Here is a 43,943-nt window from a genome sequence, read left to right as displayed (position 1 = left end):
ATGCCTTGGCTTCGCCGCCGAACTTCTTGCTCAGCACCGTCGTGATCGCCGCCGTGAGGGTCGTCTTGCCGTGGTCCACGTGACCGATCGTGCCCACGTTCACGTGCGGCTTGGTGCGCTCGAACTTGCCTTTTGCCATTTTTCCGACTCCGAAAAAAGTCCTTGTGTACGTTCAACTCAACCGTGGTGCCCATGGCGGGAATCGGACCCGCGACCTCTCCCTTACCAAGGGAGTGCTCTACCACTGAGCCACATGGGCGAATTCTTCTGTCGCCACAGGGGCGAATTCTTCCTGCGTTCCGGCCGACCTTGCTGTTCCTGGAGCGGGAGACGGGAATCGAACCCGCGTCATTAGCTTGGAAGGCTAAGGTTCTGCCATTGAACTACTCCCGCATCGGGACTCCTTCAGCCGGAAAACCACCCGAGAGCTTCTGGTGGAGGGGGTTGGATTCGAACCAACGTAGGCGTAAGCCAACAGATTTACAGTCTGCCCCCTTTAGCCACTCGGGCACCCCTCCGGCGAACCTCGAAATATAGCACGATTCGGTGCGGCGGGCTCCCGGCCACAAGGGGTTTCCGGCCTTGTCGCAGCCCGGTCCGGCCGGGAGACCGGCCGGACCCCGGGGGTTGACACGCCCCTGACACCTTTGCCCTGCGATCATCCCCACGCATGGAAGTTGCTTGCCTTCATCGCATGCCCAAGCTCAACCTGGCCTTGCAGGGCGGCGGCTCCCACGGCGCCTTCACCTGGGGCGTGCTCGACGGCCTGCTGGCCGACGGCCGGATCGAACCCGAAGGGCTGAGCGGAACGAGCGCGGGCGCGGTGAATGCGGTCGCGCTGGCAAGCGGGTGGGCCGGCGCCGCGCGCTCCGGCGGCGACCCGCGCGAAGCCGCACGCGAATCGCTCAGCCGCATCTGGGGCCAGGTCGCCGCCTGGGGCGCGCTGGGCGCATGGCCCCAGCGCATCGCGGCCATGCTGTGGGGTGGGGTCGTCTCCCCCTACCAGGCGAATCCGCTCGACATCAACCCGCTGCGCGACCTGCTCGCGCGCGAGATCGACTTCGAGGCCATCGCGCGGCACCCGGTCTTGCGGGTGTTCGTCTCGGCAACCCATGTCGCCACCGGCAAGGCGGCGGTCTTCACGGGCAGCCGCCTCGGTGTGGACGAGGTGATGGCCTCTTGCTGCCTGCCCATGCTCTTCAAGGCTGTGGAAATCGACGGCAGCGCCTACTGGGACGGCGGCTACTCCGTCAATCCGGCGCTCGGTCCGCTCATTCACGGCTGCGAAAGCGCGGACCTGATGCTCGTGCAGATCAATCCTGTGCGGCGCGACGCGACGCCCCGCACGACAGCGGAAATCCTCGACCGCGTGAGCGAGCTCACGTTCAACGCGAGCCTGCTCACGCAGATTCGGGCGATCGACTACGTGAACCGCCTCGTGGCCGAGGGCTCGCTCTCGCCGGCGCGGGGCAAGCTGATGCGCGTGCACCGGATCGACGGCGGCCCCGCGACGGCGAACTATCCGGCCGGCACGCGCGGCAACGCCGACGCGGCCATGCTCGCCGAACTGTTCGAAGCCGGCCGGCTCGCGGCGGCGCAGTGGCTGAAGCTGCATTTCCATGCGCTGGGCCGCTCGGCCACGGTGGATATCGAGCGTGACTACCTGGACGACACGCGGCTTGCCCTTCCTGCACGCACGGCGCCGGAGGCGAAGCGGCGCGGCGGCTGGCGTGCCTGGCTCGCGCGCCTTCGATTCAGCTAGGAAACACGTTCGCAATCCCGCGGGCTTGCAGCCACTCCCGCGCCTGCCGGAAATGGCCGCAGCCGAGGAATGGCACGGGCGGGCGGTTCGCGGACAGCGGCGACGGATGATTGGCCTGCAGCACCAGCGCATCGCAGCCGTGCGCCTCGGCCGCCTTGCGAATGAGCTCGCGCTTGGCCTGCGCGTGCGCACCCCAGAGCAGATACGCGCAGGGCGACGCGGTCGCTGCCACCTTGGCGATCAGCGCGTCGGTGAGCGCTTCCCAGCCCTTCTTCGCATGGCTGCCCGCCAGGCCGTCCTCGACCGTGAGCGAGGCATTGAGCAGCAGCACGCCGCGATGCGCCCATTCGACGAGCGAACCGTGCATCGGCTCGCACCCGAGCTCCCTGAAGATGTTGCGCAGCGACGGCGGAAACCGCACGCCTTCGGGCACCGAGAACGCGAGCCCCTCGGCCTGGCCGGGGCCGTGATACGGGTCCTGGCCGAGGATCACCGCGTGCACATTGGCCAGCGGCGTGAGCTCGAGCGCGCGAAAGGGGCGTGCGGGGTAGATCGTCGCGCCTGCGGCCAGCCGCTGCTGCACGAATTCGCTGAGCTGCCTTCCGGCGGGGGTCCGGAAGAACCCGTCGACGACCTCGCGCCAGCCCTCGGCCACGGGCCATCGCTCGGGCGCCCACTCGGTCAGCCGCGCCGGGGACGAAGCTTCTTCGCCGTCCAGCAGCGACGCCTGCAGGCTGCCGCGCTGCGGGCCGTCCGCGCTACGCGGCCGAGAAGAGCCTGGCAAGGGCCGCCCCCGGATCGTCGGCCCGCATGAACGCCTCGCCGACGAGGAAGGCGTGCACGCCCGCCTCGCGCATCCGCTTCACGTCGGCCGGCCCGACGATGCCCGACTCGGTGACGAGCAGCCGGTCCGCGGGCACGTTCGTCTTCAGCTCCAGCGTGGTCTCGAGGTTCACTTCGAACGTGCGCAGGTTGCGGTTGTTCACGCCGATGAGCGGTGTCTTCAGCTCGAGCGCCCGTTCGAGCTCCGCGCCGTCGTGCACTTCGACGAGCACGGCCATGCCGAGCGAATGCGCGATGGCCTCCAGCTCCTTCATCTGCGCATCGTCGAGGCAGGCCGCGATCAGCAGGATGCAGTCGGCGCCGATCGCGCGCGACTCGTACACCTGGTAGGGGTCCACCACGAAGTCCTTGCGCAGCACGGGCAGGTCGCACGAAGCGCGCGCCTGCTTCAGGTAGTCGACCGAGCCGAGGAAGAACTGCTTGTCCGTGAGGACGGAAAGGCAGGCCGCTCCGTTTTCCGCGTAGCTCTGCGCGATGTCGGCCGGCACGAAGTCGGCGCGGATCACGCCCTTGCTCGGGCTCGCCTTCTTGATTTCGGCGATGACGGCGGGCCGACCCGCCGCGATCTTCGTGCGCAGCGCGCCCATGAAATCGCGCGTGAGGACGCGGCTTTGCGCATCCGCGCGCATCGCCTCCGGCGGGATCTTCTTCTTCGCCGCGGCGATCTCTTCGCGCTTGGTCGCGACGATCTTTTCCAGAATGTCGGGCATCAGGCCCCCAGCGCCTTCGCGGTCGCGATCAGTTGTTCCAGTTTCGCCTTGGCCGCGCCAGACGCGATGGCAGCCTGCGCCTTCGCAATGCCCTCCTTCATGGTCGACGCCACGTTGGCGGCGTAGAGCGCGACCCCAGCGTTCAGCGCCACGATGTCGCGGCAGGCGCCCGGCTGGTTGTCGAGCACCTGCCTCATGAGTTCCAGCGACTGCTGCGGCGTCTCCACCCTCAGCGCGCGGTTGCTTGCCATCGGCATGCCGAAATCCTCGGGATGGATCTCGTATTCGGTGATCTCGCCCGCCTTCAGCTCGCCCACCATCGTGGCCGAGCCGAGACTCACTTCGTCCATGCCGTCGCGGCCGTACACCACCACGGCATGCTCCGCGCCCAGGCGCTGCAGCGCGCGCACCTGGATGCCCACGAGGTCCGGGTGGAAGACGCCCATCAGGATGTTGGGCGCGCTCGCGGGATTGGTGAGCGGCCCGAGGATGTTGAAGATCGTGCGCACGCCCATTTCCTTGCGCACGGGGGCGACGTTCTTCATCGCGGGATGATGGTTGGGCGCAAACATGAAGCCGATGCCGCATTCGTCGATGCACTTCGCGATCGCATCGGGCGAGAGGTGGATGTTCAGGCCGAGCGCTTCGAGCACGTCGGCGCTGCCGCTCTTGCTGGAGACGCTGCGTCCGCCGTGCTTGCTCACCTTGGCGCCCGCGGCAGCCGCGACGAACATCGAGCAGGTGGAGATGTTGAACGTGTGCGAGCCGTCGCCGCCGGTGCCTACGATGTCCACGAGATGCGTTCTGTCGGCGACGTGGACCTTGGTCGAGAATTCGCGCATCACCTGCGCGGCCGCGGTGATCTCGCCGATGGTTTCCTTTTTCACGCGCAGGCCCGTGACGATCGCGGCCGTCATGACGGGCGAGAGTTCGCCGCTCATGATCATCCGCATGATCCTGAGCATTTCGTCGTGGAAGATTTCGCGATGCTCGATGGTGCGCTGCAGCGCTTCCTGGGGGGTGATGGACATGGAAACGCCTCCTTCGGGATTTCGGCACCCGGCTCCTTCGACCTCGGACAGGATTCGAGGCGGGTGGCTGCACATACTTTAACGGATGCGGGCCTTCGCGAAGGGTCCGCAATCGGGCTCCGCAATCGCGTTTCAGCGCTCCTGCGCCATTGCCAGCTTGATCCCGAAGCCGATGAACATGACGCCGGCTGCGCGATCGAGCCAGTGCATGCCGCGTTGCACCGCGTCTCGCCGCGCCATCCACGCCGCGGCGAGCGCCCAACCCGCGTTGATCGGGATGCTGTTGACGATGAAGAGAACGCCGAGCAGCACGAAGGCGAGCGCCTTGTGCTCGGTGTCGGGCGCGATGAACTGCGGAACGAAGGCGAGGAAGAAAAGCGCGACCTTCGGGTTCAGCGCGTTCGTGAGGAAGCCGCCGCGGAAGATCGGCCAGGCGGAATCATCGGGGTGCGTGCGTAGCCGGTCCTCGCTCTCCCCCTCGGCGGAGAGCGAGCGAGGGGGCCGGCCTGGGGTGAGAGGAACGACACCCCGCCGGTCGGCAATGAGCAGCCTCACCCCCACCCACAGCAGATACGCCGCCCCGGCCCACTTCAGCACCGCGAACGCCGCCGCCGAAGCCGCCAGCAGCGCGCTCACGCCGACCGCCGCCGCCGCGACGTGCACGAAGCACCCGGCAAGAATTCCCGCCATGCCCGCGAGCCCGGCCTTCGCCCCGCTGCGCAGCGAGTGGGACACGATGTAAAGCACATCGGGGCCCGGCGCGAGGTTCAGCAGCCAGCCCGCCGCCATGAAAAGCAACAGATTCTGCGCGTCAGGCACCGAAGAACCTCCGGATCGCGGCGATCGCGCGGTCGATGCCGGCCGCATCGACATCCAGGTGCGTGACGAACCGCAGGCGATAGAGCCCCGTCGCGAGCACGCCTTCTTCCTCGAGCGCTGCGAGCAACTCCTTCGACCGGTCTCGCGAAGGCCCCACCAGGTCCACGAACATGATGTTGGTTTCCGGCGCCTCCACTCGCACACCTTCGATGCCGTCGAGCCCTTGCGCGAGCCGATGCGCGAGCGCGTGATCTTCCTGAAGCCGATCGACGTGATGATCGAGCGCATGCGAGGCCGCCGCGGCCATGAACCCCGCCTGCCGCATCGAGCCGCCCGCCATCTTGCGGATGCGCTTCGCACGTGCGATCAGTTCCTTCGAGCCGCACAACGCCGAGCCCACCGGAGCGCCCAGGCCCTTGCTGAAGCAGACCGACACCGAATCGAACCGACTTGCGATGCGTCTCGCTTCCGCCCGGGCGTCGCCGCCCGCGCGCCGCGCCTGTTCCACCGCCGCATTGAAAAGCCGCGCGCCGTCGAGATGCGTGGCAAGGCCCTTCTTGCGCGCGAAGTCCGTCGCCTCTTCGACATAGGCCATCGGCAGCACCTTGCCGCCCCAGGTGTTCTCGAGCGCCAGCAGCTTCGTGCGCGCGAAGTGCGGGTCGTCCGGCTTGATCGCATCCGCGATGTCGCTCAGCGCGAGCGTGCCGTCCGGCTGGTTGGCGATCGGCTGCGGCTGCACGCTGCCGAAGACGGCCGCGCCGCCGCCTTCCCAGCGGTAGCTGTGCTGCAGCTGGCCGACAATGTATTCCTCGCCGCGCTGGCAGTGCGAGAGCACGCCGCACAGATTGCTCTGCGTGCCCGTCGGCACGAACAGGGCCGCCTCGAAGCCGAGCATCGCCGCGATCTTCTCCTGCAGCGCGTTCACGCTCGGGTCGTCGCCGAAGACGTCGTCGCCGAGCGGCGCGGCCATCATGGCTTCGCGCATGGCGTGCGTGGGTTGCGTGACGGTGTCGCTGCGCAGGTCGACGACTTTCATTTCGCGAGCTCCAGGAAGTTCTTGAGCATCGCGTGGCCATGCTCGGTGAGGATCGACTCGGGGTGGAACTGCACCCCTTCGACCTCGAGTTGCTCGTGGCGCACGCCCATGATCTCGCCGTCGTCGGTCCACGCGGTCACCTTCAGCTCCCGCGGGCAGGATTCGCGCTCGATCGAAAGCGAGTGATACCGGTTCACCGTGAACTTCTCCGGCAGCCCCGCGAACACGCCTTCGCGCGTCGTGGTGATCACGCTCGTCTTGCCGTGCATGAGCTGCCGCGCGCGGATGATCTTCCCGCCGAACGCCGCGCCGATCGACTGGTGGCCGAGGCATACGCCGAGCACGGGCAGCTTGCCCGCGAAGTGGCGGATGGCCTGCACCGAGATGCCGGCTTCCGCGGGCGAGCACGGCCCGGGCGAGACGACGAGCAGGTCCGGCTGCCTGCCCGCGATGCCGGCCACGTCGATCTCGTCGTTGCGAAACACCTCCACCTGCGCTCCGAGTTCGCCGAAGTACTGCACGAGGTTGTAGGTGAAGCTGTCGTAGTTGTCGATCATGAGGAGTTTCATACACCGCCTCCCCGCAAATTCAGACAACCGGACGCAGAGGGCGCAAAGGTCGCGCAGAGGACGCGAAGGGAATGCAATCTGGACTTCATAGCTTGTTCACCAGCCGCTGGATTCCTTTGACAAGAGGAATCACGTGAAAGTTGATCAGCAATCCGATCTTGTGTCCGGAAAGCCGGATGTAGGTCAAGAGCTGCGCACGGTGCGCAGCGACCAAGGCGTCCACAGCCTTGAGTTCAATCACGATCGAATCTTCGACAACGAAATCCGCGCGGTAAAGGATTCCGATATCCACCCCTTTGTAGTTGCCCGAAACGCTCACTTCTCTCCGGAACCGAAGACCCCTCGCTTCCATTTCCATGGCCAAGGCCGCCGAATAGGCGCTTTCCAGCAAACCTGCGCCCAGTACGCGCTGAACCTCCACTGCGGCCCCTATGACCGCGTGAGAACAGTCATTGAAACAACCCGCCGATTCACTTTGCGTCCTCTGCGCGATCTTTGCGCCCTCTGCGTCCGGCTGTTGAAGTGAGAAGTTCATTCCAGCCCCTCTTCGACCACTTCGGAGGCGCGCAGCAGCGCCCGCGCCTTCGCTTCCGTCTCCCGCCACTCCATCTCGGGCACCGAATCGGCCACGACACCGGCGGCCGCCTGCACGTAGAGCATCTGGTCCCTGATGATCCCGGTGCGGATCGCGATCGCGACGTCCATGTCGCCCGCATAGCTGATGTAGCCGCACGCGCCGCCGTAGATGCCGCGCTTCGTGGGTTCGAGCCGATCGATCAGCTCCATCGCGTGCACCTTCGGCGCGCCGGTGAGCGTGCCCGCCGGAAACGTGGCGCGAAGCACGTCCATGTTGGTCATGCCGTCGTTCAGGATGCCCTCCACATTGCTCACGATGTGCATCACGTGGCTGTAGCGCTCCACCACGAAGGCTTCGGTCACCTTCACCGTGCCCGTCTTCGCGATGCGCCCGATGTCGTTGCGCGCGAGGTCGATCAGCATCACGTGCTCGGCGCGCTCCTTCGGATCGGCGATGAGCTCCTGCTCCGTGGTCTTGTCGATCTCCGGCGTGGCCCCGCGCGGACGCGTGCCCGCGAGCGGACGGATCGTGACCTTCTGGCCCTCGGGCGTGTGCTCCTGGCGCACCAGGATTTCCGGCGAAGCGCCCACCACGTGGAACTCGGCGGGCGTGCCGTCGGCTCCCGTGAGGTTGTAGTAGTACATGTACGGGCTCGGATTGAGCGAGCGCAGCGCGCGGTAGAGCGACAGCGGCGACTCGGTGTAGCGCTTCCTGATGCGCTGGCCCACCTGCACCTGCATGAAATCGCCCGCGGCGATCAGCTCCTTCGCGCGCTCCACCGCCTTCAGGTAGTCGGCCTTCGCGAATTCGCGCTCCGCGACAAAGCCCTGCGTCTGCTTCAGCACCGGCGCGCTCACCGAGTACTTGAGCTGCTCCTTCAGCTCCCGCAGGCGCTTTTTCCCGTTGGAGAAGGCCTCGGGCTTCGACGGGTCGGCGTACACGATCAGGTACAGCTTGCCCGAGAGGTTGTCGATGACGGCGAGCTCCTCGCATTGCAGCAGCAGAATGTCCGGGCAATGCAGCGTATCGGGCGGGCACGTGCGTTCGAGTTTTCGCTCGATGTGCCGCACGGTGTCGTAGCCGAAGTAGCCCGCGAGCCCGCCGCAAAAGCGCGGCAGCCCCGGGCGCAGCGCCACCTTGAAGCGCTGGTGGTATTGCGCGATGAAGTCGAGCGGATTGCCGCGGGCGCATTCCACCACTTCGCCGTCGGTCACGACTTCGCTGAGCGCCTGCTCGCCGAAGCCGCTCGCGCGCACCAGGGTGCGCGCGGGCAGCCCGATGAAGCTGTAGCGGCCGAAGCGCTCGCCGCCCACCACGGATTCGAGCAGGAACGACAGGCGCCCGCCGCCCTTCGCGTGCGCGAGCTTCAGGTACAGGGACAGAGGTGTTTCGAGGTCCGCGAAGGCCTCGGCGATGAGGGGGATGCGGTTGTAGCCTTGCAGGGCAAGGCTCTTGAATTCGAGTTCGGTGATCACTGCGTGAGCCTCCACTAGCTCGGCGGCCGATTCTTGTGCCGCGGGATTTCCGGACATGCCCCGGCGTCGATATCGGCCGGAACGCGGGCACGGGCAGCGCCCATGCGAGAGTCTAGATGCGCACGAACGGCTTGCGCCAGGGCCAGGCTCCCCGGTCACTGCTACCTGTGGTCGTCATGCGGTGGATGAACATGTGCCTCGGAGTTTACACGCCGTTCATTGCGGCGCGCGTCCCATTCGGGCGTCGACGCCGGGCGGGCGTTGCGCCGGCGCGCCGGTCTCGGGATCGAACGATCGTTCTCTTTTTTCGAGTCCGCGCTCGCCGCGCCCTTCGCTCCGCCCTTCGCTCCGCCCTTGCCTCAATTGCGCGGCGAGCTGCGCGATGGAGTCGACCCAGCCGTCGGCATCCACGCCGCGCACCGGCTCGCCGTGGTTGTAGCCGTAGGTGACCAGCACCACCGGGCAGCCCGCCGCGCGAGCCGCGCGCGCGTCGTTGCTGGAGTCGCCGATCATGAGCGTGCGCGCCGGCGGCAGCGCGAGCGCCTCGCAGGTCTTCACGAGCGGCAGCGGATCGGGCTTCTTGCGCTCGAAATCGTCGCCGCCTTTGACGACATCGAAAAACTCGACGAGCGCCTTGCGTTTCAGCAGCGGCAGCACGAAAGCACTCGGCTTGTTCGTGAGGCATGCGAGCCGCAGGCCTTGCGCGCGCAGCGCCTGCAATCCCTCGCGCACACCGGGGTACACCTCGGCATGATCGCCGTTGATCGCGAGGTAGCGGCGCCGATAGGCGTCCCAGGCCCGGGAATACAGCGACGGATCGCCGCCGGCGTGCGCCAGCACTTCGCGAATCAGGTGTTCGGAGCCCTTGCCGATGCGGTGCGCGATGGCCTCGCGCGTGATCGGCGGCAGGCCGAGTTCCGCGAGCACCTCGTTCAGCGCGACGTCGAAGTCGCCGAGCGTGTCGATCATCGTGCCGTCGAGGTCGACGATGGCAGCGGCGATGTCTGGCGGCATCAGGCTCGGCCGCGCGCAATCGCGCGCTCCTCGTGCGTGAGCGCGATCGGCTGGCCATGCGGCGTGCGGCGCGCCGCGTCTTCCCACGCGTGCGCGAGCGCTTCCAGCGCCTCGTGCGACGCGACACCGCGCTGCGCGAGCAGCGCTTCGAGCGCGGCCACCCAGTGCCTGTAGTAAGTCTCGCCCGTGTCCGGATCGCCCGCCGCCTGCGCGCGGCGGATCGCGGCGCCCAGTGCATCGGCCCATTGCGCTTCGGTGATCACGCCCCTTTCCTGCAGGGCGACGACCAGGCCGAACACCTGCGCCTGCCACGGCTCGGTGAATTGCGGGCTCTTCACGCGGCTTTCTCCTCGATGTACGGCTCCCAGGCATCCACGCTCACCTCGAGCGACGGATCGCTCTCCTCGCCCCACAGCTCGCGGCCCTCGAAGCAGACGGTGTAGAGCCACTGCGGCGATTCCTCCAACGAAAGTGCATGCGCGTCGGCAAACACGTGCGCGCCGTGGACTTCGGCGATGCGCCCCACGCGCCCGCGCACGTAGCGCGGCAGCCGCGTGTGACCCGGCGGATGCATGTTCCGCATCCGCACCGTGTCGCCGACCGCGAAGCGCGCGCACCGATCGCCGTGACGCAGCGTCGATGCGCCGCGCGCCAGCACTTCGGCCACACGGTCCGCCGCGAGCCTGCGCACCGGCAACGGCGCATGCCGCATGCGAGCCGAAGCGAGTTCGTCTTCGAAGACGAGGCCGCGTTCGAGCATGAGGCGCTCCAGGCCCGCGAGCCAGATCTCGTAGTAGGTCGACGAGAGATATTGCACCGCGGGCAGTCGCTCTCGCATCGAACGCGACATGTCGAGGCTCCATTGCCCCGTGGCGCCCATCGCGAGCGTGAACGCGAACGCGCGTCTTTCCCACTCGGCATGAAACGGCGGCTCGTTCGGCTCGGGGCGAACCGGCCCGTAGCCCTGCATGCCGCCGAAATCGTGCACGCCGTTCATGGCGCGGCCACCACACGCGGATCGGGAAGGCCCGTGCCGATCATCGAATCCCGGCTCACGATGGATGCGAGCCGTTCCTCGCTCCAGCCATCGGTGCCCTCGGGGCGCATCGGCACCACCAGGTAGCGAACCTCGGCCGTCGAATCCCACACCCGGATGCGCGTCGACGCGGCCAGCACGACGCCGAATTCACCGAGCACCGCGCGCGGCTCGCTCACCGCGCGCGAGCGGTAGGGCGCGGACTTGTACCAGACCGGCGGCAGGCCGAGCACGGGCCATGGATAGCAGGAGCAGAGCGTGCACACGACCATGTGGTGCTCGCCGGGCCGGTTGAACACCGCCCGCATGTGCTCGCCCTGGCGGCCGCCGTAGCCGAGCGAAGCGATGGCGGCGGTCGCGTCGCGAGCGAGCCAATCGCGAAAGGCGTCGTCCACCCAGGCCCGCGCCACGACGCGCGCGCCATTGCGCGGGCCGACCTTGGTTTCGTAGGTGTCCACGAGCGCATCCAGCGCGGCCGGCTCGACGTAGCCTTTCTCCACGAGCAGCGTCTCGAGCGCGCGCACGCGCGCCTCGATCTCTTCGAGGTGGGAGTGGCCCGGGGCGTGCCCGTCGTGGATGTGGGACATGGGAACGACAAGGCTACACCAACGGCGGCGGGCTTTGTCACGCCGTTGCCCGTGACCCCCGGGTGACCCCCGGCTGACCCCCCCGGGTTGCCCCCGGGTGACCCCGGACGTCCTCGCCGCGCCTCAGGCGTCGGGCGCCTCCGCCGTGCCGCGCGACCAGTGGCGATGCCGCGCGAGCGCCGCGATGAAATCCTGCGCGAGCTGGTTGCGCGTGCCCGGGTCGTTGCGCCCGACGATGACGCCTGGCGCCGCGCGCGCCTCGTCGAAGCCGGCTGCCTTCAGCAGCTCGGCGGCTTCGCCGATCGCGCAGATCGGCTTGCCGTGGCGCCAGGCATCGAGCACGAATTGCTGGGCCGCGACGTCGCGCAGCAGCGCGCGCGCACTGGGCGCGCCGCCCGGGATCAGGACCGCGTCGAACACCGTCGAAGGCATGGCGGCGAGCGTCGCGTCGACCGCGAGCTGCTGGCCCGACGAGGAGGAGACACAGCCGAGATGCGAGGCCACGACGTGCGTCGTTGCGCCCGCATCCTGCAGCGCCTGCGCGATGACCTTGAACGCGCCGAGCTCGACGCCCGGCGCCACCAGCACAGCCACCCGCCGCGTGTGGATCGCGCCCGGCGCGGTGTCGGCCGCGAGCGCCGGTGACGACTCGAGCCCCAGGCGTTCGCGCCGCTCGCGAAAACCCGCTCGCCCCGCGGCCGCGCGCGCATCCGGCGGGTCGATGCCGAGCGGCTCGGCCACTTTGCGCGCGAGCCTCGCATCGACGTGCGCGAGGTTGTCGACCACGCGCTGGCGGATCGCGGGCGTCTGCACGCGCGAGAGCTCGCACTGGAACGCGGCCACGATGTGCTCTTTCTCGGCCGCGCCCTGGCTGTTCCAGAAGAGGCTCGCCTGGCTGAAGTGATCGTCGAACGCGGCGTGGCGCCTGCGCAGCTTCGACGCCGCGAGCGGCTCCTCGCGGCTTTGAAAGCCCTGCTCGCCGCCGTCGCTGCGGAATTCCGCGCCGCTTGCAAGCGTGTTCGGCTCGTAGGCGACGCCGCCGCGCGCGATGCCGATGCGAGAGGCGCCGTCGCGCTGGAAGTTGTGGAACGGGCAGAGACTGCGGTTGATCGGCAGCTCGTGATGGTTTGGCCCGCCCAGGCGCGCCATCTGCGCGCCGGTATAGGAAAGAAGCCGCCCCTGCAGCAGCGGATCGTTGCTGAAGTCGATGCCCGGCACGAGATGGCCGGGATGGAACGCGGCCTGCTCGCATTCGGCGAAGAAGTTGTCGGGGTTGCGGTTGAGCACCAGCTTGCCGACCACCGTGACGGGGACCATTTCCTCTGGCACGAGCTTGGTCGCATCGAGCAGGTCGAACGGCAGCGCCGCGGCGCGGGATTCGTCGATGAGCTGCAGGCCGAGTTCCCATTCGGGCGAGTCGCCGCGCTCGATGGCCTCCCACAGATCGCGCCGATGGAAGTCGGGGTCGTGGCCGGCGAGCTTTTGCGCCTCGTCCCACGCGAGCGCGTGCCGCCCGAGCTTGGGCCGCCAATGGAACTTCACCCAGTGCACGTCGCCGCGCGCGTTCACGAGGCGAAACGCATGCACGCCATACCCCGCCATCATGCGCAGGCTGCGCGGCAGCGCGTGATCGGACATCAGCCACATGAGCGCATGCGTGCTCTCCGGCATCAGCGAAGCGAAATCCCAGAACGTGTCGTGGGCGCTCGACGCCTGCGGCATCCCGCTGTGCGGCTGCGGCTTCCAGGCGTGCACGAGGTCCGGAAACTTCATCGCATCCTGGATGAAGAACACCGGAAAGCTCGCGCCCACGAGATCGTAGTTGCCCTCGCGCGTGTAGAACTTGACGGCGAAGCCTCGCACGTCGCGCACGGTGTCGGCCGAACCGCGCGAGCCCACCGTGGTCGAAAAGCGCACGAAGACGGGCGTGCGCGCGCCGACTTCCTGCAGGAAGTCCGCCCGGGTGTACTCGACGAGCGAGCGCGTAAGCTCGAAATAACCGTGCGCGCCGCAGCCGCGCGCGTTCACCACGCGCTCGGGGATGCGCTCGTGGCCGAAGTGCGCGAGCTTTTCGGCCAGCAGGAAGTCTTCCGCGAGCGTCGGGCCGCGCGCGCCGGCCTTGAGCGAGTTGTGGTTGTCCGCAACCGGCACGCCCTGGCTCGTGGTGAGCTGGCTTTCGGCGGCGAGCGCGAACGTGTCGAGCTGCCGCTGCTTGGCAAGCGCGGCGTCGCCGGCCTTCGATCTGCGCGAGGCCTCGGGTCGGGAGGACGGCATGGGCTTTAGCGCGCCTCCAGGTCGAGTGCGTTCTCGATCATGCGGGCGAGCGCCGCCAGGGCGAGTGCCCCGGCCGCGCCGGCCGCGCACCAGGCCAGGCCTTCGGGCAGCAAGGCGAGCACATCCATCGACACCTCCTTGGTCCTGCGGTCGTTCGCATCCGCCATTGAAACCCGGCCGCTGCAGAGCAACCGTAGCTCGGGAGCGGGCGAGTTCGTGGGCAGGCGCCCCCTGCATCGGTAGGAGCCGTCCTGCGCCGCGCTGCGCGCCGCACCTCGCGCCGGACCCCGCGCCGCACCCCGCGCCGCACCTCCTACGCGAAGCGCGACGGCGCTCCTACGGGCGGGCGCAAGACGCGGCCGCAGCATGGGCGGCATGAAAAAGCGCAGGACCCAGGGCGACACACTGCCCGATCAGGGAGACCCCCAGGAACGCTCGCCGCGCCAGCCGAACGAGCGCGACGAATCGGCCGACAGCCAGTCGCGCGGGGAAGCCAGCCAGGAGCGCATGGGGCACATCGCGCACGACAGCGTCGAGCGCGGCGAGACGGATACCGACCGCGGGCCGGTGATCGACGACACCTACGAGCGCGAATTCAGGAACCCGCGCCGAGGGCCTTCCTCATCGAATCGATGACGGCCTTGTAGTCGGGCTGGCCGAAGATGGCGCTGCCCGCCACGAAGGTATCCGCGCCGGCGGCCGCCACGCGCGCGATGTTGTCGGCCTTGATGCCGCCGTCGACTTCCAGGCGGATGCTGCGGCCGCTCGCCACGATGCGTTCGCGCGCGAGCTCGATCTTGCGCAGCGCCGAATCGATGAAGCTCTGTCCGCCGAAGCCGGGGTTCACGCTCATGATGAGGATGAGGTCGATGTCGTCGATGAGCCAGTCGAGCACGTCGAGCGGCTGCGAGGGGTTGAACGCGAGCCCCGCCATGCAGCCGCGGGCCTTGATCGCCTGCACGCTGCGATGCGCGTGCGGCGTGGCGTCCGGGTGGAAGCTGATGTAATGGGCGCCCGCGTCGGCGAAGGCCTGCGCGAGCGCGTCCACCGGCTGCACCATGAGGTGGACGTCGATCGGCACCGGAGTGCCGTCGGCCCGCTTCGCGTGCGGCTTGAGCGCCGAGCAGACCATCGGCCCGAAGGTCAGGTTCGGCACGTAGTGGTTGTCCATCACGTCGAAATGGATCCAGTCGGCGCCCGCGGCGATGACGCTCTTCACCTCCTCGCCGAGCCGGGCGAAGTCGGCCGACAGGATCGAAGGGGCGATGCGGTGAGGAGTGCTCATGGGTGGATTGTCGCGCACGCGCCGCTCCGGCCAACCGGCTACGATTCGCACATGGCCAAATACCAGTTCCAGGTGCAGGTCGTGCCGCACTTCCTCGCGGACCAGTCGTCGCCGGACCAGGGCGTCTTCAGCTTCGCCTATACGATCACGATCACCAACAGCGGCGAGGTGCCCGCGCAGCTCATCGCCCGCCACTGGATCATCACCAACGCCCTGGGCCAGGTGGAGGAGGTGAAGGGCCTGGGCGTGGTGGGCCACCAGCCGCTTCTGAAGCCCGGCGAGGCGTTCGAGTACACGAGCGGCTGCCGCCTGCGCACGGCAAGCGGCACGATGCGCGGCAGCTACTTCTGCGTCGCCGAGGACGGCGAGCGCTTCGAGGTGGATATCCCCACTTTCGTGCTCGACGACGGCGAGCGAAGGGTGCTGCATTAGCCGGGCGAGAGCCGAAGGGCATGCAGTCCTACACCGCGCGCGCTGGCTGATCAGTAGAGTCCGGCGAACCTATGGATGAAGTGATGTCGATCTGGGCCGAATGGCTCAAGCCCTCGGCCGGGCTGCCCACCGTGCAGTGGTCGCTCCTGCTCGCGGTAGCGGCCGCCGCCGGCCACCTGCTGCAGCGCTACAGCGGCCTGCCGAAGATCGTGGGCTACTCGCTCGTGGGGACGGCGGCCGGCCTCGGCGGATTCTCCGGCGCGGTGTGGCCGCTGCAGGGCGTGGGCCTCTTCCTGCTGGAGCTCGCCGTCGCCGTCGTGCTGTTCGAAGCCGGCGGCCGCATCCGCCTGCGCTGGTTTCGCCACAACCCGATGGTGCTGGCGCAAAGCCTGCTCGAATCGGTGCTCTGCGCGCTCGCGGTGTTCTACGCGCTGCGCGCGCTCGACGTGCGTTCGTCCGTCGCCGAATCGGTGGCGCTGGTGGCGATGGCTTCCTCGCCCGCTGTGCTGAGCCGCGTCATCATGGACACGCGCGCGGCCGGGCCCGTGACCGAACGCGCGATGGTGCTGGCCACCCTCAGCACTTTCTATGCGCTCACGCTCGTGAGCGCGCGCACCGGCGTCATGCACCGCCACGAACAGGACATGGCGACGCTGCTCTACCCGGTGCTGGTGGTGCTGGGCGTGTCGTTCGTGGTGGGCGCGCTCCTCGCGCTCATCCTGCGCATGGCGCTCAGGGTGATGAGCCCGAGCAGCGAGAACACGTCGATCCTGCTGATCGCCGTGATCGCGGCCGGCACGGCGCTTGCCGCCAACTTCGGCGGCTCCGCGCCCTTAGCCGCGCTCATCGGCGGGCTCATGCTGAAGCAGCTGCATCCGCGCCCGTGGGCGTGGCCGCGGCAGCTGGGCACCGCGGCGTCGCTGCTCACGATGCTGATGTTCGTGCTCGTGTCGGTCGTGGCCGCCCAGTCCGACTGGAACCCGGCGGTCGCGGGCCTCGTGCTCGCGATGGCGGTGGCACGCCTGGCCGCCAAGGTGCTCGGGGTGGAGCTCGCGCACTGGGGCAGCGGCATCGACTGGCGCCAGTCGATGTGGACGGGCTGCGCGATGATGCCGATGTCCTCCATCGCGCTGCTGCTCGTGTCGCAGTTCATGAGCTCGTCGATGACGCTCGGGCCGCGCATCGCGAGCATCGCCCTGCCCGCGATCCTGCTGATGGAGATCCTCGGGGCCATCGTCACCACGTTCGCGATCTACCGCGCGGGCGAAAGCGCGAGGCCCTGGCTGCCGCCGTTGGCCAGTCCGCCGGCAGCGTCGGACATGCGGGGCGAAGCCCATGGATAAGGGCGTGGAGTCCCGCGCCGACCCGCTGCGGCGAGCGCCGCCGGCGCTCGAGGCGTTCCACCATTCGGCGGCGCTCTCGCTCGGTGTGGAACTCGAACTGCAGCTCGTGAACACGCACGACTACGACCTCGCGCCGTTTTCGGACGAGATGCTGCGCCTCATGGCGCGCCATGCATTGCCCGGCAACGTGGTGCCGGAGATGACTTCGAGCATGATCGAAGTCTCCACCGGCATCTGCCACTCCGCGAGCGAAGTGCTCGGCCAGCTCATGCAGATGCGCGATGCGCTCGTGAAGTGCGCGGACAAGCTCAACATCGCGGTGGTGGGTGGCGGCACGCACCCGTTCCAGCAATGGCACGAGCAGCGCATCTACGACAAGCCGCGTTTCCGGCAGCTCTCGGAGCTCTACGGCTATCTCTCCAAGCAGTTCACGGTGTTCGGCCAGCACGTGCACATCGGCTGCCCGGATGCGGACGCCGCCTTGCTGATGCTGCACCGCATGTCGCGCTACATCCCGCACTTCATCGCGCTTTCGGCGTCCTCGCCCTACGTGCAGGGGCAGGACACGCAGTTCGATTCGGCCCGGCTCAATTCCGTGTTCGCCTTCCCGATGTCCGGACGCGCGCCTTTCACGCTCACCTGGGAGGAGTTCGGCAAGTTCTTCGCCAAGAGCACGCGCACGGGCGTCGTGAAGAGCATGAAGGATTTCTACTGGGACATCCGGCCGAAGCCCGAATACGGCACGATCGAGATCCGCGTGTTCGACACGCCCCTCACGGTGGAACGCGCGACCGCGCTCGCGGGCTTCGTGCAGGCGCTCGCGGCCTGGTTCCTGCACGAGCAGCCGTTCGTGCCGCAGGAAGACGACTACATGGTCTACACCTACAACCGCTTCCAGGCCTGCCGCTTCGGGCTGGATGCGGTGTACGTGGAGCCGAGCACCGGGCAGCACATGCCGCTGCGCGAGCACATCGTGCAGACCCTGCGCCGCATCGACGAGCATGCGCAGGACGTCGGCGCCACGACGTCGGTGGACATGCTGCGCCTCGCGGCCGACCTGGGCGCGAACGACGCCCGGTGGCTGCGCGACGTGCAGTCGCGCGAGCGGCTGCTCGCCGAAGTGGTGCGGCAGGGCTCGCTGCGGTTTCGGGGGTGAGGCCGCCCCCGTGCGAGGCGCTATGCTCGCCCCATGGGTGAATTCGAGCTGATCGCGCGCTACTTCAACCGGCCGGCGCGCCGCAGTCCCCTCGGCGTGGGCGACGACTGCGCGCTGCTGCAGCCGGCCGCGGGGATGCAGCTCGCGGTCTCCACCGACATGCTCGTCGAGGGTCGCCACTTCCTTCCCACCGTCGATCCGTTTCGCCTCGGGCACAAGGCGCTCGCGGTCAACCTGAGCGACCTCGCGGCCTGCGGCGCGCGGCCGCTCGCATTCACGCTCTCGATCGCCCTTCCGCTGGCCGACGAAGCCTGGCTCGATGCCTTCTCGCGCGGACTCTACGCATTGGCCGATGCCAACGAGTGCGATCTCGTGGGCGGCGACACGACCCGCGGGCCGCTGAACATCTGCATCACGGTCTTCGGCGAAGTGCCCCAAGGCGAGGCGTTGCTGCGATCGGGCGCGCGCGCGGGCGACGACGTGTGGGCCAGCGGCACGCTCGGGGACGCGCGCCTCGCGCTCGAAGCGTTCCGCGGGACCGTGCGCCTTTCCGGCGACGCATTCGCCGCGGCGCGCGAGCGCATGGAAGCGCCCACGCCCCGCGTCGCGCTCGGCATCGCGCTGCGCGGCATTGCGACAGCCGCGATCGACGTGAGCGATGGCCTCGTGGGCGACTTCTCGCATCTGCTGCGCCGCTCGCGCGTGGGAGCGCGCATCGAGCTGGCGGCGGCGGCGAAGCTGCTCGGCGCGAGCCGCGAAGCCGTGGGCGAGGAAGAGCGGCGCATCGAGCTCGCGCTTTCCGGCGGCGACGACTACGAGCTCGCGTTCACCGCGCCGCCATCGGCTCGCGCGGACGTGCAAGGAGCGGGCGAGCGCGCGGGAACCCGCGTGACGCGCATCGGGTCGATCGAAGCCGAGCCGGGCCTCACGTTCGTCGACGCTGCCGGCCGGGTCGTCCCGCGGCACTTCGAATCATTCGATCACTTCGCGGCGTGAAGGCGAAGCGCGGTCTCGCCTGCGGGCTGTTACTCGTTTTCGCGGCGGCGGGCCTGCGAGCGCAACCGGCGAGTTTCGAAGCGAAGGTGGGACACGTGAGCGACGGCGACACGCTCTGGGCGCTACCGCTGCGAGGCGGCGGCGCCGAGCGGGTTCGCATCGTGGGCATCGATGCGCCCGAGCTGTGCCAGGCCGCGGGAAGCGAGGCGCGCGATGCCCTTGCAGCGGTGCTCGCGCACGAGCAAGTGCGTGTCATCGCGCAGGGACACGACGACTTCGGCCGGACGCTCGCGCGTATCGAACTGCGCGGGCAGGACATCGGCGCGCGGCTCGTGCGCGAAGGGCACGCGTGGTCCTACCGCTTCCGCAGCGACCCCGGTCCCTATCTGCGTGAGGAGCGGCTCGCGCACCGCGGGCACCTCGGGCTCTGGCGCGATGCGCACCCGATGGAGCCGCGCGTGTTTCGACGCCGGCACGGCCCGTGCACCGGCGACACGTCGGCCGCGGGATCGTGATGGCATCAGCCTTCCACCGTGCGCACGACGCCGCACAGCGCGAGCAGGTGCAGCAGGCCGTACCAGCCTTGCCGCAGGCACCCGGCGAGCCGCGCCGACAGCTCATCGAGCAGTTCGTCGCGCGCCTCGTGCGCACGGCGCACCGCGGCATCGTGGATGCGCGAGAGTCGCAGGGCTTCGTCTTGCCAGGCGAGCCGGGGGGAAAGTTCGTGGACCATGCTGGCTCCTGTATCGAGGCTTCACTTTAGGAGGGGCCGCACCGGAGGGAAACGGCGGCCCGCGCAAATGCGTCTTGCACGCGAAGCAAAGCAGGGCGTTAGGATCGCGGGATCACATGCGTGAACTTCAATTCGCCGACATGCACCTGTTCGCCCGCGTGGCCGAGCTCGGGACGCTCTCGGCCGCGGCACGCGAGCGCGACGCGCCGGTGAGCCAGGTGTCGCGCACGCTCGCGCGCATCGAAAAGGCCTGCGGCGCAAGGCTCATCCATCGCTCCACGCACGGGCTTTCCCTCACCGCCGAGGGGACGACCTTTCTCGGGTACTGCCGCCGCATGCTCGGCACGCTCGACGAGCTGGAAGGCGAGTTCGCCCGCGAGGGGCCGAGCGGGCTCGTGCGCGTTGCCGCGAGCACCGTCGTCGCGCAGTACCAGATCGTGCCGAGCCTCAAGCAGCTCACGCTCCGGCATCCGGCGGTGCAGGTGGAACTGGTCGTGAGCGACCGGCTCGCCGACCTCGCGCGCGACGGCATCGACATCGCGATTCGCACGGTGAGCAACCTGCCCGAAACCGTCGTGGCGCGGCGCATCGGTGCGCTCGGACGAGGCCTCTTCGCATCGCCGGAATACGTCGCCCGGCACGGGCTGCCGACCGACGTCGAGGGTCTGCGCCGACACACGCTCGTCATCAACAGCGCCGTCCCGATGCTCAATCAGTGGCCGTTCGTCGTGCAGGGCGAGCGCGTCGTCTTCGAAGCGGAGGGGCCTTTGCGCAGCAACGACACCAACATGACGGCCACCATGGTGCTGCAGGGACTGGGCATCGGCCGCCTCGCCACGCTCGCAAGCGACATGCTGGTGCGCGAGCGGCGGCTCGTCGCCGTGCTGCCGAAGCTCGTCGACCTGAATCCCGTGCCGGTGCATGCCGTGACCGCGAGCGGCCGCCATCGGCTGCCGAAGATTCGCGCCTGCATCGACTTCTGGGCCGGATGGTTCGCGCGGGGCGAGGCGAGGCAGGAGCGCGCGGCATGACCTCGCGCGATCTCGAGGCAGGCGGCATCGCGAGGCCGACGGCGCGATTCCTTCTCGCGCATCCGGCCCACCTGATCGCGCTCGGTTTCGGCTCGGGGCTCGCGCCGGTCGCGCCCGGCACGTGTGGCACGCTGTGGGCCTGGCTTGCCTACCTCGTGCTCGCATCGTGGCTGAATCCCTTCGCGATCGGTGTCGTGATCCTCGTGTCGTTCTTCGTCGGCTGGTGGGCCTGCACCGTCGCCGCGACGAACCTGCGCATCGCCGACCCGGGCTGCGTGGTGTGGGACGAAGTGATCGCGTTCTGGATCGTGCTGTGGCTCGTGATGCCCGCAGGCTTCACGGGTCAGCTCGCGGCCTTCGTTCTCTTTCGGCTGCTCGACACTTTCAAGCCGGGGCCCGTGGGCTGGGCCGACACGCTCTTCAAGGGTTTCGGCTGGCGCGCCGGCTTCGGCATCATCCTCGACGACCTGGTGGCGGGCTTCTGCACCCTGTTCCTCATCGCCCTCGCAAGGAGGCTCTGGACATGACCGAAGACCTGTGCCGCGAACTCGCGGCGCTGCTGAAAGAAAAGGGATGGATGCTCGCGACGGCCGAAAGCTGCACGGGCGGGCTGATCGCGGCGGCGTGCACCGAACTGAGCGGCTCCAGCGACTGGTTCGAGCGCGGCTTCGTCACGTATTCCAACGCGGCCAAGATCGAAGAGCTCGGCGTCGACGCCAACCTGATCGAGCGGCACGGCGCCGTGAGCGAAGTGGTCGCGCGCGCGATGGCGTTCGGTGCTGTGCGCCATTCGCGCGCGCTGGCGAGCATCGCGGTCACCGGCATCGCGGGGCCCACCGGCGGCACGGCCGACAAGCCGGTCGGCACGGTGTGGTTCGCCTGGATGGTGCAAGGCGAGCTCACGAGCGAGACGATGCGCTTCGAGGGCGACCGGGCCGCCGTGCGCGCGGCGGCGGTGGGGCATGCGTTGCAGCGCGCGATCGAGCTGATCGGCGCGGCATGAAACGTCACATCGCGACGATTTGCGCTTCCACGCCTCGCCTCGGCGCGGGGCCGACCGGCGGACCGTAACCCAGCCGCGTCCACATCTGCACGACTTCGCGCGGCGGCCGTGCCCCCAGGAGTTCGTGAATCCGGGCATAGGAAGCTGCCACTTCCGGATACTCCTGCAGCGCCTGCGAAAGCGGCTGCATCGCGAGTCCGTGCGCCGTGGCGGCGAGTTGCGCGCGCACTTAGGCGCGGCCCGCGTTCACCTGCGTGCGGCGGTCGTTGCCTTCGCTCACCATCCAGAAGAATGCCGGGGTCGCCGCAAGCTTGCCGCGGAAATCGTCCACCTGGCTCGTGACCGCATAGTCGCGCGGGCCGGGTGCCTTGCTGCGGTCGAACATTCCGAGCGCCGTGAGGGCGCGGAGCGGCCATCCGTTGGCGCTGAGTCCGTCGCGATGTTCGGCGATTTCCTTCGGCCCGATGCGCATGACGCGCAACGACTCGAGGATCGTGCGCGGCGTCTGCAGCTCGATCCGCCACGCATCGAGCGCAATGGCGCGATGGTGCTCGACGAGGTCCGGCTGTGCCGAGGTGGTGAAGCCCACGCGCATCGCGGACCCTGCGACAGCCTGCTCGATAGCGCGCAGCGCCGCCGGCTCGGGCACGCGTGGTTCGTACGCTTCCCGGTTCGTATGACGACGAACGATCTGCTCGAACAGGGGGTCGCGCTTCTGCGCAGCGTCGTGCTCGAAGCGCACGCGGGCGACCGGCCGCCCGTCGATACGGCGCGGATCGAACTCCCCGTCGGGGAACAGGGCGATCTCGGTGCGCCAGCCGCGTGCTCCCGCAGCGATGTCCAGCAGTTCGAGAAATGTGCCGTGGCTCATCATGATCTGGCGCGAGTACGGATCGGTCTGCGGCAGCAGCCGTTCGGGATCGCACGTGAGCACGAGCTCGCCCGGTGTGCGCAGATCGGCCCGCCAGGATTGCAGGTTGTGCGAGTGCGGCGCGAGGATCGCGTAGCCGAGCGCCCAGCGCCGGATGTCCGGCTCGTCGGCGGGCGGTCCACGCCATGCGGCAACGGCTTCGGCGGGCAAGTCGGCGGAGCAGGCGGTCGTGTCGGCGCCCGCGGCGAGGGCGGCTGCGCCCCCGGTCATGCGGATGAAGGTGCGGCGATCCATGATCTTCCTTCCTGATTCTCACGTATAGCCGACGTGCCGCGCGAGAGGCTTGTCCTGCGTCAACCAGGTCAAGGTCGGCCGTCGGGCGACGTGAAGAATTCCTCGCACGGCACGGGCCAAGATGCTGTAATGAACCGCGAGGACTCGCCATGCCCGCCCACCGCCAGACGATCGAAGACTTCTACGCCGCCTTCGCCCGGCTCGACGCCGATGCGATGGCTCGCTGCTACGCGCAGGACGCGCGGTTCGAAGACGAAGTGTTCGACCTGCGCGGACGCGAGGAGGTGGCCGGCATGTGGCGCATGCTGTGCCGGGCCACGCAGGCGAAGGGCCGCGACGTGTGGAAGCTCGAATGGCGCGACGTCGATGCCGCGGGCGTCACGGGCCGCGCGCACTGGGATGCGTGGTACCGGTTCAGCGCGACGGGCCGCATGGTTCACAACAGCATCGACTCGCGATTCGAGTTCGACACCGACGGTCGCATCGCGCGGCATCGCGACCGGTTCGATTTCTGGCGCTGGTCGCGCCAGGCGCTCGGCGCGCCCGGCCTGCTGTTCGGCTGGACGCCGCTGCTGCGAGGCGCGATCCGCCGCAAGGCAGCGGCGAACCTGCGGGCATTTCTTGCGCGGGAGGCCGCGTGATGGCCACCGCCTCGGGCACGCCGGGCTGGTTCGAGGGTTTCGAGCAGGCCCGGTTCGGCCTGGGCGACGGCCAGATCTTCGCGCGGTTCGGCGGTGCGAGGGACAAGCCGGCGCTGCTCCTGCTGCATGGCTTTCCGCAGACCCATGCGATGTGGCATCGCGTCGCCCTAGCGCTGAAGGACGAGTTCTTCCTCGTGATGCCCGACCTGCGCGGCTACGGCGATTCGTCCAAGGCACCCGGACGGGACGATCACGCCAACTACAGCAAGCGCGCCATGGCCGAGGACATGTGCGGGCTCATGACGGCGCTCGGCAAGCCGCAATTCTTCCTGGCCGGCCACGATCGCGGCGCGCGCGTCGCGCATCGCCTCGCGGTGGATCACCCCCAACGCGTGCGCAAGCTCGTCTTGATCGACATCGCGCCCACGCTCGACATGTACGACGGGAACTGGAACGCCGGACAGAGCGCGATTTCCCCGGAGGAAGACAAGCGGCGGCATTTCACTTTCGCCCGCGTCTATTACCACTGGTTCCATCTCATCCAGCCTTCGCCCTTGCCGGAGAAGATGATCGGCGCCGACGCCCGTTTCTATCTGCGTTCGAAGCTCGGCGGCTGGGGCGCGAGCGGCATGGCGCATGTGGAGAAGGCCGCGCTCGCGGAATACGAACGCTGCTTTTGCCGCGCGGAGTCGATCCATGCCGCGTGCGAGGACTACCGTGCGAGCGCCTCGATCGATCTCGAGCACGATCGCGAAAGCCGCGCGCTCGGCAAGCGCATCTGCTGCGACACGTTCGTGATGTGGGGCGAGCGGGGCTTGATCGGCAAGCTGTTCGATCCGCTCGCGCTGTGGCAGGCGCAGTGCGCGTGCCAGGTGAGCGGCCGGTCAATGCCGGCGGGTCATTTCATTCCCGAGGAATTGCCGATGGAGACGGCACAAGCATCGAGGGCGTTTTTCGGATAGGACACCCCATCCAGCTGCACGCCCGACTTCGCAAGCCGCCTCCTCAACTTCAGCACCGCCTTGTCCTTCGACAGCAGCACGGCCCGGTGCGCGAGCGCCAGGTCGATGAACTTCTGGTCGTCGGCGTCCGTGCACTGAATGTTCGCCGGCAGCGGCACCCCCACGATTCGCGCGCCGCCGTCGAACCGCGCCAGCACCGCCTCGGCATCCGCGCGCCGCGCCAGATTCGGATAGCGGATCACGTGCTCGAGCTCGTCGCGCATCGCATCGGTCGCGATCCAGTCGCACGCACCTGCATCGAGTGCCAGGCGCAAGCCGGCCGCGGCCGGGTCCTCGAACACGAACAGGTCCAGCACGACGTTCGTGTCAAGCACCAGCGCTCGCACGCGCGGACCCCTTCACCATGTCGAACCGGAAAAGGCGGCACTCGATGGGCCCGTTCCACATCGGCACGCGCCGCGACTCCTTCAGCCGCATGCGCGTCGGCAGCTTCAGGTCCGGCGACAGCATCCACGCCGTCCAGCCGGCATAGTGCTTCTTCCAGTGCGCCGCGAGTTGCGCGAAGAAGTCGCCCGCCGCCGCGTCGCTTTGCGCCGTCTCCCGCCCCATTCGCCCCACTCGCCCCACTCGCCCTGCCCCGGCCACGCCGCCCGCCTCGATGCGCTCGCCATACGGCGGATTGAGCAGCATGACCCCCGGCTCGGACGTCGGCGGCATGCGCTGCAGGGCATCTCCGCCGCGCAGCTTCACGACGTCGCCCACACCCGCCCGGTGCGCATTGCGCTGGGCGAAGTCGACCATGCGAAAGGCGACGTCGCTGCCGTGAACCTCCACGGGCACGACGTTGCGCTCGGCCTGGGCCTCTTCCTTCAGCCGCTGCCAGTCGCGCGGGACGGACGCCGCAAGCCGCTCGAAGCCGAAGCGCCGCAGCAACCCCGGCGCGATGCCGCACGCTATCTGCGCCGCCTCGATCACGATGGTGCCGCTGCCGCAGCATGGGTCGTAGAGCGGCAAGGACGCATCCCAGCCGCTTGCCGCGATGATGGCCGCCGCGAGCGTTTCCTTCAGCGGCGCCTCACCCTTGTCTTCTCGCCAGCCGCGCTTGAAGAGCGGCTCGCCGGAGGTGTCGATGTAAAGCGTCACGGTATCGGCCGTGAGATGCGCGAACACGCGCACGTCGGGATGGCGCGTCTCAACGTCGGGCCGCACGCCGCCGCGCCCGCGGAAGCGATCCACGAGACCGTCCTTGATGCGAAGCGCCGCGAAGTTCAGGCTCTTGAGCGGGCTCATCTGCGCGGTGACTTCCACCTTGAAGGTCTGCCGCGGCGTGAACCACGTTTCCCATGCGACGCCGCTCGCCGCTTCGTACAGGTCGTCCTCGCCGCGATAGCCGCGCTTGGCGAGCTGGATCAGCACGCGCTGCGCGAGGCGGCTGCGCAGGTTCAACCGCATCACGTCGGTCCAGTCCGCGCGCAACTGCACGCCGCCTCGCACGGCCTGCGCGCCCTCGCCGCCGATGCGGCGCGTTTCGGCGAGCAGGTACTCTTCCACGCCGCCCGCGCACGGCAGAAACAAATTCGCGAGGCTCACAGCTCGCGCCTCAGGTTCGCCGGGGCGATGCGCAACGCTTCTCGATACTTCGCCACCGTTCGCCGCGCGCATTCGATGCCCTGCTCCTTCAGCATGTCGCTGATCTGGCTGTCCGAAAGCGGCTTGCGCGCGTTCTCGGCGGCCACCAGCTGCCTGATGAGCGCGCGCACGGCGGTGCTCGACGCGTTGCCGCCGGTTTCGGTGCCGAGCGCGGAGCCGAAGAAATACTTGAGCTCGAAGGTGCCGAACGGCGTGGCCATGTACTTGGCGGTGGTGACGCGCGAGATGGTCGACTCGTGCAGCCCCAGCTCATCGGCGATCTCGCGCAGCACGAGCGGCCGCATCGCGAGCTCTCCGTGCACGAAGAAGCTCTTTTGCCGCTCCACGATCGCCGCGGACACGCGCAGGATCGTGTCGAAGCGCTGCTGGATGTTCTTGATGAACCAGCGCGCCTCCTGCAGCCGCTGCTGCAATGCCTGGTGGCCTTCGCCGCGGTGCGCCCGGAGCGCGCCCGCGTAGACGTCATGCACGCGCAGCCTGGGCATCACATCGGGGTTGAGCTGCACGCGCAATCGCGCGTTGGCCGCGCGGCCCGACTTGGTCACCAGCACGTCGGGCACGATGATGTTGCGCTCGACGTCGGCAAACCGGCGCCCCGGCTTCGGCTCGAGCCGCGTGACCAGCGCGATGGCACTGCGCACGTCGGCCTCGCTGTCGCCGGTGAGTTGCGCAAGCCGCTTGATGTCGCGCCGCGCGAGAAGCTCGATCGGCTGGCGGCAGACCCTCACGGCGATGTCGACCGCCTCGGGGTTGTCGGCGTCCTCGCGCATCGCGTTCAGCTGCAGGGTGAGGCATTCGGCCAGGGTGCGCGCGCCCACGCCGGGGGGCTCCAGGCTGCGCAGGAGTCCCAGCGCGACGGTGAAGCGGTGCACGAGTTCCTCGCGCTCTTCGAGATCGTCGGGCGCGAGCTGCGCGGCCAGCGATTCCAGCGACTCTTCCAGATAGCCGTCGTCGTCGAGCGACTCGATGAGAAAGCGCAGTGCCGCGGCGTCTTCCTGCGACAGTCGCAGCGCGAGCGCCTGCCGGTGCAGCGCGGCCTGCAGCGATTCGTGGCCGCGCGCGAGGTCGGTGGCGTCCAGCTCGTCTTCATCCGAGCCGGAGAGTTTGCGCCCCGCGGGCTCGCCGCCCCATTCGCCGTCGTCGTTCACGATCTCCGTGGTGCCGTCGCCCTCCCAGCCGTCGCCCTCCACGCTGAGCGTCGGCGGCTCGGGTTCATCGCCGTGCGCTTCGGCGCCGCTCGACGCGCCCGATTCGGAGGCGATGTCCGCATCGCCCGCGGAGGGCGCTTCCATGGGCGCGGGCGATTCCTCCTCGGGGGTTGCCTCCAAGAACGGGTTGTCGTCCAGCATCTGCTGGACTTCCTGGTTCAGCTCGAGCGTGGACAGCTGCAGCAGCCGGATCGACTGCTGCAGCTGCGGCGTGAGCGCCAGATGCTGGGAAAAGCGAAGGGACAGGCCCTGTCTCATCGGGCCCCCACGCTGGTCACCTCGTCTACCGCGCTACACCCCGAGGGGGGCTTCGCCTCCTGGGACGGCCCGGCGGGGCCCGACATGTCAGCTTCCACCGCTCGTGCCTTCCGTCACATCCGGAAGTGCTCGCCGAGATACACCCGGCGCACGTCGGCGTTGTTCACGATTTCCGAGGGCGTGCCCTGGGCCAGCACGTGGCCTTCGCTGATGATGTAGGCGTGGTCGCAGATGCCCAGCGTCTCGCGCACGTTGTGATCGGTGATGAGAACGCCGATGCCGCGCGACTTGAGAAATCCGATGATCCGCTGGATCTCGATCACCGCGATCGGGTCGATCCCCGCGAACGGCTCGTCCAGCAGGATGAAGCGCGGCTGCGTGGCAAGCGCCCGCGCGATTTCCACGCGCCGCCGCTCCCCGCCCGACAGCGCGGGCGCGGGCGAATCGCGCAGGTGCTCCACGCGCAGGTCCTGCAGGAGCGACGTGAGGCGCTGGTCGATTTCCTCGCGCGTGAGCGGCTTGCGGTCGGCACCGCGCTGCAGTTCCAGCACCGCGCGCACGTTGTCCTCGACATTCAGCTTGCGAAAGATCGACGCTTCCTGCGGCAGGTACGACAGGCCCAGCCGCGAGCGCCGGTGGATCGGCATGTGCTCCACGGCCCGGCCGTCGATGGAGATCTCGCCGTCGTCGGCGCGCACGAGGCCGACGATCATGTAGAACGACGTCGTCTTGCCCGCGCCGTTCGGCCCGAGCAGTCCGACCACTTCGCCCTTCTCGACCGAAAGCGAGACGTCGCGCACGACCTGCCGGCCGGCATAGCTCTTCTTCAGGTGCCGCGCTTCGAGGCGGCTGCGAGCCGCGACGTCCGCGGGGCGCGCGGCGACTTCCGCGTCGCCCATCAGCGCGGCTCCCCGGACAGCCTCGTGCTCGGGCGCAGGCGCGCGGGCTGCGCCGCCGAAGCGGCGCCAGCCGCGGGACCGGCGGGCGCGGGGGGAGCAGTCAGAGACGCCGATGCGGCACTTCTCGGCGCGAGCGTGGCCCGCACCCGGCCTCCCGGCGCCGCGGGTGCGCCGCCCACCGGACCGCCATCGACGGTGAAGACGTCCGAGGTGTTGTCGTAGGTGATGAGGCTGCCCGTGATGTCGTCGTTCAGCGTCGCTCCGCGCAGGCGCCGCATCTGGGCGTTGCCGATGAATTTCACGCGGTCCGCGCGGCCGTCGTATTCGATCGTCTGCGCTTCGCCTTCGATCCACTCATCCAGCCCGTCACGCTTCTGGCGATAGAACGCGAGCCGGCCCGGATCGGCGGTGACGACGCCGAACTGGTAGCCCTCGGGGTCCTGCTTCACTTCCACCTTCGCGCCGCGGATCACGATGGTGCCTTTCGTGACCACCACGCGCCCGGTGAAAACGCTGGTCTGGCGCAGGTCGTCGTAACGCAGCGCATCGGCTTCCACGTTCATCGGCTTGGCCCGGTCGGCCTTTTCCGCGGCAGCGGGCAGCACGGTCGCGGCGAGCGCCACAGCGGCCACCGCATGGAACAGCAGGGAGAGAAATGTTCTTGTCATCTGAGGCACGAATCTTGCTGGGGATTGTAGTGCCTCCCCGATGACGTCAGGGAGTCACTTCGATTTTCGCGCCTCGGCCACGAGGTAATCCACGACCTGCAGCGCGCGGTCCATGTTGCCCGCCATTTCGCCGTCGGTGTACCAGCGGCCCGCGATGCCGAGGGCGGGCACGCCATCGACCTTGTACGCGTCTTGCAGCTGCGAGGCGCGGCGCGCCTTGGTCGAGATGGTGAACGAGTTGTACAGCTCGCGGAACTTCGCGCGGTCCAGGCCATTGGCTTCGGCGAAATCGAGAATGCCCGCTTCCCTGTCGGTCGGCTGGTTCTTGATGTGGATCGCGTCGAACACTTTCTGGTGCAGCTCGTCGAGCTTGCCCAGGGCTTCGAGCGTGTAGAAGAGCCGCTGCTGCGGCACGAAGCTGTCGCGAAACCCGACCGGCACGCGGCGCACGAAGACATCGGCGTTCTGGCGCTTGATCCAGCTCACGAGCTTGGGCTCGAACGCGTTGCAGTGCGGGCAGCTGTACCAGAAGAACTCGACCACCTCGACCTTGCCGGCGGGGGCTTCCACCGGCTGGCGCTGGTCGAGCGCGCGGTATTCGACGCCCTCCTTGGGTGGGCGCTGCTGGGCCCGCGCGGATGCCGCAAAGCCCAGCGCCGCCGCGGCACCGAGCGAGAACTCGCGTCGATTCATGAGATGTCCCTTGCTCCTTGTCCTTCAGCTCTGGATGAGGCGCGCGCGCCGAAGTTCCCTCAGCGCTGCACCCGCACGAGCGCAGTCTCGAATCCGCCCGAATCGAGTTTGTCCTTTTGCCGGTCCGCATCTTCCTTCTTGTCGAACGGACCCACGCGCACGCGATACACCTGCCGGCCCGACTGCTCGCGTTCGGTCACCTTCGCCTCGATGCCCATCAGCGACAGCTTCGCGCGCTGCGCCTCGGCATCTTCCGGCGTGCGAAAGGCGCCCGCCTGCACGAAGTAGAAGAACGGGTCTCCGCCGGGCCCGAGCGCGCCCGTCCGGGCGGCAGCGAGGTCACCCAACGGGTCGCCGGACTTCACGCCGGGCGGCACGCCGCCCACGACGGCCGGCGGCCTCGCTTCCAGGTTGGGCCGCGCATCGTTCGTGGCCGATCGTGCCGAGGCGGCAGGCGCGGCCGATGCGGCGCCAACCGCGCCCCCGGCACCCCCGCCGATCCCGCCGCCCGCGCCGGCCGCGCCACTCGCGGGCGTCACCGGATGCGCGGGATTCTTGCCGTAAAGCGGCGCGTTCGGGTCCCAGTTCTGGTTCTTGCGCGACTCGGCGGCGTCCTGTTCGGCCGTGCGGCCGCCGCCCTTGTTCAGGAAGGGCACCGGAACCTTGGTGACGTAGACCGCCACCGCCAATGCGGCGGCCAGGCCCAGCACCACGCCGATGATGATGCCGACGATGACGTTGCCGCCCTGACGCACTTTGTTCACTCGAAATCGCTTCCTGCTTCGCTCACATCTTGTGCGGGGCGCTCACGCCCAGCACGGCGAGGCCATTGTGCAACACCTGGGCGCAGGCGGCGACGAGCGCGAGGCGAGCGCGCTTCACGGTTTCGTCATCCACCAGGATGCGCTCGCTGTCGTAGTAGCTGTGATAAGACGCCGCCAGCTCGCGCAGGTAGAAGGTGACGTCGTGCGGCGCGAAGTCGGCCGCGGCCTGCGACAGCATCTGCGGATAGCGCGCGAGCTGCAGCATCAGGTTCAGCGCGGCGGGCGACTCCAGCGCCGACAGGTCGGCCTCTTTCAGCGACTGCGCATCGCCGCCCCAGAGCGCCAGCACCGAGCGGATGCGCGCATGCGCATACTGCACGTAGTAGACCGGGTTGTCGTTGTTCTGCGCCACGGCCAGGTCGACGTCGAAGGTGTATTCCGTATCGGGCTTGCGAGACAGCAGGAAGAAACGCACCGCATCCTTGCTGGTCCACTCGATCAGGTCGCGCAGCGTCACGTAACTGCCCGAGCGCTTGGAAATCTTCACTTCCACGCCGCCGCGCATCACGCGCACCATCGTATGCAGGACGTAGTCCGGGTAGCCCGGGGGCACGCCGACGCCCGCGGCCTGCAGGCCCGCGCGCACGCGCGCGATGGTGCCGTGGTGGTCCGTGCCCTGGATGTTCACGACCTTCAGGAAGCCGCGTTCCCATTTGGTGATGTGGTAGGCGACGTCGGGCACGAAGTACGTGTAGCTGCCGTCGCCCTTGCGCATGACGCGGTCCTTGTCGTCGCCGTAGTCCGTGGTCTTCAGCCACAGCGCGCCGTCGTGCTCGTAGGTCTTGCCGGCCTCGCGCAGGCGATCCACCACGTGGTCCACCTTGCCGCTCGTGTACAGGCTCGACTCGAGGAAGTAGTTGTCGAAGCGGACGGCGAACGCCTTCAGGTCGAGGTCCTGCTCGTGGCGCAGGTAGGCCACGGCGAACATGCGGATGTCGTCGAGCGCCTGGGCGTCGCCGCTCGCGGTGAATTCGCGGTCGTCGGACTTCACCGACTTCTTCGCGAGGAAATCGTTCGCGATGTCCTGGATGTATTCGCCGGCGTAGGACGCTTCGGGCCAGTCGGGGTCGCCCGGCTTGATCCCCTGGATGCGCAGCTGCACGGACCGCGCGAGCGTGTCGATCTGCACGCCCGCGTCGTTGTAGTAGAACTCGCGGTAGACGTTCCAGCCCTGCGTTTCGTACAGATTGCAGATCGCGTCGCCGAGCGCGGCCTGGCGGCCGTGGCCCACGTGCAGTGGGCCGGTCGGATTCGCCGACACGAACTCCACCATCATGCGCTGGCCGTTGGCCGGCTGGTCGCCGAAGAGCTCGCCTGCTTCGAGCACTTCGCGCACGATCTGCCGCTTCGCCTCGGGCTTCAGGCGGATGTTGATGAAGCCCGGCCCCGCGATGTCGATGCCTTCCACCCAGCGGACGAAAGCGTCGTTCGCTTGCAGTTCGGCGCGGAGCGCCTCGGCGAGCTGACGCGGGCTCTGCCGGAGTGGCTTGGCCAGCTGCATGGCCGCCGTCACGGCAAAGTCGCCATGGGCGGCGACCTTGGGCGATTCGAACGCGGCCTTCTCGCCCGCGCCGGGCAAGAGCCTTTCCAGCCCGGCGGCCAGCGCGCCGAGCAGATCCTGTTTCACGCGGAGCATGGTCCCGATTTTACGGGCGGCGGCTCCATGCCTTTCGTCCAGCTCAGGCGCCGCCGAATCCGCGCGCGAGGAACACGGCGGCCAGCGGGATCAGGGGAACGATGTGGGCCTGCACCATGACCCACTTGCGCACCTGCCGCACTTCGTCGGCCGCGGGCAGGCTGCCGTCGGCGCGCAGCGCCCTGCGCCAGCGGATGAAGCGCAGTGTGGGCGCGATCGAAATCAGGCCGACGGCGGCGAAGAGGACGAGCTTCACGTAAAGAAGCGGATTGCCCCAGTACCAGCCCGCGCCTTTCGCGCCGAAGAAGACGCGCGCGAGTCCGGTCGCGAGCACGGCGAGCGCGGCGATGCCGTACACGCGATCGACGAGCGCGAGCCGCTCGACGACGACCGCGTTGAGCCATTCGGGGCGGCACAGGGCCGCTTCGCTCGAGAGAAACACGACGAGCGTGAGGATGGCGAGGATGTGGGCGTAGGCGAGCAGGGCTTCCTGGGTCATGGCTGCATTCTCCGGCGGGGGAGGGGGCGTGCGGGGGTGGCTTTCAACGCAGAGGCGCGGAGAAGCGCAGAGGGCCGCAGAGGAAATTCAAGATGAAAATTCTCTGCGGCCCTCTGCGGCCCTCTGCGTGACCTCCGCGCCTCTGCGTTGAACACGACAGCCACACTACACCCCCTTCCAGAACCGCGCCTGCGCATAGTGATGCTTCAGGAAATCGATCCACAGCCGCACGCGCAACGGCAAGTGCTTGCGCTGCGGAAAGACGGCATAGATCCCATTCGGCGGCGCCGAGAACTCCGCCAGCACTTCGACGAGCCGGTCTTCGGCGATCTCGCCTTCCACCTCCCACGTGCTGCGCCACGCGATGCCGAGACCCTGCAGGCACCAGTTGTGCAGCACCTGCCCATCCGAACAATCGAGCGGGCCCGAAGGGCGGATGTGCAGGATCTCGTCGCCCACACGGAAGGCCCAGCCGCGCGTCTGCGACGCCTCGCTCGAAAGCGTGAGGCAATCGTGCTTCGCGAGGTCGTTCGGATGATTCGGCGTGCCGCGCCGCTTCAGATAGTCCGGGGTCGCGACGCATAACCGGCGGTTGTCCGCGAGCCGCACGCTCACGAGCGACGAATCCGGGAAGTCGCCCACGCGGACCGCGCAGTCGTAGCCCTCGCCCGCGACGTCGACCACGCGGTCGCTCAGGTTCAGCGAAATGGTCACGTCCTCATGCAGCGCGCGAAAACGCGGCACGAGCGGCGCTACATGACGCCGCCCGAAGCCGGCCGGGGCGGTGACGCGCAGGTGACCGCTCGCCTTCACCCCGCCCGCACTCACGCTCGCCTCCGCGTTGGAGAGATCGGCGAGCAGGCGCTGGCAGTCTTCCAGAAAGGCCGAGCCCTCGTGCGTGAGCGCGATGCGGCGCGTGGTGCGAACCATGAGCTTCACACCGAGCCGCTCCTCGAGCGCGTCCAGCCGGCGGCCGACGATCGCGGGCGCAACGCCTTCGGCCCTGGCGGCCGCCGCCAAGCTGCCTCGCGTCGCCACCGAGACGAACGACTCCAGCTGCTTGAACTTGTCCATCGCCTGCCGATGATACGCAGCGGCCTTCGCCAGCGTGGCCAACGCCCCGGAGGGTCAGTTTTCGGCGATCACGCGGCGTGCCGCCAGCGCATCGAGCTCGGCATCGGTATAGCCCGCTTCGCGCAGCAGCTCCCGCGTGTGCTCGCCCAGGCGCGGCGGATCGAGCCGCACGCCGGGGCGATGGCCGTCGAGCGTGAGGGGCAGCAGCGGCACGCGCGTCTCGCGTCCGTCCGCGAGCTTCAGCGCAGCAAGTCCGCCCGTGCGATTCAGATGCGGATCGTCGAAAAGCTCCTGCGGACGCGTGATCGGCGCGAAAGGCAGCCCGTTTGCTTCGAACCGCTCGGACAGCTCCGCGGCGCTCACGTGCGCGAGCCGCTCGCGCAGCTGCGGCAAGAGCCACTCGCGCGCGCGCACGCGATCGTTGTTCGTCTTCAGGCGCTCGTCGGCCTTGAGGTCGGCGAAGCCGAACGCGTCGCAAAAGACGCCCCATTGCGTGTCGCTCACCACCGCGAGAAACACCTGCGCGCCGTCCTTCGCCGTGAACACGTCGTAGATGCCCCAGGCCGAGATGCGTCCGGGCATCGGCGCCGCGGGCTGCCCCGTGACGGCGTACTGCATCATGTGCTGCGCGACGAGAAACACGTTGTTCTCGAAGAGGCCGCTTTGCACCTCCTGGCCGCGACCGGTCTTTTCGCGCTGCGCGAGCGCGGCCATGACGCCGATCGCACCGAACATGCCGCCCATGATGTCGTTCACGCTCGCGCCCGCGCGCAGCGGGTCCCCGGGGCGGCCCGTCATGTAGGCGAGCCCGCCCATCATCTGCACGACCTCGTCGAGCGCGGTGCGGTGGTCGTACGGGCCGGGAAGAAATCCCTTGAGGCTCACGTAAACGAGGCGCGGGTTGAGCTGCGCGAGCGTTTCGTAGTCCAGGCCCAGCTTCTTCATCGTGCCGGGCTTGAAGTTCTCGCTCACCACGTCGGCTTTGGCGATGAGCCTGAGCGCGGCCTCGCGACCCTCGGGCTGCTGCAGGTCGAGCGCGATGCTCTTCTTGTTGCGGTTGAAAAGCGGAAAGAATCCGGCGCCCGAACCGAGCAGGCGCCGCGTGTTGTCCCCCGCCACCGGTTCGACCTTGATCACCTCCGCGCCGAGGTCCGCGAGCACGAGCCCGCAGGTCGGGCCCATCACCATGTGCGTGAATTCGACGACGGCAAGGCCCGCGTACGGAAGATCGTTCGTCATGGCAGCAAGTCTGCCACGCCGCGCCGGCCGGCGCGGGCGAAGCGACGCTCGCGGGCCGCGGTGTCCGCGCCGCTACTCGGCCTTGAAGCCCGACGCCTTGATCGGCGCTTCCCACCGCTTCAGGTGCATCGCCTGTGTCGTCGCGAGTTCGGAAGCGCCCGCGTAGTTGGGCACGAGACCGAACGCGTAGATCTTCTCCTGGATGTCGGGTGCCTTCAGCGCCTCGGCCACGGCCTTGTCGATGCGGGCGACCACATCGGGCGACATCCCCGGCGGCCCGTAGAGGCCGAAGAACGCATCCGCCGCCGTGTTGATGCCCGCTTCCTTCAGCGTCGGCACTTCGGGCAGCGCCTTCATGCGCTGCTCGCCCGTGACGGCGATGATGCGCACCCTGCCCGCCTTGTGATGCTCGATGGTCTCGGATGCGGTGTCCACCATGAGCGGAATCTGCCCGCCGATCAGGTCCTGCGCCGCGGGCGCTCCGCCGCGATACGGCACGTGCGTGAGCGGCACGCCCGACGCCTGCGCGATCAGGAGCCCCGCGAAGTGCGGCACGGTGCCCGCGCCGGAGGTCGCGTAGTTCGCCTTCGACGGATTCGCCTTCATCCACGCGAGCACGGTCTTCAGGTCCCCCGCGGGCGCCCCGGGGCCCACGGTGACGGCGAAGTCGAACGTGACGACGCGCGCGATCGGCGTGAAGTCCTTGATCGGGTCGTAGTCGAGCTTGTAGAGCCAAGGCGCGATCACGAGCCCGCCGCTGGGCGACAGCACGAGCGTCTGGCCGTCGGGCACGGCGCGCTTCAGGTCGCCGAGCACCACACGGCCGGCGGCGCCGGCCTTGTTGTCGACGATGACGTTCTGCCCGAGCGACACCTTCATCTTCTCGGCCAGCAGGCGGGCGATCACGTCGACCGAGCCGCCGGGCGGAAAGCCGACCAGAATCTTCACTGTCCTGTCCTGCGCGAAGACGGCAGGCGCGGCAAGCGTTGCCGCGGCGAATGCGGCGAAATGACGGCGCTTCATCGAGATCCCTCCGGAAACGAATACATTGGAATCGACTCGGCCGTGCACCAGCATCGGGCCGCACCCGCTGAACTACAAAGTAGTAGGAGACAGGCCATGACGGTGATCGACGTCCACACCCACATGTTCACGCACAGGTGGCTCGAGCTGCTGCAGGAAAAAAGCGGCATCTACAACGTGCAGGTGCGCCCCGACGGGCAGCGCGAAGTGTTCCGGGGCAACACGCCGGTCGTGATCCCGCAGAAGGGCCACTTCGACTGGGACCTGCGCATCGGGCACATGGACCAGTCCGGCATCGACGTCTCGGTGGTGTCGCTCACGTGTCCCAACGTCTACTGGGGCGGCGAGGAAATCAGCGTGCTTGCCGCGCGCGAGGCGAACGACAACGTGGCCGATGCCCAGGCGCGCTTTCCCGACCGCATCCGCTGGTTCGCATCGCTCCCCTGGGAATACCCGCAGCGCGCCGTGGAGGAACTGGAGCGTTCGTGCGCGAAGGGCGCGGTGGGCGTGATGGTGCTGGCCAACGTCGCCGGCCGCAGCCTCACCGAGCCGGCCTTCGCGCCCATCTGGCAGGCGATCGACCGGCGCGGGCTGCCGGTGCTCGTGCACCCGACCGATCCGCCCGGCGTGGACTTCATGGACATGACGAAGTTCGACCTCTCGTGGTCGGTCGGCTTCATGTTCGACACGACGCTTGCGATCACGCGGATGATCTTCGAGGGCTTCTTCGATGCCTACCCGAATCTGAAGATCATCGCCTCGCACGGCGGCGGGACGCTCCCCTATCTCGTCGGCCGCTTCGAGAAGGGTGACGAGGTGGAACTGCCGCAGCGCCGGCAGATGAAGCGAAAGCCCACCGACTACCTGCGCCACATCTACTACGACAGCATTACCTACGACGTGCGGCCGCTGAAGTACCTCGTCGAGATCGTCGGTGCGGACCACGTGATGCTCGGCACCGACTGGCCCCATTGGGTGCACGACACGCGAGGCGCCTTCGCGAACACGGCGCAATTGCCCGATGCGCAGTGCAAGGCGATCCGCGGAGCCAACGCGATGCGGGTGTTCGGCTTCTGATTACGCGCATTTCAGTCATGGATAACCCGCCTGGGAGCGAATCAATCGGCGCCAGAGTCTGCAATACAGTTCCGTCATGGATCAACCCGAGGCGGTTCTCTTCGATGCCTACGGCACGCTCTTCGACGTCTACAGTGTCGGCCTGCTTGCCGAACAGCTCTTCCCCGGCCACGGGGCGGCGCTGGCCGTGCTCTGGCGCGACAAGCAGATCGAGTACACGCGGCTCGTCACGACGAGCAACGACGGCGCGCACTACCGGCCGTTCTGGGAGCTGACGCGCGCGGGCCTGCGATATGCATGCAAGCGGCTCGCGCTCGACCTCACGGCCGAGCGCGAGGAGCGCCTCATGAACCAGTACCGGCATCTCTCCGCGTTCCCCGAGAACCGCGAGGTGCTGCAGGCGTTGAAAGCCAAAGGCGTCGTCACCGGCATCCTTTCCAACGGCGACCCGGAGATGCTGGGCGTCGGCGTGCGCAGTGCGGGGCTCGAGGATCTCCTCGACCACGTCCTTTCGGTTGACGCCGTGCGCAAGTTCAAGACGCATCCCGCGGCCTACCAGCTCGGCGTGGACGCCACGCGGCTTGCGCCCGGGAAGATCCTCTTCGTGAGCTGCAACGCCTGGGACGCACTCGCGGCCACGTGGTTCGGCTTTCGCACGCTGTGGGTGAACCGCTACCAGATGCCTTTCGAGGAACTCGGCACGCAGCCGACCGCCACCGGGGCGACGCTGCGCGACGTGCTGTCTTTCTTCTGACCTTTTCATCACACGACGACACAAGAGGAACCCCGTGAGCGATCGCACCCAGGTTCATGGATTGCAAGTGGACGGCGCGCTGAAGCGCTTCATCGACGAGGAAGTGTTGCCCGGCACCGGCACGGACAGCGCGAAATTCTGGGCCGGCTTCGATGCGATCGTGCGCGACCTGCAGCCGAAGAACCGCGCGCTGCTGGCCGAGCGCGACCGCCTGCAAGGCGAGATCGACACGTGGCATCGCGCCAACCCCGGCCCGATCCGCGACATGCGGGCCTACCGGGCCTTTCTCGAGAAGATCGGCTATCTCGTGCCGCCGCCGAAGGACGTGCAGTCCACCACCGCCCACGTCGACGCCGAGCTCGCGCTGCAGGCCGGGCCGCAACTCGTCGTGCCGATCCTGAACGCGCGCTACGCGCTCAACGCCGCCAACGCGCGCTGGGGGTCGCTCTATGACGCGCTCTACGGCACCGATGCGATTGCCGAAGACGGCGGCGCGCAGAAGGGGCCCGGCTACAACGAAGTACGTGGCGCGAAGGTGATCGAGTACGCGCGCGGCGTGCTGGACCAGGCCGCGCCGCTGGAAGGTGGCGCGTCGCACAAGGACGCCGTCGGTTACCGCGTCGAGAACGGCAAGCTGATGGTCGCGCTGAAGGGCGGCAAGACGGCGGGGCTCGAGGACCCGGCGCAATTCACCGGTTACCAGGGCGATGCGGCCGCGCCTTCTTCGGTGCTTCTGAAGCGCAACGGCCTGCACCTGGACGTGCGCATCGATCGCACGCACGCGATCGGCGCAACCGATGCGGCCGGCGTGAGCGACATCGTCCTCGAAGCGGCGCTGTCGACAATCCTCGATCTGGAGGACTCGATCGCGGCCGTCGATGCCGAGGACAAGCTGCTGGCCTATCGCAACTGGCTGGGCATCCTGCGTGGCGACTTGACCGAGGAAGTGGCGAAGGGCGGCAGGACGTTCACGCGCGGCCTGAACCCGGACCGCGTCTACCAGTCCGCGGACGGCAGGGGCGAAGTGCGGCTGCACGGCCGATCGCTGCTTTTCGTGCGCAACGTCGGCCACCTCATGACCAACCCCGCGATCCTGGTAGACGGCGGCGGCGAAATCTACGAAGGCATCATGGATGCCGTGATCACGACCGCGATTGCCGTGCATGACCTGAAGGGTCTTGCGGTGAACGGCATCCGCAACTCGCGCACCGGCTCGGTCTACATCGTGAAGCCGAAGATGCACGGCCCGAAGGAAGTGGCTTTCGCGAGCGAACTCTTCGGCCGCGTGGAGGAACTCTTCGGCCTGCCGGCCGACACCGTGAAGCTCGGCATCATGGACGAGGAGCGGCGCACGAGCGTGAACCTGAAGTCATGCATCGATGCCGCGAAGGCGCGCGTGGCCTTCATCAATACGGGCTTTCTCGACCGCACGGGCGACGAGATGCACACGGCCATGCTCGCGGGTCCGATGTTCCGCAAGGGCGACATGAAGACGAGCGCGTGGATCCAGGCCTACGAAAAGAGCAACGTCCTCGTCGGATTGGCGTGCGGCCTGCGCGGCCGCGCGCAGATCGGCAAGGGCATGTGGGCGATGCCGGACCTGATGCGCGCGATGCTGGAGCAGAAGATCGCGCACCCGCGCGCCGGCGCCAACACGGCCTGGGTGCCTTCGCCCACGGCAGCCACGCTGCATGCGCTGCACTACCTGCAGGTGGACGTTTTCGCGATCCAGCGGGAGCTGGAGAAGGTTTCCGCCGATGCCGAGTACGAGAGTCTGCTCGCGGGCCTGCTCACGATTCCGGTCGTGCCCGAAGCGAAGTGGAGCGCCGAGGAGCGCCAGCAGGAGCTGGACAACAACTGCCAGGGCATTCTCGGTTATGTGGTGCGCTGGGTGGACCAGGGGGTGGGCTGTTCGAAGGTGCCCGACATCCATAACGTCGGCCTGATGGAAGACCGTGCGACGCTGCGCATCTCATCGCAGCACATCGCCAACTGGCTGCATCACGGCGTGGTGACGAAGGAGCAGGTCGAGGAAACCTTCCGGCGCATGGCCGCTGTCGTGGATCGTCAGAACGCGGGCGATCCGCTGTACAAGCCGATGGCGGGGAACTGGGAGACCTCTCACGCGTTCCGAGCCGCGCGCGACCTCGTGTTCAAGGGGAAGGAACAGCCGAGCGGGTACACGGAGCCGCTGCTGCATGCGTGGCGGCTGAAGGTGAAGGCGGGTGGGTGGTCCGGCGAATGAGCATTGGCGGTTGATGGGTTTGATCGGCCGGGACCGGTGAGCGAACGGGCTGGTTCGGCTGCGCGATCTCGCGGAACTTGGGGCGGAAATCGAGCGCGCGAGCTCCGCGCTCGCCGGCGCGGACGGTGCCGGCTCCCAGGCTTCCTGGACTGTCGGCGCCGGTTGAATTCTGACCCTGCCGATTCAATTCTGACCCGGGGCTGGAAGCTGGCAGCGAGGCCGACGACTGTAAACAAGTGTAGGGCAAGGCCCTTTTCCCAGCGCGATCGACGCAGTGCGCGCGGGTTCAACAGCGCAGGGCGTCTTCGCCGCCGCAGCAGCATCGCCCACTTGCTCGTCTTCCATCGTCATTAGCTCCTTCGTGAATTGGAGTGCCGACGATTGCGGATGGATCAGGATAAGGCAACTACGGGGATGCGCGGACACCTACAGCGAGCCGCCGCCAGGCTGCAACGCACAGATGAACGAAGAGGGGCCGCTTGTCACAGCGGCCCCTCTCTTTCTTTAGCAGCTCCCCCGCAGGGGAGTGGCGAGGGTCTTTCTCGTCCCACAGCTCGTCTATCGCACTCGGGGGACTCCGGGCTGAGGATTCCAGTCGTCGTGGCTTTGGTCGCTCAGAATCAACCCGAAGGTGAGATGAATGGCTTCGACGATTTCCATCACACGCTTCTCATGCTGAGAGTTGGGCGCTTCGTTCTCCAAAGTTCCCATAGCCCTATAGATCAGGGCCAGATGACTCTTTGAAACGGCCTCGCTGCCTTTGAGCAACCTCGTCAACTCACGTGCCCAGCGTTCAGCTTCGGCGAACGCGCCCTCTCGAATCTCTCTCGCATCCTGCACGCCGTTGACCACGTCGAAGAGATGGCGCGTGTACTCGTCTGCTGCGTGATCGATTTCGATGCTCATTGCGAACCTCCGCGATTGGTTGTGAAGCCCGTGCCACCCAGCGTCAGGCCATAGGTTATGGGTCGGTACACCGGCACCTGGGTGATCGGAGTGAAGGGGGTGTAAATCGCTCGCGCAGGCACGCTCTGGTAGATCGATACTTCCTGCGCCCAAATGGAGCGGTGGTAAGGTTCTGACAGCTTGTAGGTATTGGAGCGGCCTGCGGTCTGCCACACCTCGACCTGAGCATTCGGCACCCTGTTCAGGTTGATCGCAACGATGCCATTGCCACTGTCGTAGCCCTTGGGGCCAATAACGACGTCGTAATCACGCGTCGTGCCAATCCACGGGTCATTCTTCAGCGCTCCTCCTTTGGTGCCGAACTTGAAGTTGGCCACGTGATCCTCGGCCGTCCAAACCCCATTCGGATTCTTGGCTATCAACCCCAGCCCGTCGTCCAGCGACGCAGCATCCTGCGCCGTCAGACCTCGGTAGGTCGTGCTTCGAAGCACGCTGTTTTCCGCCAAACGCAAGCCCTGGCCCGCCGTGGCAACACCTCCGAGGAACGGGATGCCCTGATCGACAGCGCTGGCCAGCGCGGGCGAACCCGTGGTCGATTCAACGAGCTGGTACGTCACCGTCGGGATGTTGCCGTAGCCCATGAAGCGGTTGAAGCCCGTGCCGATGGTGTCGCCACCATGGAAGGCCAGAGGAACGCCCAGCGTGGCGCCTAGGCCTGTCGAACTCAGAGTGACGGCGCCCGCCACTTCGAGACCGCCACCGACCATCTGCACCGTGCCGAGCGCTTCTTCCGAATTGCGGAAGTAGTAGTTGGTCGAACCCCAGCCCATGCTGAGCTTTTCGCCAAACGACAGGTTGCTGTTTGCGATGGCACCCATCGACGACCACCAGCCTTGGTCAGCCCTGATCGAGCCGGAACGCAAGCCCGTGCCCTCGACGGCCAGTGGCGGTAGCTCAGTCGAAACGAGAGCAGGTTGAGGCGGCACCTCTGTTGCGACCGCGACGATGTTCCCTTCATTGGCCCACTCGTAGTAGCGCAGCCCTTGGGCGTTTCGTCCGCTGCCGACCAATTGCGAGGCCGGATACATTGATGGAAGCGCGGCGCTGGGGCCGGCACCCATGACAGAAGTGCCCGCATTCCAGTCCACGCCTGCGCCGATTGAAGTCTCGGCGCCAGCCAGCCTTCTCATCCTCGCCAAGTTTTCATCGCGCCACGTGTCGTCGTATCCGCCTTCAGTGCCAACGACCGCCGGCGTCGTGGCCGGGCCGCTCGCTTGCTCCGCCAGACTCGACCCCAGTGCATTCCCAAACGCATCGACTGCAACCTGCTGCACGGCCACTCGTCCGCCCCGCGCCACGGCGGTGGCTGCACCGGCAGCCAGGCCGGTGGCCAGTCGCTTGGCGAACACCTCGCTCGGATCCATGCCGTAGAGCATATTCGGATCGTTCAGCCCCAGTTGGCCCCCGATGGCTTGACCGGCGCCCGCGCCGATAGCGCAGGCCACTGCCGACTGCCAGTTGAAGCCATGCTGAAGGCCGGTGGCCGTTGCCAGTCCCTGCGTCAACGTGTTGCCGACCGCCGCTCGTGCCATCGCCGCTTCGATCCCAGCGCCTTGCAGTGCGCCGACGCCGGCAAGTCCACCCGTGACACCGCCGGAGAAGGCGCTCATGCCGACGCTCTTCCAGTTGATGCTGTCCTGCTCGCCGATCGCAACGCCTGCCGATTGGCTCGCGATCGAGCCCGCCGCACCGCCGATGGCGCCGCCCGCGGCAGCCGCCGCAATGCCCGCCTGACCCGCCATCACGGACAGGCCCGCTTCGATGGTCGCTCCGATGCCTCCGCCGGTGGTGGCCCCGGCCAGCGTCGCCGCACCTAGAGCATCGGAGCCCAACGCTCCGGCAGCGGCGAGTGCGCCGGCGGTGTAGACCGTAACGACTATGGCCACCACGATCATCAGCAACTCACCGAACCAGCTGTGATGCTGCTTGGGCACCGGCACCACCGGCGTCTCGTCGCCGATCACGGCGCTCGGGTCGTAGGGCTTGAAGGTGGTGGCGCTGTTGGCGTTGACTTCCGTTCCCGGAATCTTCAGCACTGCTCCGGGCTTCAGATCCGCGTTGCTGCTCAAGCCGTTCGCATCGGCGATGCGATACCAAAGCCGACTGTCCCCGTAGTACGCCTGCGCCAGTGTTTCGAGCGTGTCGCCTGCGCCCACCACGTGTGTGCGATCCGGCGTGTCCGGGGTGTTGCCCGCCACGCTGTCGAAGCCGAAGGCGAAGTCCGCGATGCTCTCGAACACCGGGTTGCCGTCCTTGTCCTTGGGCTCCTGGCTGTTCACCACATCGCCGTAGCGGCCCAGCACTTCACCGTTCGCAATGAGTTCGCGTTGAACATGCCCGTTCTGGTTCACGTACAGCACCTTGCCGGTCGAGTCGTTCACGATCGTGCGGTCGTTCGCCTGCTGCTCGGTCTTCACGCCGACGAGGTAGCCGTTGGCGTCGTAGACGCTCGTGGTGGTGCCCGCTCCTCCCGTTCCGGTTCCGCTCGTACGCGTTCCGGTTTCCGTCTTCTCGCGGTAGCTCTCGCCCGCCTCGTAGGTGTAGGAGTACTTCAACGTCTGATTCGGGTCCTGCAGCACGTAGCCCTGCACGTTGCCCGCGCCGTCGATGTCGGCGTAGCCGTTGCCGTCCTGGTCGTACCACACCGAGTACTTCAGGTTGTTGCTGTCGCTCGCGTACACGCGCTGCGCAAGCAAGTTGCCGTTGCCGTCGTAGGCGTTGCGCCTGAGCTCCGTGCCGTTGCCCTGGAT

The 43,943-nt window shown here is 68.0% G+C and carries 47 protein-coding genes, 3 tRNA genes and 1 pseudogene; 15 read left to right on the top strand and 36 right to left on the bottom strand.

The genetic code is table 11. The features are described from left to right. From VHA82_RS20515 to VHA82_RS20500, 4 genes are all read right to left on the bottom strand, one after another. Positions 1 to 139, bottom strand: a 139-nt coding sequence (locus tag VHA82_RS20515; protein ID WP_325542564.1) for a GTP-binding protein, incomplete at its 3' end; no start/stop codon positions are given. A gap of 45 nt (positions 140 to 184) precedes the next feature. Then, positions 185 to 259 (bottom strand) — tRNA-Thr (locus tag VHA82_RS20510). A 60-nt stretch (positions 260 to 319) separates the two neighbouring features. Beyond that, positions 320 to 393, bottom strand: a tRNA-Gly gene (locus VHA82_RS20505). Positions 394 to 432: 39 nt separating this feature from the next. Next, positions 433 to 518: transfer RNA gene (locus VHA82_RS20500), tRNA-Tyr, on the bottom strand. A 176-nt stretch (positions 519 to 694) separates the two neighbouring features. Between VHA82_RS20500 and VHA82_RS20495 the strand changes: the two genes are divergently transcribed. Next, positions 695 to 1,762, top strand: a complete 1,068-nt coding sequence (locus VHA82_RS20495; RefSeq protein ID WP_325547022.1) for a patatin-like phospholipase family protein — start codon at positions 695 to 697, stop codon at positions 1,760 to 1,762. Here VHA82_RS20495 and VHA82_RS20490 read toward each other — a convergent pair. The 14 genes and pseudogenes from VHA82_RS20490 to VHA82_RS20425 all read right to left on the bottom strand — a co-directional run bounded on the left by VHA82_RS20490 (position 1,755) and on the right by VHA82_RS20425 (position 13,861). Continuing rightward, complete coding sequence (locus VHA82_RS20490; RefSeq protein ID WP_325547023.1) at positions 1,755 to 2,447, bottom strand: uracil-DNA glycosylase; 693 nt, start codon at positions 2,445 to 2,447, stop codon at positions 1,755 to 1,757. The two genes, VHA82_RS20495 and VHA82_RS20490, sit on opposite strands and share 8 nt — an antisense overlap. Before the next feature lie 73 nt (positions 2,448 to 2,520). Continuing rightward, positions 2,521 to 3,315: an indole-3-glycerol phosphate synthase TrpC gene (gene trpC / locus VHA82_RS20485; RefSeq protein ID WP_325547021.1), complete on the bottom strand. Its 795-nt coding sequence runs from the start codon at positions 3,313 to 3,315 to the stop codon at positions 2,521 to 2,523. Further along, positions 3,315 to 4,346, bottom strand: a complete 1,032-nt coding sequence (trpD, locus tag VHA82_RS20480; RefSeq protein ID WP_325547020.1) for an anthranilate phosphoribosyltransferase — start codon at positions 4,344 to 4,346, stop codon at positions 3,315 to 3,317. Before trpD ends, trpC begins: the two co-directional genes overlap by 1 nt. Before the next feature lie 132 nt (positions 4,347 to 4,478). Next, complete coding sequence (locus tag VHA82_RS20475; RefSeq protein ID WP_325547019.1) at positions 4,479 to 5,165, bottom strand: LysE family translocator; 687 nt, start codon at positions 5,163 to 5,165, stop codon at positions 4,479 to 4,481. Beyond that, on the bottom strand, positions 5,158 to 6,201 hold the full coding sequence (gene ltaE / locus VHA82_RS20470; protein ID WP_325547018.1) for a low-specificity L-threonine aldolase: 1,044 nt from the start codon (positions 6,199 to 6,201) through the stop codon (positions 5,158 to 5,160). The genes VHA82_RS20475 and ltaE overlap by 8 nt, the downstream gene beginning before the upstream one ends. Continuing rightward, on the bottom strand, positions 6,198 to 6,770 hold the full coding sequence (locus VHA82_RS20465; protein WP_325547017.1) for an aminodeoxychorismate/anthranilate synthase component II: 573 nt from the start codon (positions 6,768 to 6,770) through the stop codon (positions 6,198 to 6,200). The genes ltaE and VHA82_RS20465 overlap by 4 nt, the downstream gene beginning before the upstream one ends. Positions 6,771 to 6,855: 85 nt before the next feature. Beyond that, entirely contained in the window at positions 6,856 to 7,305 is a 450-nt protein-coding gene (locus tag VHA82_RS20460) for a GxxExxY protein (RefSeq protein WP_325547016.1), read from the bottom strand. Next, entirely contained in the window at positions 7,302 to 8,822 is a 1,521-nt protein-coding gene (trpE, locus tag VHA82_RS20455) for an anthranilate synthase component I (protein WP_325547015.1), read from the bottom strand. The genes VHA82_RS20460 and trpE overlap by 4 nt, the downstream gene beginning before the upstream one ends. Before the next feature lie 369 nt (positions 8,823 to 9,191). Beyond that, positions 9,192 to 9,836 (bottom strand): annotated as a pseudogene (gph, locus tag VHA82_RS20450) (phosphoglycolate phosphatase); the annotation flags it as partial. After that, entirely contained in the window at positions 9,836 to 10,174 is a 339-nt protein-coding gene (locus VHA82_RS20445; protein ID WP_325547014.1) for a nitrile hydratase accessory protein, read from the bottom strand. The pseudogene gph and the gene VHA82_RS20445, both read right to left, overlap by 1 nt. Then, entirely contained in the window at positions 10,171 to 10,833 is a 663-nt protein-coding gene (nthB, locus tag VHA82_RS20440; protein WP_325547013.1) for a nitrile hydratase subunit beta, read from the bottom strand. Before nthB ends, VHA82_RS20445 begins: the two co-directional genes overlap by 4 nt. Further along, positions 10,830 to 11,459: a nitrile hydratase subunit alpha gene (gene nthA / locus VHA82_RS20435; protein ID WP_325547012.1), complete on the bottom strand. Its 630-nt coding sequence runs from the start codon at positions 11,457 to 11,459 to the stop codon at positions 10,830 to 10,832. The genes nthB and nthA overlap by 4 nt, the downstream gene beginning before the upstream one ends. A gap of 123 nt (positions 11,460 to 11,582) precedes the next feature. Further along, a complete protein-coding gene (locus VHA82_RS20430; RefSeq protein ID WP_325547011.1) occupies positions 11,583 to 13,733 on the bottom strand; it encodes a catalase in 2,151 nt (716 codons plus the stop codon). 5 nt (positions 13,734 to 13,738) lie between these two features. Further along, entirely contained in the window at positions 13,739 to 13,861 is a 123-nt protein-coding gene (locus tag VHA82_RS20425; protein WP_325547010.1) for a hypothetical protein, read from the bottom strand. A gap of 247 nt (positions 13,862 to 14,108) precedes the next feature. Here VHA82_RS20425 and VHA82_RS20420 point away from each other — a divergent pair, with 247 nt between their 5' ends. Next, positions 14,109 to 14,369: a hypothetical protein gene (locus VHA82_RS20420; RefSeq protein WP_325547009.1), complete on the top strand. Its 261-nt coding sequence runs from the start codon at positions 14,109 to 14,111 to the stop codon at positions 14,367 to 14,369. Here the strand turns inward: VHA82_RS20420 and rpe are convergent. Continuing rightward, entirely contained in the window at positions 14,329 to 15,018 is a 690-nt protein-coding gene (gene rpe / locus VHA82_RS20415; RefSeq protein ID WP_325547008.1) for a ribulose-phosphate 3-epimerase, read from the bottom strand. The genes VHA82_RS20420 and rpe overlap by 41 nt on opposite strands. 51 nt (positions 15,019 to 15,069) lie before the next feature. On the opposite strand from rpe, the gene apaG reads away from it, so the two are divergent. The 5 genes from apaG (at position 15,070) to VHA82_RS20390 (ending at position 19,460) form a co-directional block, all read left to right on the top strand. Further along, positions 15,070 to 15,450 (top strand): Co2+/Mg2+ efflux protein ApaG, encoded by a 381-nt coding sequence (gene apaG / locus VHA82_RS20410; protein WP_325547007.1) that lies wholly within the window; start codon positions 15,070 to 15,072, stop codon positions 15,448 to 15,450. A gap of 71 nt (positions 15,451 to 15,521) precedes the next feature. Then, positions 15,522 to 16,793, top strand: a complete 1,272-nt coding sequence (locus tag VHA82_RS20405; RefSeq protein WP_325547006.1) for a cation:proton antiporter — start codon at positions 15,522 to 15,524, stop codon at positions 16,791 to 16,793. 4 nt (positions 16,794 to 16,797) lie between these two features. Further along, positions 16,798 to 17,949 carry a YbdK family carboxylate-amine ligase gene (locus tag VHA82_RS20400; RefSeq protein WP_325547005.1) on the top strand — a complete coding sequence of 384 codons (1,152 nt, stop codon included), beginning with the start codon at positions 16,798 to 16,800 and terminating at the stop codon, positions 17,947 to 17,949. Between the two features lie 33 nt (positions 17,950 to 17,982). After that, the gene (gene thiL, locus VHA82_RS20395; RefSeq protein WP_325547004.1) at positions 17,983 to 18,945 is read left to right on the top strand and encodes a thiamine-phosphate kinase; all 963 of its coding nucleotides are present in this window, start codon (positions 17,983 to 17,985) and stop codon (positions 18,943 to 18,945) included. Next, a complete protein-coding gene (locus VHA82_RS20390) occupies positions 18,942 to 19,460 on the top strand; it encodes a thermonuclease family protein (protein WP_325547003.1) in 519 nt (172 codons plus the stop codon). The genes thiL and VHA82_RS20390 overlap by 4 nt, the downstream gene beginning before the upstream one ends. A 5-nt stretch (positions 19,461 to 19,465) precedes the next feature. Here VHA82_RS20390 and VHA82_RS20385 read toward each other — a convergent pair whose 3' ends face one another. Next, complete coding sequence (locus VHA82_RS20385; protein ID WP_325547002.1) at positions 19,466 to 19,678, bottom strand: hypothetical protein; 213 nt, start codon at positions 19,676 to 19,678, stop codon at positions 19,466 to 19,468. 116 nt (positions 19,679 to 19,794) lie between these two features. Here VHA82_RS20385 and VHA82_RS20380 point away from each other — a divergent pair, with 116 nt between their 5' ends. Genes VHA82_RS20380 through VHA82_RS20370 form a run of 3 tightly spaced genes read left to right on the top strand, consistent with a single transcriptional unit; the run spans position 19,795 to position 21,712 of the window. Next, positions 19,795 to 20,709: a LysR family transcriptional regulator gene (locus tag VHA82_RS20380; protein ID WP_325547001.1), complete on the top strand. Its 915-nt coding sequence runs from the start codon at positions 19,795 to 19,797 to the stop codon at positions 20,707 to 20,709. After that, positions 20,706 to 21,236 (top strand): phosphatidylglycerophosphatase A, encoded by a 531-nt coding sequence (locus VHA82_RS20375; RefSeq protein WP_325547000.1) that lies wholly within the window; start codon positions 20,706 to 20,708, stop codon positions 21,234 to 21,236. Before VHA82_RS20380 ends, VHA82_RS20375 begins: the two co-directional genes overlap by 4 nt. Beyond that, positions 21,233 to 21,712, top strand: a complete 480-nt coding sequence (locus VHA82_RS20370) for a CinA family protein (protein WP_325546999.1) — start codon at positions 21,233 to 21,235, stop codon at positions 21,710 to 21,712. Before VHA82_RS20375 ends, VHA82_RS20370 begins: the two co-directional genes overlap by 4 nt. Before the next feature lie 4 nt (positions 21,713 to 21,716). On the opposite strand, the gene VHA82_RS20365 is transcribed toward VHA82_RS20370, so the two are convergent. Both VHA82_RS20365 and VHA82_RS20360 read right to left on the bottom strand, forming a co-directional pair. Next, complete coding sequence (locus VHA82_RS20365) at positions 21,717 to 21,941, bottom strand: hypothetical protein (RefSeq protein ID WP_325546998.1); 225 nt, start codon at positions 21,939 to 21,941, stop codon at positions 21,717 to 21,719. Beyond that, complete coding sequence (locus tag VHA82_RS20360) at positions 21,942 to 22,877, bottom strand: twin-arginine translocation pathway signal protein (RefSeq protein ID WP_325546997.1); 936 nt, start codon at positions 22,875 to 22,877, stop codon at positions 21,942 to 21,944. It abuts the gene before it with no gap. 149 nt (positions 22,878 to 23,026) lie between these two features. Here VHA82_RS20360 and VHA82_RS20355 point away from each other — a divergent pair, with 149 nt between their 5' ends. Both VHA82_RS20355 and VHA82_RS20350 read left to right on the top strand, forming a co-directional pair. Next, positions 23,027 to 23,518, top strand: coding sequence for a nuclear transport factor 2 family protein (locus VHA82_RS20355; RefSeq protein WP_325546996.1), 492 nt, complete (start codon positions 23,027 to 23,029; stop codon positions 23,516 to 23,518). Further along, positions 23,518 to 24,480 carry an alpha/beta hydrolase gene (locus tag VHA82_RS20350; protein ID WP_325546995.1) on the top strand — a complete coding sequence of 321 codons (963 nt, stop codon included), beginning with the start codon at positions 23,518 to 23,520 and terminating at the stop codon, positions 24,478 to 24,480. The genes VHA82_RS20355 and VHA82_RS20350 overlap by 1 nt, the downstream gene beginning before the upstream one ends. Here the strand turns inward: VHA82_RS20350 and VHA82_RS20345 are convergent. The 12 genes from VHA82_RS20345 to VHA82_RS20290 form a co-directional block, all read right to left on the bottom strand. Next, a complete protein-coding gene (locus tag VHA82_RS20345; protein ID WP_325546994.1) occupies positions 24,417 to 24,854 on the bottom strand; it encodes a PIN domain-containing protein in 438 nt (145 codons plus the stop codon). The genes VHA82_RS20350 and VHA82_RS20345 overlap by 64 nt on opposite strands. Continuing rightward, positions 24,847 to 26,070, bottom strand: a complete 1,224-nt coding sequence (locus VHA82_RS20340; RefSeq protein ID WP_325546993.1) for a THUMP domain-containing class I SAM-dependent RNA methyltransferase — start codon at positions 26,068 to 26,070, stop codon at positions 24,847 to 24,849. The genes VHA82_RS20345 and VHA82_RS20340 overlap by 8 nt, the downstream gene beginning before the upstream one ends. Then, a complete protein-coding gene (locus VHA82_RS20335; protein WP_325546992.1) occupies positions 26,067 to 27,596 on the bottom strand; it encodes an RNA polymerase factor sigma-54 in 1,530 nt (509 codons plus the stop codon). The genes VHA82_RS20340 and VHA82_RS20335 overlap by 4 nt, the downstream gene beginning before the upstream one ends. 113 nt (positions 27,597 to 27,709) lie before the next feature. Beyond that, entirely contained in the window at positions 27,710 to 28,495 is a 786-nt protein-coding gene (gene lptB / locus VHA82_RS20330; protein WP_325546991.1) for an LPS export ABC transporter ATP-binding protein, read from the bottom strand. Continuing rightward, positions 28,495 to 29,163, bottom strand: coding sequence for a lipopolysaccharide transport periplasmic protein LptA (gene lptA, locus VHA82_RS20325; protein ID WP_325546990.1), 669 nt, complete (start codon positions 29,161 to 29,163; stop codon positions 28,495 to 28,497). The genes lptB and lptA overlap by 1 nt, the downstream gene beginning before the upstream one ends. 54 nt (positions 29,164 to 29,217) lie before the next feature. Next, positions 29,218 to 29,856 (bottom strand): thiol:disulfide interchange protein DsbA/DsbL, encoded by a 639-nt coding sequence (locus VHA82_RS20320; protein WP_325546989.1) that lies wholly within the window; start codon positions 29,854 to 29,856, stop codon positions 29,218 to 29,220. A 59-nt stretch (positions 29,857 to 29,915) separates the two neighbouring features. Next, positions 29,916 to 30,620 (bottom strand): SPOR domain-containing protein, encoded by a 705-nt coding sequence (locus tag VHA82_RS20315; protein ID WP_325546988.1) that lies wholly within the window; start codon positions 30,618 to 30,620, stop codon positions 29,916 to 29,918. A 22-nt stretch (positions 30,621 to 30,642) separates the two neighbouring features. Next, positions 30,643 to 32,316 (bottom strand): arginine--tRNA ligase, encoded by a 1,674-nt coding sequence (gene argS / locus VHA82_RS20310; protein WP_325546987.1) that lies wholly within the window; start codon positions 32,314 to 32,316, stop codon positions 30,643 to 30,645. Positions 32,317 to 32,359: 43 nt separating this feature from the next. After that, a complete protein-coding gene (locus VHA82_RS20305; RefSeq protein ID WP_325546986.1) occupies positions 32,360 to 32,815 on the bottom strand; it encodes a DUF2214 family protein in 456 nt (151 codons plus the stop codon). A 165-nt stretch (positions 32,816 to 32,980) separates the two neighbouring features. After that, positions 32,981 to 33,889, bottom strand: a complete 909-nt coding sequence (locus VHA82_RS20300; RefSeq protein WP_325546985.1) for a LysR family transcriptional regulator — start codon at positions 33,887 to 33,889, stop codon at positions 32,981 to 32,983. A 54-nt stretch (positions 33,890 to 33,943) separates the two neighbouring features. Then, on the bottom strand, positions 33,944 to 35,128 hold the full coding sequence (locus VHA82_RS20295) for a CaiB/BaiF CoA-transferase family protein (RefSeq protein ID WP_325546984.1): 1,185 nt from the start codon (positions 35,126 to 35,128) through the stop codon (positions 33,944 to 33,946). A gap of 72 nt (positions 35,129 to 35,200) precedes the next feature. Next, a complete protein-coding gene (locus VHA82_RS20290) occupies positions 35,201 to 36,151 on the bottom strand; it encodes a Bug family tripartite tricarboxylate transporter substrate binding protein (RefSeq protein ID WP_325546983.1) in 951 nt (316 codons plus the stop codon). A 96-nt stretch (positions 36,152 to 36,247) separates the two neighbouring features. On the opposite strand from VHA82_RS20290, the gene VHA82_RS20285 reads away from it, so the two are divergent. The 3 genes from VHA82_RS20285 (at position 36,248) to VHA82_RS20275 (ending at position 40,227) form a co-directional block, all read left to right on the top strand. Continuing rightward, complete coding sequence (locus VHA82_RS20285; RefSeq protein WP_325546982.1) at positions 36,248 to 37,228, top strand: amidohydrolase family protein; 981 nt, start codon at positions 36,248 to 36,250, stop codon at positions 37,226 to 37,228. A gap of 76 nt (positions 37,229 to 37,304) precedes the next feature. Next, positions 37,305 to 37,982, top strand: coding sequence for a haloacid dehalogenase type II (locus VHA82_RS20280; protein WP_325546981.1), 678 nt, complete (start codon positions 37,305 to 37,307; stop codon positions 37,980 to 37,982). A gap of 34 nt (positions 37,983 to 38,016) precedes the next feature. After that, positions 38,017 to 40,227 carry a malate synthase G gene (locus VHA82_RS20275; RefSeq protein WP_325546980.1) on the top strand — a complete coding sequence of 737 codons (2,211 nt, stop codon included), beginning with the start codon at positions 38,017 to 38,019 and terminating at the stop codon, positions 40,225 to 40,227. 558 nt (positions 40,228 to 40,785) lie between these two features. Here VHA82_RS20275 and VHA82_RS20270 read toward each other — a convergent pair. Further along, positions 40,786 to 41,133, bottom strand: a complete 348-nt coding sequence (locus tag VHA82_RS20270; protein ID WP_325546979.1) for a hypothetical protein — start codon at positions 41,131 to 41,133, stop codon at positions 40,786 to 40,788. Then, the coding region (locus VHA82_RS20265; protein WP_325546978.1) for a LysM domain-containing protein at positions 41,130 to 43,943 on the bottom strand (2,814 nt) is incomplete at its 5' end. The genes VHA82_RS20265 and VHA82_RS20270, both read right to left, overlap by 4 nt.

The organism is Ramlibacter sp., assembly GCF_035548915.1.
Taxonomy (GTDB): domain Bacteria; phylum Pseudomonadota; class Gammaproteobacteria; order Burkholderiales; family Burkholderiaceae_C; genus Ramlibacter.
Note: the sequence above shows the minus strand (reverse complement) of the source record. Positions and strands in the feature narration are given on the sequence as shown.

Excerpts from the sequence above, each read along its gene's own strand:
- VHA82_RS20350 (WP_325546995.1), top strand. The coding sequence starts at position 23,518 with ATGGCCACCGCCTCGGGCACGCCGGGCTGGTTCGAGGGTTTCGAGCAG.
- VHA82_RS20270 (WP_325546979.1), bottom strand. The coding sequence starts at position 41,133 with ATGAGCATCGAAATCGATCACGCAGCAGACGAGTACACGCGCCATCTC.
- VHA82_RS20370 (WP_325546999.1), top strand. The coding sequence starts at position 21,233 with ATGACCGAAGACCTGTGCCGCGAACTCGCGGCGCTGCTGAAAGAAAAG.
- VHA82_RS20285 (WP_325546982.1), top strand. The coding sequence starts at position 36,248 with ATGACGGTGATCGACGTCCACACCCACATGTTCACGCACAGGTGGCTC.
- VHA82_RS20290 (WP_325546983.1), bottom strand. The coding sequence starts at position 36,151 with ATGAAGCGCCGTCATTTCGCCGCATTCGCCGCGGCAACGCTTGCCGCG.
- trpD (WP_325547020.1), bottom strand. The coding sequence starts at position 4,346 with ATGTCCATCACCCCCCAGGAAGCGCTGCAGCGCACCATCGAGCATCGC.
- VHA82_RS20420 (WP_325547009.1), top strand. The coding sequence starts at position 14,109 with ATGAAAAAGCGCAGGACCCAGGGCGACACACTGCCCGATCAGGGAGAC.
- VHA82_RS20335 (WP_325546992.1), bottom strand. The coding sequence starts at position 27,596 with ATGAGACAGGGCCTGTCCCTTCGCTTTTCCCAGCATCTGGCGCTCACG.
- VHA82_RS20495 (WP_325547022.1), top strand. The coding sequence starts at position 695 with ATGCCCAAGCTCAACCTGGCCTTGCAGGGCGGCGGCTCCCACGGCGCC.
- lptB (WP_325546991.1), bottom strand. The coding sequence starts at position 28,495 with ATGGGCGACGCGGAAGTCGCCGCGCGCCCCGCGGACGTCGCGGCTCGC.
- VHA82_RS20380 (WP_325547001.1), top strand. The coding sequence starts at position 19,795 with ATGCGTGAACTTCAATTCGCCGACATGCACCTGTTCGCCCGCGTGGCC.
- VHA82_RS20405 (WP_325547006.1), top strand. The coding sequence starts at position 15,522 with ATGGATGAAGTGATGTCGATCTGGGCCGAATGGCTCAAGCCCTCGGCC.
- VHA82_RS20425 (WP_325547010.1), bottom strand. The coding sequence starts at position 13,861 with ATGGATGTGCTCGCCTTGCTGCCCGAAGGCCTGGCCTGGTGCGCGGCC.
- VHA82_RS20305 (WP_325546986.1), bottom strand. The coding sequence starts at position 32,815 with ATGACCCAGGAAGCCCTGCTCGCCTACGCCCACATCCTCGCCATCCTC.
- ltaE (WP_325547018.1), bottom strand. The coding sequence starts at position 6,201 with ATGAAAGTCGTCGACCTGCGCAGCGACACCGTCACGCAACCCACGCAC.
- VHA82_RS20360 (WP_325546997.1), bottom strand. The coding sequence starts at position 22,877 with ATGGATCGCCGCACCTTCATCCGCATGACCGGGGGCGCAGCCGCCCTC.
- rpe (WP_325547008.1), bottom strand. The coding sequence starts at position 15,018 with ATGAGCACTCCTCACCGCATCGCCCCTTCGATCCTGTCGGCCGACTTC.
- nthA (WP_325547012.1), bottom strand. The coding sequence starts at position 11,459 with ATGTCCCACATCCACGACGGGCACGCCCCGGGCCACTCCCACCTCGAA.
- apaG (WP_325547007.1), top strand. The coding sequence starts at position 15,070 with ATGGCCAAATACCAGTTCCAGGTGCAGGTCGTGCCGCACTTCCTCGCG.
- nthB (WP_325547013.1), bottom strand. The coding sequence starts at position 10,833 with ATGAACGGCGTGCACGATTTCGGCGGCATGCAGGGCTACGGGCCGGTT.
- thiL (WP_325547004.1), top strand. The coding sequence starts at position 17,983 with ATGGGTGAATTCGAGCTGATCGCGCGCTACTTCAACCGGCCGGCGCGC.
- VHA82_RS20280 (WP_325546981.1), top strand. The coding sequence starts at position 37,305 with ATGGATCAACCCGAGGCGGTTCTCTTCGATGCCTACGGCACGCTCTTC.
- VHA82_RS20385 (WP_325547002.1), bottom strand. The coding sequence starts at position 19,678 with ATGGTCCACGAACTTTCCCCCCGGCTCGCCTGGCAAGACGAAGCCCTG.
- VHA82_RS20460 (WP_325547016.1), bottom strand. The coding sequence starts at position 7,305 with ATGAACTTCTCACTTCAACAGCCGGACGCAGAGGGCGCAAAGATCGCG.
- VHA82_RS20430 (WP_325547011.1), bottom strand. The coding sequence starts at position 13,733 with ATGCCGTCCTCCCGACCCGAGGCCTCGCGCAGATCGAAGGCCGGCGAC.
- argS (WP_325546987.1), bottom strand. The coding sequence starts at position 32,316 with ATGCTCCGCGTGAAACAGGATCTGCTCGGCGCGCTGGCCGCCGGGCTG.
- VHA82_RS20295 (WP_325546984.1), bottom strand. The coding sequence starts at position 35,128 with ATGACGAACGATCTTCCGTACGCGGGCCTTGCCGTCGTCGAATTCACG.
- lptA (WP_325546990.1), bottom strand. The coding sequence starts at position 29,163 with ATGACAAGAACATTTCTCTCCCTGCTGTTCCATGCGGTGGCCGCTGTG.
- VHA82_RS20355 (WP_325546996.1), top strand. The coding sequence starts at position 23,027 with ATGCCCGCCCACCGCCAGACGATCGAAGACTTCTACGCCGCCTTCGCC.
- trpC (WP_325547021.1), bottom strand. The coding sequence starts at position 3,315 with ATGCCCGACATTCTGGAAAAGATCGTCGCGACCAAGCGCGAAGAGATC.
- VHA82_RS20320 (WP_325546989.1), bottom strand. The coding sequence starts at position 29,856 with ATGAATCGACGCGAGTTCTCGCTCGGTGCCGCGGCGGCGCTGGGCTTT.
- VHA82_RS20300 (WP_325546985.1), bottom strand. The coding sequence starts at position 33,889 with ATGGACAAGTTCAAGCAGCTGGAGTCGTTCGTCTCGGTGGCGACGCGA.
- VHA82_RS20375 (WP_325547000.1), top strand. The coding sequence starts at position 20,706 with ATGACCTCGCGCGATCTCGAGGCAGGCGGCATCGCGAGGCCGACGGCG.
- VHA82_RS20465 (WP_325547017.1), bottom strand. The coding sequence starts at position 6,770 with ATGAAACTCCTCATGATCGACAACTACGACAGCTTCACCTACAACCTC.